Annotated in this window: 47 protein-coding genes and 5 pseudogenes (2 of these 52 running past the window's edge); 26 read left to right on the top strand and 26 right to left on the bottom strand. The window is 72.5% G+C overall.

Annotated features, from left to right (window positions below; all coding sequences use genetic code 11):
• The 4 genes from LNW71_RS01525 to LNW71_RS01540 form a co-directional block, all read left to right on the top strand.
• Positions 1-593, top strand: the 3' portion of a protein-coding gene (locus LNW71_RS01525) for a LysR substrate-binding domain-containing protein (protein ID WP_250966554.1). The gene continues 301 nt to the left of window position 1, outside the view; only the last 593 of its 894 coding nucleotides appear in the window; its start codon lies beyond the left edge, outside the window; its stop codon occupies positions 591-593.
• Positions 594-939: 346 nt separating this feature from the next.
• Positions 940-2,739, top strand: a complete 1,800-nt coding sequence (locus tag LNW71_RS01530) for a long-chain fatty acid--CoA ligase (protein WP_250966555.1) — start codon at positions 940-942, stop codon at positions 2,737-2,739.
• Between the two features lie 145 nt (positions 2,740-2,884).
• Positions 2,885-3,721 (top strand): aldo/keto reductase, encoded by an 837-nt coding sequence (locus LNW71_RS01535; protein ID WP_250966556.1) that lies wholly within the window; start codon positions 2,885-2,887, stop codon positions 3,719-3,721.
• An 84-nt stretch (positions 3,722-3,805) separates the two neighbouring features.
• Positions 3,806-4,282: an RICIN domain-containing protein gene (locus LNW71_RS01540; protein WP_250966557.1), complete on the top strand. Its 477-nt coding sequence runs from the start codon at positions 3,806-3,808 to the stop codon at positions 4,280-4,282.
• 11 nt (positions 4,283-4,293) lie between these two features.
• Here LNW71_RS01540 and LNW71_RS01545 read toward each other — a convergent pair whose 3' ends face one another.
• Together LNW71_RS01545 and LNW71_RS01550 are read right to left on the bottom strand one after the other, a co-directional pair.
• Positions 4,294-5,202 (bottom strand): class I SAM-dependent methyltransferase, encoded by a 909-nt coding sequence (locus tag LNW71_RS01545; protein WP_250966558.1) that lies wholly within the window; start codon positions 5,200-5,202, stop codon positions 4,294-4,296.
• Positions 5,203-5,222: 20 nt separating this feature from the next.
• Positions 5,223-6,191 carry an AraC family transcriptional regulator gene (locus LNW71_RS01550; RefSeq protein WP_250966559.1) on the bottom strand — a complete coding sequence of 323 codons (969 nt, stop codon included), beginning with the start codon at positions 6,189-6,191 and terminating at the stop codon, positions 5,223-5,225.
• A gap of 81 nt (positions 6,192-6,272) precedes the next feature.
• Here LNW71_RS01550 and LNW71_RS01555 point away from each other — a divergent pair, with 81 nt between their 5' ends.
• The gene (locus tag LNW71_RS01555) at positions 6,273-7,139 is read left to right on the top strand and encodes an NmrA family transcriptional regulator (protein ID WP_250966560.1); all 867 of its coding nucleotides are present in this window, start codon (positions 6,273-6,275) and stop codon (positions 7,137-7,139) included.
• 67 nt (positions 7,140-7,206) lie between these two features.
• On the opposite strand, the gene LNW71_RS01560 is transcribed toward LNW71_RS01555, so the two are convergent.
• Together LNW71_RS01560 and LNW71_RS01565 are read right to left on the bottom strand one after the other, a co-directional pair.
• Positions 7,207-7,965 (bottom strand): class I SAM-dependent methyltransferase, encoded by a 759-nt coding sequence (locus LNW71_RS01560; RefSeq protein ID WP_250966561.1) that lies wholly within the window; start codon positions 7,963-7,965, stop codon positions 7,207-7,209.
• Positions 7,966-8,105: 140 nt separating this feature from the next.
• Positions 8,106-8,411, bottom strand: coding sequence for a 4a-hydroxytetrahydrobiopterin dehydratase (locus LNW71_RS01565; protein WP_250966562.1), 306 nt, complete (start codon positions 8,409-8,411; stop codon positions 8,106-8,108).
• Positions 8,412-8,474: 63 nt separating this feature from the next.
• Here LNW71_RS01565 and LNW71_RS01570 point away from each other — a divergent pair, with 63 nt between their 5' ends.
• Positions 8,475-9,296 carry a helix-turn-helix transcriptional regulator gene (locus LNW71_RS01570; protein ID WP_250966563.1) on the top strand — a complete coding sequence of 274 codons (822 nt, stop codon included), beginning with the start codon at positions 8,475-8,477 and terminating at the stop codon, positions 9,294-9,296.
• Between the two features lie 91 nt (positions 9,297-9,387).
• Here LNW71_RS01570 and ligA read toward each other — a convergent pair whose 3' ends face one another.
• A complete protein-coding gene (gene ligA / locus LNW71_RS01575; RefSeq protein ID WP_250966564.1) occupies positions 9,388-11,493 on the bottom strand; it encodes an NAD-dependent DNA ligase LigA in 2,106 nt (701 codons plus the stop codon).
• A 256-nt stretch (positions 11,494-11,749) separates the two neighbouring features.
• On the opposite strand from ligA, the gene LNW71_RS01580 reads away from it, so the two are divergent.
• A complete protein-coding gene (locus LNW71_RS01580) occupies positions 11,750-12,802 on the top strand; it encodes a LacI family DNA-binding transcriptional regulator (protein WP_250966565.1) in 1,053 nt (350 codons plus the stop codon).
• A 24-nt stretch (positions 12,803-12,826) separates the two neighbouring features.
• On the opposite strand, the pseudogene LNW71_RS01585 reads toward LNW71_RS01580, so the two are convergent.
• From LNW71_RS01585 to LNW71_RS01605, 5 genes and pseudogenes are all read right to left on the bottom strand, one after another.
• Positions 12,827-14,883, bottom strand: a pseudogene (locus LNW71_RS01585) (alkaline phosphatase family protein).
• A 151-nt stretch (positions 14,884-15,034) separates the two neighbouring features.
• Positions 15,035-15,438 (bottom strand): annotated as a pseudogene (locus LNW71_RS01590) (hypothetical protein).
• Positions 15,439-15,582: 144 nt separating this feature from the next.
• Positions 15,583-17,026 (bottom strand): annotated as a pseudogene (locus LNW71_RS01595) (gamma-aminobutyraldehyde dehydrogenase).
• A 70-nt stretch (positions 17,027-17,096) separates the two neighbouring features.
• Positions 17,097-17,504, bottom strand: coding sequence for a nuclear transport factor 2 family protein (locus LNW71_RS01600; RefSeq protein ID WP_250966566.1), 408 nt, complete (start codon positions 17,502-17,504; stop codon positions 17,097-17,099).
• Between the two features lie 48 nt (positions 17,505-17,552).
• Entirely contained in the window at positions 17,553-19,088 is a 1,536-nt protein-coding gene (locus LNW71_RS01605) for a cytosine permease (protein ID WP_250966567.1), read from the bottom strand.
• 112 nt (positions 19,089-19,200) lie between these two features.
• On the opposite strand from LNW71_RS01605, the gene LNW71_RS01610 reads away from it, so the two are divergent.
• From LNW71_RS01610 to LNW71_RS01625, 4 genes and pseudogenes are all read left to right on the top strand, one after another.
• Positions 19,201-20,082 (top strand): PucR family transcriptional regulator ligand-binding domain-containing protein, encoded by an 882-nt coding sequence (locus tag LNW71_RS01610; protein ID WP_250966568.1) that lies wholly within the window; start codon positions 19,201-19,203, stop codon positions 20,080-20,082.
• Positions 20,016-20,651, top strand: coding sequence for a PucR family transcriptional regulator (locus tag LNW71_RS36345; RefSeq protein ID WP_250966569.1), 636 nt, complete (start codon positions 20,016-20,018; stop codon positions 20,649-20,651). The genes LNW71_RS01610 and LNW71_RS36345 overlap by 67 nt, the downstream gene beginning before the upstream one ends.
• A gap of 86 nt (positions 20,652-20,737) precedes the next feature.
• Positions 20,738-21,520, top strand: coding sequence for an MBL fold metallo-hydrolase (locus LNW71_RS01620; protein ID WP_250966570.1), 783 nt, complete (start codon positions 20,738-20,740; stop codon positions 21,518-21,520).
• Positions 21,520-22,145, top strand: a pseudogene (locus LNW71_RS01625) (DedA family protein). The gene LNW71_RS01620 and the pseudogene LNW71_RS01625 overlap by 1 nt, the downstream one beginning before the upstream one ends.
• Here the strand turns inward: LNW71_RS01625 and LNW71_RS01630 are convergent.
• On the bottom strand, positions 22,135-23,199 hold the full coding sequence (locus tag LNW71_RS01630; protein ID WP_250966571.1) for an MBL fold metallo-hydrolase: 1,065 nt from the start codon (positions 23,197-23,199) through the stop codon (positions 22,135-22,137). The pseudogene LNW71_RS01625 and the gene LNW71_RS01630 overlap by 11 nt on opposite strands.
• 46 nt (positions 23,200-23,245) lie before the next feature.
• The gene (locus tag LNW71_RS01635; RefSeq protein WP_250966572.1) at positions 23,246-24,511 is read right to left on the bottom strand and encodes an aminotransferase class I/II-fold pyridoxal phosphate-dependent enzyme; all 1,266 of its coding nucleotides are present in this window, start codon (positions 24,509-24,511) and stop codon (positions 23,246-23,248) included.
• A gap of 262 nt (positions 24,512-24,773) precedes the next feature.
• Here LNW71_RS01635 and LNW71_RS01640 point away from each other — a divergent pair, with 262 nt between their 5' ends.
• From LNW71_RS01640 to LNW71_RS01650, 3 genes are all read left to right on the top strand, one after another.
• Complete coding sequence (locus LNW71_RS01640; RefSeq protein WP_250966573.1) at positions 24,774-25,928, top strand: mandelate racemase/muconate lactonizing enzyme family protein; 1,155 nt, start codon at positions 24,774-24,776, stop codon at positions 25,926-25,928.
• Positions 25,925-26,953: an alcohol dehydrogenase catalytic domain-containing protein gene (locus tag LNW71_RS01645; RefSeq protein ID WP_250966574.1), complete on the top strand. Its 1,029-nt coding sequence runs from the start codon at positions 25,925-25,927 to the stop codon at positions 26,951-26,953. The genes LNW71_RS01640 and LNW71_RS01645 overlap by 4 nt, the downstream gene beginning before the upstream one ends.
• 92 nt (positions 26,954-27,045) lie before the next feature.
• The gene (locus tag LNW71_RS01650) at positions 27,046-28,029 is read left to right on the top strand and encodes a hypothetical protein (protein WP_250966575.1); all 984 of its coding nucleotides are present in this window, start codon (positions 27,046-27,048) and stop codon (positions 28,027-28,029) included.
• Positions 28,030-28,167: 138 nt separating this feature from the next.
• Here LNW71_RS01650 and LNW71_RS01655 read toward each other — a convergent pair.
• Together LNW71_RS01655 and LNW71_RS01660 are read right to left on the bottom strand one after the other, a co-directional pair.
• A pseudogene (locus LNW71_RS01655) lies at positions 28,168-29,008 on the bottom strand (SMP-30/gluconolactonase/LRE family protein).
• Between the two features lie 5 nt (positions 29,009-29,013).
• The gene (locus tag LNW71_RS01660) at positions 29,014-29,787 is read right to left on the bottom strand and encodes an IclR family transcriptional regulator (RefSeq protein WP_250966576.1); all 774 of its coding nucleotides are present in this window, start codon (positions 29,785-29,787) and stop codon (positions 29,014-29,016) included.
• A gap of 263 nt (positions 29,788-30,050) precedes the next feature.
• On the opposite strand from LNW71_RS01660, the gene LNW71_RS01665 reads away from it, so the two are divergent.
• From LNW71_RS01665 to LNW71_RS01675, 3 genes are all read left to right on the top strand, one after another.
• Positions 30,051-31,556: a bifunctional phosphatase PAP2/diacylglycerol kinase family protein gene (locus LNW71_RS01665; protein WP_250966577.1), complete on the top strand. Its 1,506-nt coding sequence runs from the start codon at positions 30,051-30,053 to the stop codon at positions 31,554-31,556.
• A gap of 185 nt (positions 31,557-31,741) precedes the next feature.
• Positions 31,742-32,551 (top strand): methyltransferase domain-containing protein, encoded by an 810-nt coding sequence (locus LNW71_RS01670; RefSeq protein ID WP_250966578.1) that lies wholly within the window; start codon positions 31,742-31,744, stop codon positions 32,549-32,551.
• A gap of 92 nt (positions 32,552-32,643) precedes the next feature.
• On the top strand, positions 32,644-32,997 hold the full coding sequence (locus LNW71_RS01675; protein ID WP_250966579.1) for a VOC family protein: 354 nt from the start codon (positions 32,644-32,646) through the stop codon (positions 32,995-32,997).
• Between the two features lie 7 nt (positions 32,998-33,004).
• On the opposite strand, the gene LNW71_RS01680 is transcribed toward LNW71_RS01675, so the two are convergent.
• Positions 33,005-34,975: a DUF5107 domain-containing protein gene (locus LNW71_RS01680; protein ID WP_250966580.1), complete on the bottom strand. Its 1,971-nt coding sequence runs from the start codon at positions 34,973-34,975 to the stop codon at positions 33,005-33,007.
• Positions 34,976-35,267: 292 nt separating this feature from the next.
• Here LNW71_RS01680 and LNW71_RS01685 point away from each other — a divergent pair, with 292 nt between their 5' ends.
• Positions 35,268-35,621 carry a DUF6204 family protein gene (locus LNW71_RS01685; RefSeq protein ID WP_250966581.1) on the top strand — a complete coding sequence of 118 codons (354 nt, stop codon included), beginning with the start codon at positions 35,268-35,270 and terminating at the stop codon, positions 35,619-35,621.
• A gap of 151 nt (positions 35,622-35,772) precedes the next feature.
• Here the strand turns inward: LNW71_RS01685 and LNW71_RS01690 are convergent, their stop codons facing one another.
• Positions 35,773-36,132, bottom strand: coding sequence for a VOC family protein (locus tag LNW71_RS01690; protein WP_250966582.1), 360 nt, complete (start codon positions 36,130-36,132; stop codon positions 35,773-35,775).
• Positions 36,133-36,287: 155 nt separating this feature from the next.
• Here LNW71_RS01690 and LNW71_RS01695 point away from each other — a divergent pair, with 155 nt between their 5' ends.
• Positions 36,288-37,466, top strand: coding sequence for a cytochrome P450 (locus LNW71_RS01695; protein ID WP_250966583.1), 1,179 nt, complete (start codon positions 36,288-36,290; stop codon positions 37,464-37,466).
• 237 nt (positions 37,467-37,703) lie between these two features.
• The gene (locus LNW71_RS01700; protein WP_250966584.1) at positions 37,704-38,729 is read left to right on the top strand and encodes a hypothetical protein; all 1,026 of its coding nucleotides are present in this window, start codon (positions 37,704-37,706) and stop codon (positions 38,727-38,729) included.
• Positions 38,730-38,762: 33 nt separating this feature from the next.
• Here the strand turns inward: LNW71_RS01700 and LNW71_RS01705 are convergent, their stop codons facing one another.
• Positions 38,763-39,419 (bottom strand): TetR/AcrR family transcriptional regulator, encoded by a 657-nt coding sequence (locus LNW71_RS01705; protein WP_250971855.1) that lies wholly within the window; start codon positions 39,417-39,419, stop codon positions 38,763-38,765.
• 172 nt (positions 39,420-39,591) lie between these two features.
• Here LNW71_RS01705 and LNW71_RS01710 point away from each other — a divergent pair, with 172 nt between their 5' ends.
• Positions 39,592-40,431, top strand: a complete 840-nt coding sequence (locus LNW71_RS01710; protein ID WP_250966585.1) for a patatin-like phospholipase family protein — start codon at positions 39,592-39,594, stop codon at positions 40,429-40,431.
• A gap of 140 nt (positions 40,432-40,571) precedes the next feature.
• On the opposite strand, the gene LNW71_RS01715 is transcribed toward LNW71_RS01710, so the two are convergent.
• From LNW71_RS01715 to LNW71_RS01725, 3 genes are all read right to left on the bottom strand, one after another.
• Complete coding sequence (locus tag LNW71_RS01715) at positions 40,572-41,078, bottom strand: TspO/MBR family protein (RefSeq protein ID WP_250966586.1); 507 nt, start codon at positions 41,076-41,078, stop codon at positions 40,572-40,574.
• Positions 41,079-41,182: 104 nt separating this feature from the next.
• Positions 41,183-41,794 carry a DNA starvation/stationary phase protection protein gene (locus LNW71_RS01720; RefSeq protein WP_250966587.1) on the bottom strand — a complete coding sequence of 204 codons (612 nt, stop codon included), beginning with the start codon at positions 41,792-41,794 and terminating at the stop codon, positions 41,183-41,185.
• Between the two features lie 187 nt (positions 41,795-41,981).
• Entirely contained in the window at positions 41,982-43,586 is a 1,605-nt protein-coding gene (locus LNW71_RS01725) for a sensor histidine kinase (RefSeq protein ID WP_250966588.1), read from the bottom strand.
• Positions 43,587-43,694: 108 nt separating this feature from the next.
• Here LNW71_RS01725 and LNW71_RS01730 point away from each other — a divergent pair, with 108 nt between their 5' ends.
• Positions 43,695-44,519 carry a response regulator gene (locus tag LNW71_RS01730; RefSeq protein ID WP_250966589.1) on the top strand — a complete coding sequence of 275 codons (825 nt, stop codon included), beginning with the start codon at positions 43,695-43,697 and terminating at the stop codon, positions 44,517-44,519.
• A 124-nt stretch (positions 44,520-44,643) separates the two neighbouring features.
• Here the strand turns inward: LNW71_RS01730 and LNW71_RS01735 are convergent, their stop codons facing one another.
• The 5 genes from LNW71_RS01735 to LNW71_RS01755 all read right to left on the bottom strand — a co-directional run bounded on the left by LNW71_RS01735 (position 44,644) and on the right by LNW71_RS01755 (position 50,271).
• Entirely contained in the window at positions 44,644-45,549 is a 906-nt protein-coding gene (locus LNW71_RS01735) for a Gfo/Idh/MocA family oxidoreductase (protein ID WP_250966590.1), read from the bottom strand.
• Positions 45,550-45,605: 56 nt separating this feature from the next.
• The gene (locus tag LNW71_RS01740) at positions 45,606-46,820 is read right to left on the bottom strand and encodes an ROK family transcriptional regulator (RefSeq protein ID WP_250966591.1); all 1,215 of its coding nucleotides are present in this window, start codon (positions 46,818-46,820) and stop codon (positions 45,606-45,608) included.
• An 88-nt stretch (positions 46,821-46,908) separates the two neighbouring features.
• A complete protein-coding gene (locus LNW71_RS01745; protein ID WP_250971856.1) occupies positions 46,909-47,775 on the bottom strand; it encodes a carbohydrate ABC transporter permease in 867 nt (288 codons plus the stop codon).
• A gap of 74 nt (positions 47,776-47,849) precedes the next feature.
• Entirely contained in the window at positions 47,850-48,830 is a 981-nt protein-coding gene (locus LNW71_RS01750) for a carbohydrate ABC transporter permease (protein WP_250966592.1), read from the bottom strand.
• 37 nt (positions 48,831-48,867) lie between these two features.
• Positions 48,868-50,271 (bottom strand): ABC transporter substrate-binding protein, encoded by a 1,404-nt coding sequence (locus LNW71_RS01755; protein ID WP_250966593.1) that lies wholly within the window; start codon positions 50,269-50,271, stop codon positions 48,868-48,870.
• A gap of 138 nt (positions 50,272-50,409) precedes the next feature.
• On the opposite strand from LNW71_RS01755, the gene LNW71_RS01760 reads away from it, so the two are divergent.
• The 4 genes from LNW71_RS01760 (at position 50,410) to LNW71_RS01775 (ending at position 55,705) form a co-directional block, all read left to right on the top strand.
• Positions 50,410-51,456, top strand: a complete 1,047-nt coding sequence (locus LNW71_RS01760; protein ID WP_250966594.1) for a zinc-binding alcohol dehydrogenase — start codon at positions 50,410-50,412, stop codon at positions 51,454-51,456.
• A 96-nt stretch (positions 51,457-51,552) separates the two neighbouring features.
• Entirely contained in the window at positions 51,553-52,353 is an 801-nt protein-coding gene (locus tag LNW71_RS01765; RefSeq protein ID WP_250966595.1) for a sugar phosphate isomerase/epimerase family protein, read from the top strand.
• On the top strand, positions 52,350-53,741 hold the full coding sequence (locus LNW71_RS01770; protein WP_250966596.1) for a trehalase family glycosidase: 1,392 nt from the start codon (positions 52,350-52,352) through the stop codon (positions 53,739-53,741). The genes LNW71_RS01765 and LNW71_RS01770 overlap by 4 nt, the downstream gene beginning before the upstream one ends.
• Positions 53,738-55,705: a glycogen debranching N-terminal domain-containing protein gene (locus LNW71_RS01775; RefSeq protein WP_250966597.1), complete on the top strand. Its 1,968-nt coding sequence runs from the start codon at positions 53,738-53,740 to the stop codon at positions 55,703-55,705. The genes LNW71_RS01770 and LNW71_RS01775 overlap by 4 nt, the downstream gene beginning before the upstream one ends.
• Before the next feature lie 67 nt (positions 55,706-55,772).
• On the opposite strand, the gene LNW71_RS01780 is transcribed toward LNW71_RS01775, so the two are convergent.
• Positions 55,773-56,106: the 3' end of a glycoside hydrolase family 15 protein gene (locus LNW71_RS01780; RefSeq protein WP_250966598.1), read on the bottom strand. Its footprint extends 1,505 nt past the window's final position; the window shows 334 of its 1,839 coding nt (coding positions 1,506-1,839); the start codon falls outside the window, past its right edge; its stop codon occupies positions 55,773-55,775.

Here is a 56,106-nt window from a genome sequence, read left to right on the forward strand (position 1 = left end):
TGCTGACCCGGCTGCCGGAGATCCTCCAGTCGTTCCGCCGGGACCATCCGGAGGTCGAGCTGGAGCTGACCGTGGAGCTGTCGGGCACGCTGCACCAGCAGCTGGCGGCGGGCCGGCTCGATCTGGTGCTGGCGAAGCGGCGGAGCGGCGACACCCACGGGGAGCTGGTCTGGCAGGACGCGCTCGACTGGATCGGCGCTCCGGGGCTGCGGATCGATCCGGACCGCCCGGTGCCGCTGATCCTCTTCCCGCCGCCGGCCATCACCAGGGCCCGCGCGCTGGAGGTTCTGGAGGGGCAGGGCCGGTCCTGGCGGGTCGCGTGCACGAGCGGCAGCCTCAGCGGGCTGATCGCGGCCGCCCACGCGGGCCTCGGTGTGATGGCGCACAGCCGGGGTCTCGTCCCGCCCGGCCTGGCCCCGGTGCCGGCCAGGGCGGGGCTGCCGGAGCTCGGCGGGGTGGACTTCGTCCTGCTGCACGGCCGCCGGCGGGACGGCGCAGGGCAGGCGGCGGACGCGCTCGCCGCGGCCGTCCTGGCGGGCGGCGACCGGCTGCTCCGTCCGCCGGGCGGGATCGGTGGCCGGGGCGGCGCATGACGCGCCCGCGCAAGGGGGAGAATGGCAGGAACGCGGCGACCACCGCCCGGGCGCCCCAACCCGGTCAGGCCCGGCAGGTGCGGACCAATCCCCCGTACCCGTCCGGAACGGCAGTGATCGCGGCGTACAGATTCGGTGGAGATTCGCGCGCGAGCCACTTACTCCTTGGTCAGAAGCGCGCCCGAGCCTTGCCCATCTGGCCGGATTTCAGCCCCTGACCAGTGCAGATGCCACACGGTACGGACGGCTTCGGGCCCTCCCGCCGTGGCGCCCGGTGGGGTAGCGTCACGGCGCTGTGCGGAGCGCCACAAGGAGCAGGTCATTGCGCGAGTTCACTGTCCCACCCATGGCGGCCGCGCCCCACGTAGGCGGGCTCGCGGATGTCGTTTTCGACTATGCCGAGGAAGATCCGTACCGGATCGCGCTCGGCCGCAAGGACGCGCGCGGACGCTGGCTCGATGTCACCGCGGCGACGTTCCGTGACGAGGTGCTCGCCCTGGCCAAGGGGCTGATCGCGCACGGGGTGCGGTTCGGCGACCGGGTCGCCCTGATGTCGCGCACCCGCTACGAGTGGACCCTCTTCGACTTCGCCCTGTGGGCGGTCGGTGCGCAGTCCGTCCCGGTCTATCCGACGTCCTCGGCCGAGCAGGTCCTGTGGATGCTGCACGACGCCGAGGTCTCTGCGGTGATGGTCGAGCACGAGGACCATGCGATGACGATCGCGTCGGTGATCGACCAGCTGCCGCAGCTGAAGCGGCTTTGGCAGCTGGACGCCGACGCGGTGAGCGAGCTGGTCGAGGCGGGCACCCAGGTCGAGGACGAGGTGGTGCACCGGCACCGGCGTGCCGTGACGCCCGACTCGGTGGCGACCGTCATCTACACCTCGGGCACCACGGGCCGGCCCAAGGGCTGTGTGATCACGCACGCCAACTTCATGTTCGAGACGGACACGATGGCCTCGCGCTGGGAGTCGGTCTTCCACTCCCGGCCGGGCGACGAGGCCTCGACCCTGCTCTTCCTGCCGCTGGCGCACGTCTTCGGGCGGATGGTGGAGGTCACCGCGATCCGCGGCCGGGTGAAGCTGGGCCACCAGCCGGAACTGTCGGCGAAGGCGCTGATGCCGGACCTGGTGTCCTTCCGCCCCACGTTCATCCTGGCGGTGCCGTACATCTTCGAGAAGGTCTTCAACGGGGCCCGCCGCAAAGCCGAGGCCGACGGCAAGATCGGGCCGTTCGACAAGGCCGTGGACATCGCGGTGAAGTACGCCGAGGCGATGGAGGCACGGGCCTTCGGGACCGGTCCCGGCCCGTCCGCCGGGCTGCGGATGCAGCACCAGTTCTTCGAGAAGGTCGTGTACAAGAAGGTGCGCGAGGCCATGGGCGGCCGGATCCGGCACGCCATGTCCGGCGGCTCGGGGATGGAGCGGCAGCTCGGGCTGTTCTTCGCGGGCGCCGGCGTCACGGTGTACGAGGGGTACGGACTGACCGAGTCGACCGCCGCGGCCACCGCGAATCCGCCGGAGCGTACCCGGTACGGCACGGTCGGCCAGCCGATCCCCGGTACCACGGTGCACATCGCGGACGACGGCGAGATCTGGGTGTACGGAGCCAACGTCTTCTCCGGGTACCTGGGCGACCCGAAGTCCACCGACGCGGTGCTGAACGACGGCTGGCTGTCCACCGGGGACCTGGGGGCGCTCGACGAGGACGGCTATCTGACGATCACCGGCCGGAAGAAGGAGATCCTCGTGACGTCCGGCGGCAAGAGCGTCTCGCCGGCCGGCCTGGAGGAGCGCGTACGGGCGCATCCGCTGGTGGCGCAGTGCATCGTGGTCGGCAACGACCGGCCGTACATCGCGGCGCTCGTCACGGTGGACCAGGAGGCCGTTGAGCACTGGCTCGCCATGCAGGGACGTCAGCCGATGTCGCCGGGCGACCTGGTGCGGGACCCGGATCTGGAGATGGAGGTCCGGCGTGCGGTGGTGGCCGCGAACACGGCCGTGTCGCAGGCCGAGTCGATCCGGACGTTCCGGATCCTGGCACATCAGTTCACCGAGGAGCACGGTCTGCTGACACCGTCGCTGAAGCTGAAGCGCAAGGCGATCGAGACCGCGTACGCGTCCGAGGTGGACGCGCTGTACCGCTGAGCCGTCGGACTCGGCGGGAGTGCCGCACCTGCCGGTCCCGTCGGGGGTACCGTTCCGGGGAAATCGGTCCGCGGACGGGAATGTGCGGGCCGTCTTGATCGTTCACACTTGGAGTCCCACCCCCCAACGTTAGGATCGACCGCTCGTGAGCCAGGTCCCCTCCCTCACCCTCAACAACGGCGTCGAGATGCCCCAGCTCGGTTTCGGAGTCTGGCAGGTGCCGGACGACGAGGCCGCGAAGGCGGTCACCACAGCCATCGAGTCCGGGTACCGGAGCATCGACACCGCCGCGATCTACGGCAACGAGGAGGGCACCGGCAAGGCCATCGCCGCCTCCGGTGTCGCCCGCGAAGAGCTCTTCGTGACCACGAAGCTGTGGAATTCGGAACAGGGTTACGACTCGACGCTGCGCGCCTTCGACGCCTCGCTGGACAAGCTGGGTCTCGACTACGTCGATCTGTACCTGATCCACTGGCCGGTTCCGGCCAAGGACGCGTACGTGGACACCTACCGCGCGTTCGAGAAGATCCACGCCGACGGCCGCGCGAAGTCCATCGGTGTCTCGAACTTCCTCCCCGAGCACCTGGAACGCCTGCTCGGTGAGACCTCCGTGGTGCCCGTGCTCAACCAGATCGAGCTGCACCCGCAGCTCCAGCAGGCCGAGTCGCGCGCACTGCACACCGAGCTCGGCATCGCGACCGAGGCCTGGTCGCCGCTGGGGTCCGGCAAGGGCCTCCTGGAGGTCCCGACCGTCGTCGCCGTCGCGCGCAAGCACGGCCGCACGCCGGCCCAGGCGGTGCTCCGCTGGCACCTGCAGACCGGCAACGTCGTGATCCCCAAGTCCGTGACCCCGTCGCGGATCGCGGAGAACATCGACATCTTCGGCTTCGAGCTGGACGACGACGACCTGGCCGCGTTCGCGGCGCTGGACGAGGGCAAGCGCCTGGGCTCGCACCCGGGTGAGTTCAACCTCGGCGCCTGAGGCCTGCGTTCCGCCTCGATCCACCCGTAACCGCCGTCCGGCCCCTGGCCGGGCGGCGGTTCGCCGTACCGAAGGGACCGGAACATGACCGGGGACAGCGCACCCGTCGTCGGCGCGGGGCCGTACCTGCTGCGCAATGTCGGCAGCGGGCTGGTCCTGGAGGTGCGCGACGCCGCGAAGGGCGGCGGCGCACCTGTGCAGCAGAACGAGGAGAACGGGACGGCCGCCCAGCACTGGGAGTTCGCCCCGGTCCACGAGGGCGCCGCCCTCCACCACGTGGTCAACGCGCACAGCGGCAAACGCCTGGACGTGCGGGGCGCCTCCACGGAGAACGGCGCGGTGGTCCAGCAGTGGCGGGCCAACAACTTCGGCGCCCAGGAGTGGCTGATCGAGCAGCATCTGGAGGCGCCGGGCACGGTCACCCTGGTCAGCTTCGTGAGCGGCCTGGTCCTCGAGGTCGCCGACGGCAGCGAGGCGAAGGGGGCGTCCGTCCAGCAGTGGGAGGACACCGACTCCCCCGGCCAGTGGTGGCGGCTGGAGCCGGTGTCCGGCACCGGGTAGCGCGCCCGCGCTCAGGCCCGTCGGCCCAGGTGGACCGTGCGGGCCATCAGCAGGTGGACATCGGGGCGGTGGTGCAGTCCGGCCGGGTCCTGCGGGTCGAGCAGCCGGTCGAGTGCGGCGAGGTCATCGGCGGTGACCTCGCCGCTGAGCATCTCGCGCCAGCGGCCGAATTCGGCGATGACATGGGCCCGTGCCACGTCCGTGAGCGGTGCCGGCAGGTCGAGCAGGAAGCTGCGGGTGCCCTGCGGGGTGAGGCCCACCGCGGTGAACAGCGCGGCCCAGTCCTCGGTCTCCCGCTTCGCGTCGGGCAGGTCCGCACGCATCTGCTCGAAGGCGGCGGACTGGACCGCGTCGAGGCGGTCCTCCAGGCCGGGCCGGCCGAAGCCGATGTCGCGCGGGAGCCGGCGCGGCTTCAGCCCGCCCTCGACGAGTGCGACGGTGCCGCCCGGGCGCAGCAGGCCGGCGAATCCGGCCAGCGCGGCGCGCTGGTCGCCCATGTGGTGCAGGGCGTTGCCCGCCCAGATCAGGTCCGCCCGGGGCACCTTTGCGAGCTCCCCGGGGAGGTCGGCGTGCAGGGTGGTGACCCGGTCGCCGGTCCCGAGCCGCTGCGCGCGGTTGCGGGCGCGCTCCAGCAGGGCCGGGGTGCCGTCCACCGCGACGACCTCCGCCTGTGGGAACACCTCGGCGAGCAGGCAGGAGATCACGCCCGGCCCGCTGCCGATGTCCAGCACCCGGCGGACCTTCGGGGCGGTGGGCAGCCCGGCGATCCAGCGGGCCGCCTCGGTGTACTGCGCGCTGCTGAGTTCCGCGTTCTGCTCAAGGACCGGTCCCATGACCTCCCAGTCGAGGTCGCCGGTGCCTCGGTGGTGCCCGTGTTCGCCGCTGTCGTGGTGGTGACCGTGGCCGGTGTCGTGGTTCATGGACACACCCTCACCGCAGCTCAGCTGTCGGGCAAACTTTGTTGCCGTTCCGGCAAGGCCCGGGTCCGGTAGTCCTGCGGGCCCACCCCACGGACCCGCTTGAAGGCGGTGCTGAAGGCGAACGCCTGGCTGTAGCCGACCTTCCGGGCCACCGCCTCCACGGTCGCGTCCGTCTCCCGCAGCAGGTCCGCCGCCATGGCGAGGCGCCAGCCGGTCAGGTACGCCATCGGGGGCTCCCCCACCAGTTCGGTGAAGCGCCGGGCGAGCCCTGCCCGGGAGACCCCGGTCCGGCCGGCCAGCGCCGCGACCGTCCAGGGGTGGGCCGGCTCGTTCTGGAGGAGTCGCAGCGCCTGTCCGACGACCGGGTCGCCCATGGCGCGGTACCAGGCCGGGGCCTTGGCCCCGGGCCGGGAGAACCAGGTGCGCAACGCATCGATCAGCAGCAGGTCGAGCAGCCGGTCCAGCACCACGCTCTGTCCGGGCTCGTCCCTGGCGATCTCGCCGTCGAGCAGTGTCAGCAGCGGGCTGCTCCGGCCGTCGGCGGGCAGGAGAAGCAGTGGGGGCAGCGCGTCGAGGAGCCGTCTGCTGATCTCGCCGTCCAGCAGATAGGTGCCGACGAGCATGGTGGCCGCGCCGTCGGGGGCGTTTCCCCAGGTGCGCACCCCCAACTGCATGGACCGGGACAGCGGTTCGCCGCGCAGAGTGGTGCAGGTGCCGCCCGGACCGATCCGCGTCCGCGGTGCGGTGCCCGGCAGGTCGGCGACGGTGTACGGCTCCGGGCCGCGCGCGATGGCCAGGTCACCGGGGCGCAGCAGTACGGGTTCGCCGGCCGCGGTGGGCACGATCCAGGCCTCGCCCGCGGTCATGGACATCAGGCAGAGCGGGGCCCGGTCCTCGATCCGTACGGACCAGGGCGGTTCCATCACCATCCGCAGCAGGAAGGCGCCCCTGGCCCGGGGCCCGTCCAGAAGTCCGGCAAGTGCGTCCATGCGCAGCAGCGTAGACGCACGCGTAGGGAGCTGAGCGGCTCGCGGATGGAGCGGGCGGGGCTGTGCGGCGAGCCTGGGGACATGACACAGAACACGGAGACGCAGAAGCAGGAGAACCGCGGGGCGCGCCCGGTGCTGGTGACGAGCGGCACCGGCAAGACGGGCCGCCGGGTGGTGGATCGCCTCGCGGCGCGGGGGGTGCCGGTGCGGGCGGGATCGCGGCGCGGCGAGGTGCCCTTCGACTGGGCGGACGAGTCGGGGTGGCAGGCCGCGCTGCGCGGTGCGGATGCGGCGTACGTCGCGTACTACCCCGATCTGGCCGCGCCCGGCGCCCCGGAGGCGATGGCGGCCTTCGGGCGGATCGCGCGGGAGTGCGGAGTGCGGCGGCTGGTGCTGCTGTCGGGACGGGGCGAACCGCAGGCGGTCGTCGCGGAGGAGGCGCTGCGCGCGTCGGCCGGGGAGGCCGAACTCACGGTCGTGCGTTCGGCGTTCTTCGCGCAGAACTTCAGCGAGGGCGCCCTGCTGGACGGGGTGCTGGGCGGCGAGGTGGTGTTCCCGGCCGGTGGGACCGCCGAGCCGTTCGTCGATGCCGGTGACCACGCCGATGTCGTGGTCGCGGCCCTCTGCGGGGACGGTGGCGCGGGCACGGTGCACGATCTCACCGGCCCCCGGCTGCTGACCTTCGCCGAGGCGGCCGCGGAGATCACCCGGGCGGCCGGGCGCGAGGTGCGCCATGCCGCGGTGACGGGCCCTCAGTACGCGGCGATGCTGGAGCGGTACGGGGTGCCGGCGGCCGAAGCGGGCTTCCTGGCAGACCTGTTCACGACGCTGCTGGACGGGCACAACGCGACGGTGACGGAGGGCGTCAAGCAGGCCCTGGGCCGCGACCCGAAGGCGTTCGCCGCCTTCGCCGCCGAGGCCGCGCAGGGCGGCGCCTGGGACGCGTAGCGCGAGGCGCGGCGGGGGACGGACGCGACGGGCGCGCTTCGCACGTCCCACCCGCCGCTCCAGGGCGTCACTCGCCGGCCGGGCCCGGCCGGCGGCGGAACGCCAGCAGCCGGTACGCGGGCTCCGCGCGCCGCCTGTCCTGTGCGGGAAGCGCCGCCAGGACCGCCACGAGCCGTTCGGTCGCGGTCCCCGGCAGTTCCAGCCGCGAGGCGTAGTAGCCGCGGCGCAGACTGCCCACCACGAGCTTCGGCGTCCGGCCCTGTCCGTGCCCGCGGAACACGGCGCTGCCCACCACGTCGAGGCCGGACTCGGCCCCGTACCCGACGACCAGGTCCGTCGCGTCGGCGGGCGCGGGCGCCAGATAGGGGGCGAACGCCTCGTCGATGTCGCTGCCGACGTCGTGCGAGGCGTCCTTGTCGACGGTGGTGACGAAGACGCCGCCGGGCCGCAGCACCCGCGCCGCCTCGGCCACCACGGCTCGCACGTCGCCCGTCCCGCGCAGCAGGTGCAGCAGCCAGACGGCCGTTACCGCGTCGACCGCCCGGTCGCGCAGCGGCAGCCGGCGTGCGTCGGCGAGCACCACGGCACCGATGCGCTGCCGGGCGACCCCGGCCATGCCGCGGGCGGCGTCGGAGCCGAGCACCCGCAGACCGGGGCGCCCGGCCACGATCCGCTCGGTGACCATTCCGGTGCCGCAGCCGATGTCCAGCAGAGTGCGGGCGCCGGGCGGGACCAGGCCGAGAACCGCACCGGCGGCGGCCTCGGCCCGGGGCAGGCCACCGCGCGTGGCGTCGTAGACGGCCGCTTCTTCGTTGTAGTCCAGCATCCGAGCGACTTTAGAACACCGTGCGGACAGGTCGCGGCACGAGCGCGGGACCCGGATACCCCGGCGACCGCCGGGGGCGAGCCGGGCCCGCAACCGCGGCGGCAGGCCGGGAAGTTGGCCGGTGCGCGGGGTGGCCCCCGTTACTCCGCCCCGTGCCCCGGAGCGACGGCCGCCACCCTGGCGGCCAGGGCCAGGTCCTTCTCGGTGACCTTCCCGCCCGCGTCGTGGGAGTTCACGGAGAGCGCGACGGTGTTGTAGCCGAGCGTCAGGTCGGAGTGGTGGTTCAGCTCGTCCTGGATCCGGGCCACATGGACGGTGAAGGCGGCGGCGGCGAAGTGCGACGGGAACCGGTACGTGCAGGTGATCCGGTCCCCCTCCGTGGTCCAGCCGGGCAGCTCGCGCAACCCGTCCTCGATCTCGTTCTGCGGCAGCGGTGCGGCGGGCATGGGGCGGCTCCCTCACTGGCGGTCAGTACCGGTCGGCAGTGCCGGTGACGTTACGGTCTGGGTATGACAACTGTCGCGCTTGACACGGGGGTAGGGCCGCTGCTGCGCAGCTGGCGGGAGCGGCGCCGGATCAGCCAGCTGGAACTGGCACTGCGGGCCGACTCCTCGGCCCGGCACATCTCCTTCATCGAGACGGGGCGGTCCCGCCCCAGCGAGGACATGGTCCTGCGGCTCGCCGAGCACCTCGACGTCCCCGTACGGGAGCGCAACGCACTGCTGGTCGTCGCCGGTTACGCCCCGCGCTACACGGAGACCGCGCTCGACGACCCCGCGATGGAGGCCCTGCGCGAGGGCGTGGACCGCCTGCTGGAGGGGTACGACCCGTATCCGGCGTTCGTCGTCGACGGCCTGTACACCGTGGTGGCGGCCAACCAGGGGATGGCCCGGCTGCTGACCGGGGTGGCCGCGCACCTGCTCGCCCCGCCGGTGAACGCGATGCGGCTCACGCTGCACCCGGAGGGGCTGGCCCCGCGGATCCGCAATCTGCGGGAGTGGCGGGCCGATCTGCTGGCGCAGATGGAGCGTCAGATCGCGCTGGTCCGTTCGGCGGAGCTGCGTGAGCTGTACGAGGAGGTCGCGGGCTACCCCGTCGTGGCGGACGGCGACGGGCAGGATTGGGCCGGCCCCTCGACGTCGGTGCCCTTCGCGCTGCCCCTGCTGATCGAACACGACGGGCAACTGCTCTCCTTCGTCGCGTCCATCGCGACGTTCAACACACCGATGGACGTGACAGTGGCGGAGCTCGCCATCGAGACGCTCCTGCCGGCCGACCGGTCCACCGCCACGTATCTGCGGTCCCTCACGGCACCGGACCCCGCTCCCTGATCCGGCCTGATCCGGCGGAGGGACCCCAGGGGCCCCGGGTGCCGGCGGAAGGCCGCCGCCGGACCCGCCCGGGCATCCGGCGGCGGTCCGGTCACACCTCGGACGGCAGGAACTCCCCGATCAGTTCGGCGAACTCCTCCGGGGCGGCGATCCGGACACCCAGGTCCTCCGCCCTGCTGCGCTTGGCCCCGGCCTTCTCGCCGGCCACCAGCAGCGTGGTGCGCTTGGAGACGCTGGAGGAGGACTTCCCGCCGGCCCGCTCGATCAGTTCGTTCATCTGATTGCGCGAGAGCTTCTCCAGCGCGCCCGTCATGGCGCCGGTGACCACCACGGTCATCCCGGCCAGCGGCCGCCCGTCCTCGTTCGCACTGTCCGCAGCGGCCTCGGCGCTCTCCTCGCCCGGCTCCGGCGGCGGTGTCGCGCCAGGTTCCGTCATGCTGACCCCGGCGGCCACCAGCTTCTCGATCAGCGGGGCCAGCTCCGCGAGATCGGCGACGACACCCGCCGCCTTCTCCTTGCCGATGCCGTCGACGCGCTGGAGGGACTCGATGTCGGCGGCTCTGATCCGGTCCATGTCAGCGAAGTACCGCGCGATCCGCCGCGACATGGAGCGCCCGGTGCCACGCACGCCCAGGGCGCAGAACACCCGGGAGAGCGGCTGGGTCCGTGCGGCGTCGATCGCGGCCAGCAGGTTGTCCGTACTGGTCTCGCCCATCCGCTCCAGTGCGAGCAGCTGCCCGCGCTCCAGCGTGAACAGGTCCGCGAAGTCGGCGACCAGACCGGCGTCGACGAGCTGGACGACGCGGGTCGCGCCGAGGCCCTCGATGTCCAGCTGGTCGCGCCCCGCCGCGTACGAGATGGAGGCGACCAGGCGGCAGTTGCGGCCCCGGACGCAGCGCCAGCGCTGCTCGCTCGTGTCGATCTCGGAACCGCACTGCGGGCAGGTCTCGGGGAAGACGACCGGCTGTTCGTCACCCGTGCGCAGATGGGCGACGGGGGCCTCGATGCGGGGGATGATGTCACCCGCCTTGTAGACCATCACGTGGTCGCCCAGACGCAGATCGCGGCGCGTGATGTCGGCCGGGTTGTGCAGCGTGGCGTAGCTGACGGTCGATCCGTCGATCTCCACCGGTTCCAGCACCGCACGCGGCGCGATGATGCCGGTCCGGCCCACGTTCCACTCGACGGCGAGCAGCCGGGTGACCTTCTCGACGGCCGGCAGTTTGTACGCGATGGCCCAGCGGGGCGCCCGGGTGCCGGAGCCGGCGTCGCGCTGGTCGGCGGCCAGGTCCGCCTTGATCACGATGCCGTCGATCCCGAAGGGCAACGAGGCCCGCAGCGCGGCGACTTCCTCGACCCGCTGCTGGACCTCCTCGACCGTGGTGACGGTACGCGGGGCCACGTCGGTGTCCGCCGCGGTGTGCACGCCGAGACCCGCCGCGTATCCGAGGACCTCGCTGTGCGGCAGCTCGGCCAGGGTGGCGGTCAGCTCGCCGGAGTCGGGCAGGGCCAGCGCGCCGTACGCGAAGAACGTCATCTCCACCCGGTAGGGGCGGTCCTTGGCTCGCAGGGTGCCCGCCGCGCCGTTGCGCGCGTTGGCGAAGGGGGCGCCGCCGTGCTCGGTGCGGACCGTGTTGGCCTGCTCGAACTGCTCGGTCGTCATCAGGATCTCGCCGCGCATCTCGATCGTGACCGGCTCGGCGAGCTGCGCGGGAAGTCCGAGGACCGTGCCGATCGCATGCGAGACGTCCTCGCCCGCGGTGCCGTCGCCGCGGGTGATCAGCTGCTCCAGCCGGCCGCCCCGGTAACGTGCCGCGACCGCGAGCCCGTCGAGCTTCGGCTCCACGCTCCAGGCGGTGACCGGCCTGCCGATCCGGCGCTCCACCGAGGCGGTCCAGGTGGCGAACTGCTCGGCCGAGAAGACGTTGTCCAGCGAGAGCATCGGCACGGTGTGTGGCACGTCCCCGACCGCCGCGCCGCCCGCCACCTTGCCGGTCGGCGAATCGGCCAGCACGTCCTGCGGATGCGACTCCTCGTACGCGGCGATCCCGCGCGCCAGCCGGTCGTACGCATCGTCGTCGAGCGTGCTCTCGCCCGTGGCGTAGTACGCGGCGGCGGCCTGCGACGCCTCTTCGACCGCAACGGCGTAGGCAGCGGCATCGGCGAGCACAACAGCTGAGTTCGTCATGCCCTCCATCCTGCCGTCCACCACTGACAACGCCCCGGACCGAGGTACGGCCACCGCTCCGAGGACTCCGAGACCGAGGCCGGAACCAGGCCCGATGCCAAGCGGCTCGCCACCGCCCTGGTTTCCGCCCGCAAGGACGAACTCGCCGCGCTCGACCGGCTTCCGGCCCCGCCCGGGGTGACGCCGGCTGATGCGCCGGCCCGCGTACTCCCCAGGGCTGCGCACGCGTTTCCGGACCGGTCGTACCACCCGGTATAAAGACTGCATGACTGCCGAAGCACCGCTGCCCGCACGGCCCGCCACCTTGGAGGACGTGGCCGGTGTGGCGGGCGTGTCACGGGCCACCGTGTCCCGGGTGATCAACGGTGCGACGACCGTGGACCCGGCGCTGCGGCGGATGGTCGAAGAGGCCGTCGACGCCACCGGGTACGTGCCCAACCGTGCGGCCCGCTCGCTGGTGACCCGGCGCACCGACTCGGTCGCGCTGGTCGTCTCGGAGCGGGAGCGCCGCCCGGTCTCCGAGCCCTTCGTCGGCCGGATGTTCTCCGACCCGTACTTCGGGCGGGTGGTCAGCGGGCTGCTGGAGGTCCTGCGCCCGGCGGGCATCCAGCTGGTGCTTATGCTGGCCGACGACCAGGCGTCCCGCGACCAGTTGCTCTCCTATCTGCGCCACGGCCATGTCGACGGGGTGGTGCTCATCTCCTCGCACGCGGACGACCCGCTCCCTGGGCTGCTGCACGACACCCGGCTGCCCGCCGTGCTCGCGGGGCAGCCACGCCGGCCCACTCCGCTCACCTACGTCGAGGCCGACCAGCGGGCGGGCGCTCAGCTGGCCGCCGACCACCTGGCCTCGCTGGGCCGCCGGCGGATCGGCACGGTGTCGGGTCCGCAGGACATGCCGGCCGGCCAGGCGCGGCTGACGGGTTTCCTGGACGCGCTCGCGCTGCACGGCATCCGGGACGTGGCGGCCGCCGAGGGCGACTTCACGCATGCGGGCGGCGCGGCGGCGATGAAGCGGCTGCTGGGCGAGCGTCCGGACCTGGACGCGGTGTTCATCGCCTCCGACCTGATGGCGCTGGGCGCGCTCCCGGTGCTGCTGCGGGCCGGCAAGGACGTTCCCGAGGACGTCGCGCTCGTCGGGTTCGACGACAGCAGTGCGGCCCTGGCCTGCGATCCGCCGCTGACGACGGTCCGCCAGCCGGTGGAGGAGATGTCCGCGGAGATGGCGCAGCTGTTGCTGAAGCAGATCGGCAAGCCGGGTGTGCCGGTGCCGTCGGTGATCTTCCATCCGACGCTCGTCGTACGGCAGTCGGCCTGACGCCGCCGCGGTGATCCGGGGCGGTCAGCCCCGCGCGCCGGTGCCCGGGCCCTCCCGCCCCACCGGTACCTGCGGCCCGGAGACGTCGCGCAGCCAGCGTCGAAGGACCCGGTGCACCGCCTCCGCGCCGACCAGTTCGGCGGCCCGCTCCTGCCCCTCGCCGGCGGCGGCGTCGAGCGGGTCGGTCATTTCGCGCGGCCAGAGCAGGAAGGGCCGCGACTGCTCGCCGCCGAGGCCCCCGTGCGAGCCGGTCTGCTCCTCGAAGGCGTGCACCGTGCCGGTCTCCGGGTCGTACATCGAGTTGACCATCACATCGGCCACGTGCGGGAAGGTGTCGGTGCGCCGGACCGCGGCCGCCGCGCCCGGTCCGAAGGGGGCCAGCGGCCCGTGGCCGTCCCGCAGTTCCGCCACGGGGATCCGGGTGCCGCCGCGCGCCAGCACGAGGGAACCCTGGCTCTCGCTGCTGACCAGCAGGAAGCCGATGCCGGGGTGGTTGGCGAGGGTGCTCAGCAGAGCGGGATGGCGGCGGTCGAGCTGTTCCAGCGTGGCGCGTCCCCGGATGTCCGGGAAGGAGATCAGGCCGAGGTTGCCGGAGGCGAGCACGACCGGGTCGGAGGGTTTCGCCACCGGTTCCTTCTGCCCCTCGGTGACCGGCCGGTGGAGCGCGATCCGTACCGCGTCACGCGCCTCGGAGCCGCTGCGGGTGCGCTGCGCCCTGCGCGGCACCGGCAGTCCGCTGCCCGCCCGCACCAGATCCTTCAGCGTCAGCCCGTACGCACCTGCGAAGGTCTCCCCGGTGCTCTGCCCGTGGTCGGAAAGCAGCACGATCCGGTAGGTGTACGGGGTGGCCTCGGCGACCTTGACGATCAGGGCGAGCGAGCGGTCCAGCCGGGCGAGGACCTTCTTCGCGTCCCGGCTGCGCGGCCCCGAGTGGTGCGCCACCTCGTCGTAGGCGACCAGGTCGGCGTAGACCGCGGTCCGTCCGGCGAACATGTCCCGATGACGGCGGCGACCACCACGTCGCGCTCGACGACGGTCGCGAAGGCCCGGATGAAGGGGTAGAGCCCGCCGCGCTTGATCCGGGGCGTCTCCTTGCGGACGCGGGCCCGGGTGGACTGGCCGACCTCCCGGCCGGCCTCGGCGACGAACGACAGCGCGGTACGGACGGCGTTGGCCGGGTCGGAGAAGTACGCGAAGTAGCCGGCGCGGGAGCGTCGTCCCTTGCCCCGCCGGGCGGCCATCGACAGGACGAGGGCGAGCTGGTCGGCGCCACCGCTGAAGAGGTTGCCGCGACTCGCCCCGTCGAGGGTGAGCAGTCCGCCGTCGTGGGTGCGCACGACGGCCCGGCGCTGCAGTTCCAGGGCGCTCGCCGGTCTGCTGGAGACCATGACGTCGCCGGTCTCCTTCTCGTACCAGCGGAAGGCCGGCACGTCGTGGTTGCTGCCGTGCAGGATGCCGAGCTGGCTGGCGCCGGTCTGGCTGGACCAGTCGGTGCGCCAAGGGGTGAGCCGGTGGCCGGCCCCGTCGGCCAGCCAGTGCGCGACGGTCGGCATCAGGCCCTCGGCGGCGGCCTGCACGAGGACGTCGTGGCCGACTCCGTCGAGCTGGATGAAGACGGTGCCGGGCGGACCGTCCGCGTCCTCGCCCGTACCGCTGCGCCGGCGCCGCCGGACGGCGAGGCGCGCGAGCCGGCGGCGGTAGGCGTTGTCGTCACGGACGGCGAGCGCGGTGGAGGTGGCGGAGGCGACGGCGGACATCACGGCTGCGACGACGACCGCCGTCTCCGGGTCGGCGGCGCCGCGCCCGTCCGGGATGAGCCGCAGTGCGATCAGCAGCAGCGAGCCGTTGAGGAAGAAGACCAGCATCCCGAGGACCAGGGCCGGCACGATGAGCAGGGCCCTCACCAGCACGGGCCAGACCAGTGCGGAGAGCAGGCCGAACGCGCCCGCGCCCCATGCCGCGGTGAACGCGGTCTTGGTGACGGTGTCGCCGTCGTCCGACTGGAGCTGGAAGTCCGGCAGGATCCCGGCGAGCGCCAGCATCGTCAGCGTCGAGACCGCCCACACCGCGATCACGCGCATCAGGGCGCTGCCGGCTGTACGCCATCGCCCGTCACCCACGCCGCTGCCACCTCATGTCCGGGCCCTGCCGTTCCTGGGCTCCAGCTTTTCACAGCGCGGCGGCGGGCCCGCCGAGAGCCTCCGGCCTGATCCGAACGTAAGACCCTGGTGGTCAGCAGCCGTCGTAGCCGGCGGTCGGCATGGAGAGCCTGCGGTGCACGCCGGCTTTCGTCCGGGCACTGTAGAGGGTTCGTCGAGACCGGCGATCTCCAGGCGCACGCCGCGCCGCTCGCACTCCTGGACGAACTGCGGGACCGAGGCGACGGCCCGCGCGAGCACCCGGTCATTGGGGGCGACGAAGAGCTCGACCTCGCCCGCCTCGATGTCCGCCCAGAGCGCGTGGTGGTCGCAGCGCAGTCCGTACAGGCGCAGCTGCCGGGTGATGACGTAGCCCTTGTCGGCGGCCCAGCGGGCACACATGTCGTGCTGGCTGCGGGTGTCGACGAGGAACGGATCGCTGTCGAGTTCCTCCAGCGGCGTGAGACTGGCGATGGCCGCCACCCGTACGTCCCCCATGGCCGTTCCCCCCGTGCTAGGCGTTCACCGACCCTACTCCCCCGATTCCCGCACAAGAAGGCGCAAGTCAGGGCGGGAAGGGGCGCACGGGCGCAGGTGCGCCGCCTGCCCGCGAGGGGCGGGCGGCGCACCTGCCGGTGGCGGTCAGCCGTCGAGCGAGGTCATGACGTGCTTGATCCGGGTGTAGTCCTCGAAGCCGTAGGCGGAGAGGTCCTTGCCGTAGCCGGACTTCTTGAATCCGCCGTGCGGCATCTCGGCGACGAGTGCCATGTGGGTGTTGATCCACACGCAGCCGAAGTCGAGGTTCCTGGACATCCGCATGGCGCGGGCGTGGTCCTTGGTCCACACCGAGGAGGCCAGGGCGTAGTCGACGCCGTTGGCGTACGCGACGGCCTGGGCCTCGTCCGTGAACGACTGGACGGTCATCACCGGCCCGAAGACCTCGTGCTGGATGATCTCGTCGTCCTGCTCCAGGCCGGAGACGACGGTCGGGGCGTAGAAGTAGCCCTTGTCACCGACCCGGTGGCCGCCCGCCTCGACCTTGGCGTGCCCGGGGAGCCGCTCGATGAAGCCGGTGACCTGCGCGAGCTGCCCGGCGTTGTTGAGCGGGCCGTAGAGCACGTCCTCGTCGTCCGGCTGCCCGGTCTTCGTGTCGGCGGCGGCCTTGGCGAGCGCGGTGACGAACTCGTCGTGGACGGACTCGTGGACCAGCACGCGGGTCGCGGCCGTGCAGTCCTGCCCGGCGTTGAAGAAGCCGCCGACGATCAGGTCCTCGACCGCCTTCGCCAGATCCGCGTCCTCGAAGACGACGGCGGGCGCCTTGCCGCCGAGCTCCAGGTGGACCCGCTTGACGTCCTTGGCCGCGCTCTCGGCGACCTGGATGCCGGCGCGGACCGAACCGGTGATGGAGGCCATCGCCGGGGTCGGGTGCTCCACCATCAGACGGCCGGTCTCCCGGTCGCCGCACACGACGTTGAAGATCCCGCGCGGCAGCTCCAGGGACTCCAGGACGCCGCCGATGATCTCGGCGATCAGGCGGTGGAGGCCGGGGTGGTGTCGGACGGCTTGAGGACCACGGCGTTGCCGGCAGCGAGCGCCGGCGCGAACTTCCAGACCGCCATCAGCAGGGGTAGTTCCACGGGGCGACCTGGGCGCAGACCCCGACCGGCTCACGGCGGATGATCGAGGTCAGCCCGTCCATGTACTCGCCGGCCGAGCGCCCCTCCAGCAGCCGTGCGGCGCCCGCGAAGAAGCGGACCTGGTCGATGGCGGGTGCCAGCTCCTCGCTGCGCGTGAGGTGCAGCGGCTTGCCGGTGTCGCGGCTCTCGGCGGCCACCAGCTCGTCGGCGCGTGCCTCCATCGCGTCCGCGATCCTCAGCAGGGCCAGCTGGCGCACGGCGGGGGTGGTGTCGCGCCAGACGGGGAAGGCGGCAGCGGCGGCAGCCATCGCGGCGTCGACGTCGGCCGCGCCGGACAGCGGGGACGTCGCGTAGATCTCGCCGGTGGCCGGGTCCACGACATCGAGCGTGCGGCCGTCGGAGGCATCCGCGGAGACACCGTCGATGAAGTTGCGGAACGTGAGGGTCATACGGGAAAACCGGTCTCTCTCGTGGTCGGGCGGTATGGCGGGCCTGAGCCCGGAGAAGTCGCCGTGCGGATCAGCCGGCGGTACGGGCGGACAGGTGCTCGTGGACGGCGGGCCAGCTGCCGTCGTCGGCGCGGGCGAAGACGATCGTCTCCCGCTCGTGGACGGTCTGGCGGCCCGCGCGGGTGGAGATCGTGGTCTCCACGTCGTGGCTGAGGACTGCGGTGGAGCCGAAGTGCTGGATCAGCTGCCCGGTCGAGGTGCAGCCGAGGATGCGGAAGTCGTCCTGGTCGACCCATTCCTGCCACAGCGCGCGGTACTCGGCCCTCGAGCCGAGCCGCCGCGGGGTGGAGTGGAAGACGAAGGTCGCGTCGGGGGCGAAGGCGCCGAAGTAGTCGTCGAGGCGGCCCTCGGCGAAGGCGGCGACGAGCGCGTCGGCGGCGGCCCGGATCTGCTCGGTGTCCCGGTCGGGCGTACTCATGCGCTGCTCCTGGATGCGGTTGCGATGGGGGGCTTGGCAGGGCCCTGGTCAGACCGCCGAGGCCGGTTCGGCTGCGGGCTTCTCGTCGGCGCCGCTGATCGCCGGGACCGGGGTGTCCGAGGCCCGGACGAACCGGGGGCCGTCCGGTCCGTACACCGCGCGCGGTTCGGGGAACACGCTCAGCAGGACGAGGTAGAGCACTGCCGCGAGTGAGAGGCCGACCGGCAGCGAGATGTCCGTGCCGTTCGCGAGGTCGCCGAGCGGGCCGACGAACTGGCCGGGCAGATTGGTGAAGAGGAGTGCCACCGCGGCGGAGAGCAGCCAGGTGGACAGGCCGCGCCAGTTCCAGCCGTGGTTGAACCAGTAGCGGCCACCGGTCTGGCGGCGGTTGAAGACCTGCAGGGCGTCCGCGTCGTACCAGCCGCGCCGGGTCAGGTAGCCCAGGGCCATCACGATCATCCACGGGGCGGTGCAGGTGATGATCAGTGTGGCGAACGTGGAGATGGACTGCGCCAGGTTGAGCGCGAACCGGCCGACGAAGATGAACGCGATCGACAGCGCGCCGATGAAGAACGTCGACTGCACGCGGCTGAAGCGGGTGAACACGCTGGAGACGTCAAGGCCGGTGCCGTACAGCGCGGTCGTGCCGGTGGAGAGGCCGCCGATCAGGGCGATCAGGCAGAGCGGCAGGAAGTACCAGCCGGGCGAGACGGCGAGCAGTCCGCCGACGTAGTTGGGGGCGGCCGGGTCGACGTACTTCGCGGCCTTCGTGGCGATGATCGACGCGGTGGCGAGGCCGAAGACGAAGGGCAGCAGCGTGGCGAGCTGGGCGAGGAACGCCGCGCCCATGACGCGGCGGCGCGGGGTGTCGGCCGGGATGTAGCGGGACCAGTCGCCGAGGAAGGCACCGAACGAGACGGGGTTGGACAGCACGATCAGCGCCGCGCCGACGAAGGACGGCCAGAACAGCGGGTCGGCGGTCGAGGCGAAGCTGCCCGCGTATCCGGCGTCGAAGTCTCCGGCGAAGGCGAAGGCGCCGAGGACGAACAGCGCCGAGGCCGCCACCACCGCGATCTTGTTGACCAGCAGCATGAAGCGGAAGCCGTAGACGCAGACCACGAGGACGAGCCCGGCGAAGATCGCGTAGGCGATGCCGTACGAGAGGTCGGACTCGGGGACGTCCGCGAGCCGGTGCGCGCCGCCCACCAGTGCGTCACCTGACGACCACACCGAGATCGAGAAGAACGCGACGGCGGTGAGCAGCGAGAGGAACGAGCCGACGACGCGGCCGTGCACGCCGAGGTGCGCGGAGGAGGAGACGGCGTTGTTGGTGCCGTTGCGCGGACCGAACAGCGACATGGGCGCGAGCAGCAGCGCTCCGGCGACGAGTCCCAGGACGGTCGCGGCGAGGCCCTGCCAGAAGGAGAGGCCGAACAGGATCGGGAAGGCGCCCAGCACGCAGGTCGCGAAGGTGTTGGCGCCGCCGAAGGCGAGCCGGAAGAGGTCGACCGGCCGCGCGGTGCGGTCCGCGTCGGGAATCCGCTCCACACCATTGGTCTCGACTTCGGTGATCGAGGTCGTCACGGGCGCTCCACCTGCTGTTCCTGCTGTTCGTGCGCGGGGACTGGCTCCTCAGTCTGTGGGCCCCGGCCACGGTGGGCAATTGTGAAAGTCACAGAGGGATACCCTGATTTCTGTGGCTGACAACAAACTCACCGTCGAGGATCTGCTCTCCTTCCCCGCCCTCCAGCTCACCGTGAAGGCGGGTCGCGGCGGCCTCGGCCGGTCCGTCTCCTGGGCGCACGCGAGCGAACTCGCCGATCCGACGCCCTGGCTGCTCGGCGCCGAGGTGATCATGACGGCGGGTCTTGCGGTGCCCCGTTCCGCCGCCGGTCAGCGGGCCTATCTGGAGCGGCTGGACGACGCCGGCGTCTCGGGGCTTGCGCTGTCGGCGCAGCTGCACATGCCGCCGCTGCACGACGCGTTCTTCCGGGCGGCCGAGGAGCGGGGCTTCCCGGTTCTGGAGGTGCCGCTCGCGGTGCCCTTCATCGCCGTCTCGCAGGAGGTGGCCGCCTCGGTGCAGGAGGATGCCAGGCACCGGCTCGGGGCCCAGTTGCAGGTCTTCGGTTCGCTGCGGTGGCTGGTCGCGGAGGATCTGGACACGCCCACGCTGCTGCGGCGGCTGGAGCGCCTGTCCGGGTACGACGTCTATCTCTGCACTCCGCAGGGGCGCCCGCTGCTGCCCGGGGTGCCGGCCCCGGAGCCCGGGGTGCTGCCCGCCTCCGCGGACGCGCCGCCGACCATTCCCGGCGGATTCGTGCTCCCGGTGCCGGCCCCCGGCGGGCCGGCGGGTTCCTGGTGGCGTACGAGCGCGAGGGCGCCCAGCCCGCGGGGCTCGCGGTCGTCCAGCACATCGCCACGGTGGCGGCGCTGCGGGTCGCGATGGTGCGCAACGAGCGCGAGACGCTGCGGCGCGAGGGTGCGGAGACGCTGGCCGAGCTGTTGCAGGAGGTGCTCGACCCGGAGTCGGCCAGGCGCAGGCTGGCGCGGCACGCGATCGAGGGCGACACCGTGCTGATCGTGGTCCGCCGCGCCACGGACGAGGCGCTGCTGCGCTGCCTGCAGGACCATCCGCACCTGCTGCTGACCTGGGGCGAGGACCGCTATGTGCTCGGTTCGCCGGTACTGGCCGGGGAGATCGGCGGGCTGCCGGACGCGGCGGCCGGGATGAGCCGGCCGTTCCTGCCGGGCGCCGCGCTGCGGGTCGCGCAGCGGGAGGCGCTGTGGGCGGTGTCCAAGGCCGTCGAGTCCGGCCGGCCCGTGGTCCGCTACGGCGACGACTCGACGGGCCGCTGGCTGCCCGACGACCCCGCGGTGCTGACGGCGCTGGTCGAGCACGTGCTCGGCGAGGTGCTGCGGTACGACGCCGCCCACGAGTCGCAGCTGCTGGTCTCGGTCCGCACCTGGATGGAGCGTGACCGCCGTACGGAGACGGCGGCTGCCGCGCTGCACATCCACCCGAACACCCTCGCCTACCGGCTGCGCCGCTTCGGTGCGCTGGCCGACCGCGATCTCGCCTCGACGGGCGCGCTGGCGGAGGTCTGGCTGGCCATTCAGGCCGCGGGCACTCTGGGTCTCACGGACTGAGGGGAACGACTGCCCGTAGGCTCTTCGACGGGGAAGGCGAACGGGCGGGACCGTAACGGGCGGGGACGACGGACAGGAGGCGGCACGTGACGGTGGAGATCACCTGGTGGGGTCATGCCACCTGCACGATCGAGGACTCCGGGGTCCGGGTGCTGACCGACCCCCTCTTCGTACGCCGCTTCGCGCATCTGCGCCGCCGCCGCGGCGAGCTGCCCGGCCCGTCGGCCGCCGTCGCCGATGTCGTCCTCATCTCCCATCTGCACTCCGACCATCTGCATCTGCCGTCGCTGGCCCGCATCGCCCCGGGCGGCCGGCTGATCGTGCCGCTGGGGGCGGTGCGGGCGGTCCCGGGACTGCGGCTGCTGCGCAGGCTGCGCGGTCTGCGGATCACCGAGGTCGCGGCCGGCGACGAGGTCCGGGTGGGCGAGGTGCTGATCCGGGCCGTTCCGGCGCTGCACGACGGCCGGCGCCTGCCGGTGGGCCCGCACCGCTCGCCCGCCCTCGGCTACGTCGTGGAGGGCGAGGCGCGCACCTACTTCGCCGGGGACACCGGGCTGTTCGACGACATGGCCCGGGCGGTCGGTCCGGTGGACGTGGCCCTGCTGCCGGTCGGCGGCTGGGGCCCGTATCTCGGTGACAGCCACCTCGACGCGGGGCGCGCCGCCGAGGCGCTGGTCCGGCTGGCACCGCGCTCGGCCGTGCCGGTGCACTACGGCACGTACTGGCCGATCGGCATGGACGGGGTCCGGCCCCACGAGTTCCACTCGCCCGGTGACGAGTTCGTCCGCCGGGCTGCCCTGGTGGCACCTCAGGTGGCCGTGCACCGGCTGGAGCACGGTGAGCACGTGCGGCCGGAGGCCGCCGGGTGATCCTGGAGTTCTTCGGGCAGACGGTACAGCTGCCCCCGGAGTCGACGCAGCAGGCGGCCGGCTATCCGTCCCTGTTCCTGCTGGTGGCGCTGGGCGCCCTGGTGCCGGTGGTGCCGACGGGTGCGCTGGTGAGCTCGGCGGCCGTGGTGGCGTTCCATCAGTCGTCGCCGTTCGCCATGCTGGTGGTCTTCCTGACCGCGTCGTCCGCCGCGTTCCTCGGGACATATGCCTGTACTGGCTGGGGCAGCGCGGAGTGCGGTCGAAGAACGGCTCCAAGTGGCTGCGGGCGATCAGCGACCGGGCGGCGCCGGAGCGGCTCGCGCAGGCGCAGCAGAAGCTGGACGAGCACGGCGCGATGGTGCTGGTGCTGTCCCGGCTGGTGCCGGCGGGTCGGATCCCGGTGATGCTGGCGTGTCTGCTGGGCCGGATGCCGATGCGGCGGTTCGCCCACGGCGATGTGCCGGCCTGTCTGGCGTGGGCCGCCACGTATCAGCTGATCGGCATTCTGGGCGGCTCCCTCTTCCCCGAGCCGTGGCAGGGCGTCGTCGCCGCGGTCGGCCTGACGCTGCTGATCAGCGGGGCGCCCGCGGTGTGGCGCCGGCTGCGGGCGGGGTTCAGCCGCTGACCGGCCGGGGTTCGCTCGTGGTGTCGAGCATCCGGGAGCCGCCGATCGGCAGGTCCCAGAGCCGCTCGCGCGGGTGTCCGGCCCGTTCCCAGGCGGTGCGCAGCCGGTCGAGCGGTTCGAGTACGGGCTCGGCGGAGAGCAGGAAGGTCGCCCAGTGCATCGGCGCCATCGCGTGGGCGCCGAGGTCCTCGTACGCCCGTACGGCCTCCTCCGGGTCGGTGTGCACGTCACCGAGCCACCAACGCGGTTCGTACGCCCCGATCGGCAACAGGGCGAGGTCGATGCCGGGGTGGCGGCGGCCGATCTCGGTGAACCAGTGGCCGTACCCGGAGTCCCCCGCGAAGTAGATCCGCTGTCCCGGGCCGGGTCCCTTGATGTCCTCGATCACCCAGCCGCCCCACAGGGAGCGGCAGGTGTCGGTGAGGGTGCGCCTGGACCAGTGATGGGCGGGCACGAAGTCGAAGCGGACGCCGTCCAGCTCCGCCGATTCCCACCAGTCGAGTTCGGTGACGCAGCCGAATCCCCGCCGGCGGCACCACTGGCCGAGGCCGGCGGGGACGAACAGCGGGGTGTGCCGGGGCAGTCTGCGCAGGGTGGGGGCGTCGAGGTGGTCGTAGTGGTTGTGGCTGATGACGACGGCGTCGACGGCCGGCAGATCCTCCCAGCGGACCCCGACGGGGGTGATCCTGGCCGGGGTGCCGAGGATGCGGCGGGACCAGACGGGGTCGGCGAGCACGGTCAGGCCGCCGGTGCGGATGATCCAGCTGGCGTGCCCGGCCCAGGTGACGGAGGTGGTTCCGGCGGGAGCGGCGGGCAGCGGCCCGGGGGCGTACGGCAGCCGGTGGATGCCGCGCATTCCCTCCGCGTTGGGCCGGATGGAGTGCTCACGGGCCAGCCGGGACATGCCCAGCACGCCGGGCAGGGGGGCGGTGAGCCGGTCGGCGAAACTCGCCGGCCAGGTCCGCACCTCGCCGAGCGGGCGCGGTGCCACGACCTCGCCGCAGGTCACGCGGTGCGCGGCCTGGGCGAGGGAGCGCTCGGTCTGTTCCGTCATCGAGGGGCTCCCGTCCCGGAGTGCGTCGGCGGATCTCTCGGAGTACTCAGCGGAGTTCGTCGAGCGCTGCTCGGAAAATGCTCAGGGCTGCCGCGACGTGCGGCAATTCGAGGGGCTCCGGCGCGGTGAGGGACTCCAGCTGCTGTTCGGGGGTCGACCCGAGCAGTGACCCGGTGCCCAGCCGCACGCGCAGCGCCCCCAGTTCGTCGCCGAACCGGTGACCGCCCGGGACCGGCGCGCCGAGCCGGTCCGTCAGGTACTCCTCCAGTTCCAGCGAGTCCGTGACGCCGCGGGCGGCGAGCCGGGACCGGAGCGGCCCGAGGTCCGCGTAGAGGTGGCGGCCCGCCTGCGGGGGCCTGGCGAGCGCGCCCGAGGCGAGTACCGCCCGGTGGGCCGCGGCGGCGACCTGGGCCTGCAGCGCGGCGGCCAGGCGCACCCGCTCCGTGACGGCGTCCGGCTCCCGCAGCGCATGGGCGGCGGCGGCCGCCACCGGTGCCGCGACGAGGGCGCCCAGCGCGGTGAGGATGTCGAGCGTACGGGCGTGGCGCACCGCCGCCCGGCCGGTGTCGGGGAACCGGGCGACCGCCACCGGCCAGGCGGACGGGGTCAGCGCACCGGACAGATCGGAGATCACCGTCACGTCGTCGGGGCACATCTCGGCCGGGCTGAGCAGCACCGTGTCGTGCGGCCGGTGCAGGGTGTCGCGCCAGGTCTCGTCACTGACGATGTGCAGCCCCTCGGCGACGGCGGCCTCGCAGGCCTCGCGGACGAGTTCCGGCGGGGCGACGGTGGCGGTGGGGTCGTCCACGACGGAGATCAGCAGCAGCCGCGGCCTGCCGCCCTCTGCGCGCACCCGGCGCACGGTCTCCAGCAGCGCGTACGGATCGGGTACGCCGCCGCACTCGGCGGGGGTCGGCACGTGGTAGGCGGGCCTGCCGAGCAGCCGGGCCTGCGGGATCCAGGCGGCGGGGCAGGGGCGCGGCATCAGCACGTCGCCGCCGTGCGCGGCGATCAGGGCGAGCAGCAGCGCGGAGGTGCCGGGGGCGGCGGCGACGCGCTCGGGGCCGGAGTGCAGTCCGCGCCGGTCCCAGTAGGCGCAGGCCGCCTCGCGCAGTGCGGCCGAGCCGCCGGTCGGCTCGGGTACGCCGCTGCCGGCCGCCCCCGCCAGCACCTCGGCAAGTTCGGGCAGGACCGGCAGACCGGGGCCGGGTGCGGGCGGTCCGTACCGTACGGGCCCGCGGTCCTCCCGGACTCCGGGTGCGCCGCGTCCTGCCCGCCCGCGCCCCTGACGCCCGGTCCGCTCCCGGCCCATCCGGGCCTCCTTCGCCGCCGCTCGGTCCCCCGGCCCGTCGCCCAGGCCGTGTCCGCCCCTTTATACGAGGGAATGGAGCGGGGCGCCTGCGCTACCGCGAAGCCGCCGCGGGCCGTACCACGGGCCGAGCCGGGGCGCCCGGCGGTCCCGGAAACGCACCCGCTGTGACGGCACCATTGACACTCGCCCCGCCGCGTCATTACGGTCACGCCAGGATTTCGAACGAGTGACGAAATATCGAACAAGTCGAGAGGCAACTCCCGTGCGCATCACCGGAATCAGTACACATGTGGTCGGAACGCCCTGGCGCAACCTCACCTACGTGCAGGTGCACACCGACGAGGGGCTCACCGGTGTGGGCGAGACCCGGATGCTCGGCCGCACCGATGCGCTGATCGGCTATCTGCGTGAGGCGGAGGCCAACCACATCGCCGGTTCCGACCCGTTCGCCGTGGAGGACCTGGTACGCCGGATGAAGTACGGCGACTACGGGCGGGCCGGCGAGATCGTGATGTCCGGCATCGCGGTCGTCGAGATGGCCTGCTGGGACATCAAGGGCAAGGCGCTCGGCGTCCCGGTCTGGCAGCTGCTCGGCGGCAAGGTCACCGACCGGGTCAAGGCGTACGCCAACGGCTGGTACACCACCGAACGCACCCCGGAGGCCTATCACAAGGCCGCATCGGCGGTCGTCGCGCGCGGCTACCGGGCGCTGAAGATCGACCCGTTCGGGACCGGGCACTTCGAGCTGGGCCAGGAGGAGACGCGGTACTCGGTGTCGCTGATCGAGGCGGTCCGCGACGCGATCGGTCCCGACACCGAGCTGATGCTCGAGATGCACGGCCGGTTCAGCCCCTCGACGGCGGTACGGATCGCGCACGAGATGGCCCCGTTCCGGCCGGCCTGGCTGGAGGAGCCGGTGCCGCCGGAGAACCTCAAGGCGCTCGCCAAGGTGGCCGGCAAGGTCGATGTGCCGATCGCGACCGGTGAGCGCATCCACGACCGCATCGAGTTCCGCGAGCTGTTCGAGTCGCAGGCCGCCGACATCATCCAGCCGGACGTCGGTCACATCGGCGGCATCCTGGAGACGCGGAAGCTCGCCGCGACCGCCGAGACCCACTACACGCTGGTCGCCCCGCACAACGTGGGCGGCTCGGTCCTGACGGCGGCCAGCCTCCAGGTCGCCGGCTGCACTCCCAACTTCAAGATCCTGGAACACTTCAACGACTTCGCGGACGCCGACATCAAGAAGGTCGTGCGCGGCGCCCCGGAGGTCGACCCCGCGACCGGCTGCTTCGAGCTCTCCCACGCTCCCGGCCTCGGCGTCGAGCTCGATGTGGACGCCGCCGCCGAATTCCCGCAGCAGCAGGCACGGTTCGACCTGTGGGCCGACGGCTGGGAGAAGAGGCAGCCCAAGTGAGCGACGAACCCGCCCGTTCCCGGGCGATCACGATCGACCGGCCGGGCGAGCACCGGCTGACCGCCGGCCCGGTTCCGCAGCCGGGTCCGGGCGAGGTCCGGGTCCGGGTCGCCGCGGCCGGGATCTGCATGAGCGACCGCGAGGTGTACGACGGACACCGCGACCCGCACTACGTGCGCTACCCGGTGGTGCCGGGACACGAGTGGTCCGGAGTGGTCGAGGCCGTGGGGACGGGCGTCGATCCGGCGCTGGCCGGCCGCCGTACCGTCGCCGAGGGGTTCCGCTCCTGCGGCAGCTGTGAGCGGTGCCGGAGCGGCGAGACCTCGCTGTGCTCGGCGGGGTACGACGAGACGGGGTTCACCCGGCCCGGGGCGTTCGCCGACCATGTCGTGGTGCCCGCACGGCTGTTGCACCCACTGGCCGACGACGCGGACCTGCGCGGCGCCGCGCTGCTGGAGCCCGCCGCCGTGGTCGCGGCCGCGGTGCGGGCGGGTGCGCCCGAACCGGGTGAACGGATCGCGGTGGTGGGTGCCGGGACACTCGGACTGCTCGCGGTGCAGCTGCTGGCCGCGGTGTCGCCCGCGGAGCTGACGGTGATCGACCCGCGGGACGACCGGGCGGCCCAGGCGCTGGCGTTCGGGGCGAGCGAGGCGCTGACGCCCGAGGAGGCCGCGGAGGTGCGCGGCCGGTACGACCTGGTCGTGGAGACGGCGGGGGCCCCGCCCACCGCCGCGGACGCGTGCCTGCTCGCGCGGCGCGGCGGCCGGGTGCTGCTCACCGGGATGTTCGCCCCCGGGGCCACCGGCATCGACCCGGTGCATCTGTCGCTGAGCCAGCTCACCGTGCGCAGCGTGTTCGGCGCGTCCTCGGCGTCCTGGTCCTACGCGGTACGGGCCTTCGGCGCCGGGCTGATCGATCCGGCCGCGCTGATCACCCACGAGTTCCCGCTGGAGCGCTTCGCGGACGCGGTGGCGCTGGTCGGGGGCGGCGGCGCGGGGACGGGAAAGGTACTGATGCGTCCCTGAGGGCTGCCGCGCAGATCCCTGGCGGGCGGCCGGCACCCCGCATCCCCCTTCACTCGAACCTCGTCCGACCCACCGAACACGAAAGGTCGCTCATGACCTCCGCTTCCCCCGCCCCGTCCGGATCCCGCCCCGGCGTCCGGAGCCCCGGCGAACCCGCGCTCACCGGGCTCGGGCTCGGCGCCCCGGCCCCCGATCCGGCCGACGCCTCCCCGCACGCCTTCCCCGACGGCGGCACCTGGCGGACCGAGATCCCGTCGGTGGAGGGGCCCGAGGCGCTCTCCGTCGTCCTGAAGGAGAGCGCGCGGCTCGACGTTCCCGTCCACCGGATCAGCCAGGGCAGCGGCATCTGGATGCTCAGCGACGCCGAGATCACCGAGATGGCCGAGGGGTGCGCCGAACGCGGCATCGAGCTCTGCCTGTTCACCGGCCCGCGTGGCAGCTGGGACACCGGGGCCTCGTTCCGGACCGACTCGGGCGGGGCCGGGCTGCGCGCCCGCGGCCACGACGCCCTGGCCGGCTGTGTCGAGGACGCCGTACGGGCCTGCGAACTGGGCGTCAGCTGCCTGCTCGTGGCCGACGAAGGGGTGCTCTGGACGCTGCACCGGCTCCGCGCGCAGGGCGTGCTGCCCGCCGGCACGACGTTCAAGGTGTCGGCCCTGATCGGCCCGGTGAACCCGGCGTCGTACGCCGTCTACGAACAGCTCGGCGCGGACTCGGTCAACATCCCGTCCGACCTGACGCTCGCTCACTTCACGGAGATCCGGCGGGTGTCGGCCGCTCCGATGGACCTGTACATCGAGGCCCCGGACGACCTCGGCGGCTATGTGCGGATGTACGAGGCGGCCGAGCTGATCCGACGCGGCGCCCCGCTCTATCTGAAGTTCGGGCTGTCCAAGGCGCCCGGCATCTACCCGTACGGCGCCCATCTGCGTGATGTCGCCCTGGACACGGCCCGCGAGCGGGTCCGGCGCGGCCGGCTCGTCCTGGATCTGCTGGCCCGGCACGGCGCCGACGGGAACATGTCGCCGCTGGGCTCCCGGCTGCCCGGCAAGCTGCGCCGCTTCCCGACGCAGTGAGCCACCGCTGGGCGGTCCCGTACCCCGGGCCCGCCCGGCGGACTCCGCACCTGCCCAGCGGCGCGGGCCCGCCAGGCGGCTTCGGAACCACTGAGCAACCGCCCAGTGGCCTCGGAACCGCCCGGCGCCCCCCGCCTGTCAGCCCGCGAAGGCCGTGCCGGGTATGCCCTGGCCCGCGTCCGGTATGACCAGCAGCGAACCGGAGAGCGGGTGCGGGGCGTCGAGGCCGATGCGGGCCGTGGAGATGTACAGGTCACGCAGGTCCCGGCCGCCGAACGCACAGGCCGTCGGCCGTCGTACCGGCAGTTCGACGGTGCGGTCCAGGGTGCCGTCGGCCGTGTAGCGGCGCAGCGCGCCGCCGTCCCACAGGGCCACCCAGACGGCCCCCTCCGCGTCTACCGTGAGCCCGTCGGGGAAGCCCGCTCCCTCCTCCACGGTGGCGAACGGCGGCGGTTCGCCACCTGTTCACCGTCGACGTCGAAGACGTCGATCCGGCGGGTCGGCGTGTCGATGTAGTACATCTGCCGGCCGTCCGGGCTCCATCCGGTGCCGTTGCTGCAAGCCACCAGCGGCAGCACCCGGGTGGCCGTACCGTCGGGAGCGATCCGGGTGAGGCTGCCGCCCACCTCCGACTCGGCGTAGCGCATGGTGCCCGCCCACAGGGCGCCGTCCGGCGCCACGGCCGCGTCGTTTCCGCGGCGTCCCGGTTCGGCGTCGTGGACCAGCCAGCGGAAGGCGCCGTCGGCGTCGTAGAGACCGATGCCGTCGCGCAGGTTCACGACGAGACCGCCGCCGGCCCGCGGCTTGGCCGCTCCGACGTGCTGTTCGGTGGCCATGACCGTACGCCGCCCGGTGGCCGGGTCCCAGGTGTGCACGCGGGAGGCCAGGATGTCGACCCAGATCAGCCGTCCGGCGGCCGGGTCCCAGGTCGGGCCCTCCCCAGGGTGGCGTGCTCACGCACCGCGACGTCGGGGCGCAGGCGGCTCACTTCTCCCTCCGGTGGTGCCCGAGCCGGCCGGAGAGCGCCTCGGCACCGTCGGCCGCGAGACCTGCCAGCTCCTGTTCGCGCTCCTCGGTCCAGCGGATCATGGGAACGGAGACCGAGAGCGCGGCGACCACCCGGCCGGTCCGGTCCCGTACGGGCGCGGCCACACAGCTCACGTCGGGGTTGGACTCCCGGTGCTCCACCGCGATGCCCCGCTCCCGGACCGAGGCGAGCACGGTGCGCAGCTCCCCTTCGTCGGTGATGCTGTTCGGCGTCATGCCGGTGAGTTCGAGGCCGTCGAGACGGGCGTCGAGTTCCCGGTCCGGCAGGGCCGCGAGGAGCATCTTGCCGACGGACGTGCAGTGGGCCGGCAGCTTGCGGCCTGCCGCCGACACCATCCGGACCGCGTGGGTGGAGTCCACCTTGGCGATGTAGATGACGTCGGTCCCCTCCAGGATCGCCACGTGGACGGTCTCCCCGCACGTCTCGGCGACCTGCCTGGCGACCTGCTGCCCCTCGGCGGCGAGGTCGAGCTGCTCGGCGTACCGGCTGCCCAGCTGGTAGGTGCGGACGCCCAGGCGGTAGCGGCCCGGCTGGTCCGGGGTCGTGACCAGGTACGAGCGGGCGGCCAGCGTGGTCAGCAGCTCATGGACGGTGGTGCGCGGGAGCTGGAGCTTGCGGGTCACCTCGGGGGCGGAGAGCGTACCGTCGCCCTGGAGGAAGAGTTCGAGTACGTCCAGCGCCCTGGTCACCGCAGGGACAAGTCGCCCCATGGTCGTGCACCACCCTCTCGCGTTCGACATTCCGGTCAGTGACCGGCATCACGAACACAGGCTAAGCGCGGCGCACTTGTCCGGGCAATGACGGGGTGAGGTACGGCACCCCGGCCGCACGGGAGACAAGTTCCACTTGTGCCGATATGACACAAAATGGCGGGTGTGCGGAGCCACCGGGTGGCCGAGGCGGCCGGGTCAGCTCGGCGGCGCACTGGCGCGCCTGCTGGTTCACCGCCGCCGGGCAGGGTATTCGCTGTCCCATGTCGTCACCGAACAACCCCTCACGCCGGCCGCAGTCCGCCGGACTGCGGAGTCTGCTGCACCGATGCGATGTCGCCCTGTTCCAGGACCTGGCCCAGCGGCACTGGCCGGCCGCCGAGCCCGTACTGCCCCGGCTCAGCCGCAGCGCCAACCACGGACTGCTGTGGGCCGGCGCCGCGGCGGGCATTGCCACGTTCGGCGGCAGCGCACGGGCCCGGCGGGCCGCGCTGCGCGGGATCGCCTCGCTGGCGGTGGCCTCGGCCGCGATCAACACCGTCGGCAAGGGGGCGGTCCGCAGGCAGCGGCCGATACTGGACGCGGTGCCGGTGATACGGCAGCTCAAGCGTCAGCCGATCACCACGTCCTTCCCGTCCGGGCACGCCGCATCGGCTGCCGCCTTCGCCACCGGGGTGGCGCTCGAGTCGAAGGGCTGGGGAGCGGTCGTCGCGCCCGTCGCACTCTCCGTGGCCGCCTCCCGCGTCTACACCGGCGTCCACTATCCGAGCGACGTGCTGGCCGGCGCGGCACTGGGCATGGGCGCGGCCTTCGCCCTGCGCGGCCTCGTGCCGACCCGTGGTCAGCTGCCCGCACCGGGCAGACCGCCCGCGCACGCGCCCGCTCTGCCGGACGGGCAGGGCCTGGTCGTCGTGGTGAACAAGGAGTCCGGGACAGCGAGGGCGACGGCCTCCCTGGTCCGGGTCGCACTGCCGAACGCCGAGGTGGTGGAGTGCCGCCCCGCGGAGCTCTCCGACGAGCTGGAGAAGGCGGCGGGACGGGGCCGGGCGCTGGGGGTCTGCGGCGGTGACGGCACGGTCAACCGGGCGGCTGCGGTGGCCTCCGTGCACGGTCTGCCGCTCGCCGTGTTCCCCGGCGGGACGCTGAACCACTTCGCCTACGACCTGGGCATCGAGACCGTGGCGGACGCCTGTGCCGCGCTCGCCGTGGGCGACGCGGTCCGGGTGGACCTGGGCCGGTTCCGGCCGGGCCCCGAAGGGCCCGGAGGCGCCCACGGCTACTTCCTCAACGCCTTCAGCCTGGGCGTCTACCCGAAGCTGGTACGGACGCGCGAGCACTGGTCGCCGCGGATCGGGGGCTGGCCGGCCGGCGTGCTGGCTGCCTTCGAGGCGCTGCGCGGCGCGCGTCCGCTGGAGGCCGAACTGCAGGGCCGGCGAAGGCCGCTGTGGCTGCTGTTCGTCGGCAACGGCACGTTCCAGCGGGTGGGGCCGGCACCCGGCCGCCGGCACAACCTCGCAGACGGGCTGCTGGACGTACGGGTCGTGCACGGTGGGCGGACCCCGGGGCTGAGGTTGCTGGCGGCCGCCGTCGCGGGGCCGCTGACGCGTTCCCCCATGCATGCCGCCGTCCGCCGCCACCGGGTACGGATCGCGGGGCTGAAGCCCGGAACGCCGTACGCGTACGACGGAGAGGTCGCGCACAGCCACCGCGAGCTGATGATCGACAAACTGCCCGAAGCCCTGACGGTCTACTGCCCGATGCAGGTCTGAGAGCGGCCCGCACGGGGCGAACGAGGGGCGGCCGACGCCGAGTCGGCCGCCCTTCGGCGTGTGCCCGCGGCACCGGCCACGCGTCCACATCGCAAGATGGCCATCTCATCATTCGGCAGCCGGGCGTACCGTGGCCTTACCGATCAGCGCTTGGCGGTTCGCGTTTCGAGAGAGGATGCACGGTCATGCCCAAGGAGACCGCTGTCTACACCCACGGCCACCACGAGTCGGTGCTGCGTTCGCACCGCTGGCGCACCGCCGCCAATTCCGCGGGCTACCTCCTCGGTGAACTGCGTGCGGGCATGAGCGTGCTCGACGTCGGCTGCGGTCCGGGCACCATCACCGCGGATCTGGCCGCGCTGGTCGCCCCCGGCCGGGTGACGGCCGTCGACACCACGCGGGAGATCCTGGACCAGGCGGCCGAGGCGGCAGCCGAACGCGGTCTGGAGAACGTCGAGTTCGCCACCGCCGATGTGCACGCCCTGGACTTTCCCGACGACTCCTTCGACGTGGTCCACGCCCACCAGGTACTCCAGCACGTCGGCGACCCGGTGCAGGCGCTGCGCGAGATGCGACGGGTCTGCCGTCCCGGTGGCGTCGTCGCGGCCCGCGACAGCGACTACGCCGCCATGGCCTGGTACCCCGAGGCGCCGGTCATGGACGCCTGGCTGGAGCTGTACCGCCGGGTGGCCCGCGCCAACGGCGGCGAGCCGGACGCGGGCCGCCGGCTGCTCTCCTGGGCCAGGCAGGCCGGCTTCACCGACATCACACCCACGGCCGGCTCCTGGTGTTTCGCCACCCCGGAGAGCCGGGCCTGGTGGAGCGGCCTGTGGGCGGACCGTACCGTCGGCTCGAGCTACGCGAAGCTGGCGGTTGACGGCGGCCACGCGACCGCCGCGCAGCTGACCGAGATCTCCGAGGCATGGCGCACCTGGGGCGAGCAGGGCGACGGCTGGTTCATGGTCCCGCACGGCGAGCTGCTCTGCCGCGCCTGAAGCACACCGGTCCCCGGGCGCCCAGGCGCCCGGGGCACCTCCCCCGGCCGAATCGATCACACGCCGCTGACCGGCCAACTACCCTGTTCGGCATGGATATCCTGGGAACCACGCTGCGTATCTGCGTCGACGACCTGGAGGCCGCGGTGGCCTTCTACGAGGACCTCACGGGCAGTTCGGCGCTGCGGTTCGAGCGCGGCGGGGTGTCCGTAGCCGCCATCAGCTGCTTCCTGCTGATGAGCGGCCCCGAGTCCGAGCTGGAGATCCTGCGGAAGGTGACGGCGACGATCGCGGTAAAGGACGTCGACGAGGCCTATGCCTCGCTGGACCGGGTGGGCGCCCGGATCATCGCGGGCCCCGTCCCGACCCCCGTCGGCCGCAATCTGATCGCCGTCCACCCGGACGGCTCGGTCTTCGAGTACGTCGACCGCAACGCAGTGACCTGATCAGTCGTCAGGCGCGCGGTCGCATGCGGTAGTTGTAGATGTCCGGCAGTGGCTCGTCCGTGAGCTCGGCCCACACCTCGTCCAGGACCTCCGCACCCTCCCGCAGATCGGCGACCTCGAAGCCCTGGTCGAACAGTGCACGGGCGGCCGCGCGGTCACCCTCCGCGAGCAGCAGGCGGGCCTCCAGCAGGCGGAAGCGTCCCCGGCCGCGGACGTCCGGGAGCAGCCCCGCCCAGACCGTGCGGGCCGGTCCGGGCCGGTCCGCCGCCAACAGCGCCTCGATCGCCTCCCGGCCGAGGGCGGCGGTGGCCGCCGTCCAGGTTTCACCGTCGTCGCGGCGCTCGGCGCAGAGGTCGTCGAAGGCTTCCGCGTAGTGGTCGGCGGCCCGGTCGCGCTGCCCGCCCTCCTGGGCGGCGACGGCGAGGCAGCGCAGCAGCGGCCAGCGGGACGGCGCCAGGGCCAGCCCGCGCTCCCAGCTGCGGACCGCCTGCGCACGGTCGCCCGCGTGCCACTGGGCGACGCCGAGGTGGTATTCGGTGAGCGGTTCGGCGGGGGCCGTCTCCAGCATGTCGCGCCAGTGCGGGGAGACCAGGGAGGGTCCGGGCGGCGCCACCCGGCGCGGCTCGGGGAATGCTCCCTGCTCCAGCAACTCCACCCAGGGCGCCTGCTGTTCACCGAGTGTGGACTCGGCGAAGGGAGTGCCGGGCAGTTTGTGTCCGGCCCGCCGCACCTCGAGCGCGCCCCAGCCGGACCCGGTGGCGAGCACCTCACCCGGTTCGGTGTCGGCGCAGCCGCGCCAGGCCTCGTAAGCAGCGTCCACATCGGCGCGCGGCAGGGCTGCGGCCAGCCGCCGCTCGGCCTCCGCGCGGGCCTCGGACCAGTCGTCGCCGTGCACGGTGGCGGGGTCCGCGGACAGCGGCCCGTACGACTCCAGCCAGCTGAACTCACCGCCCGGCTGCAGCGGTACGTGTTCCAGCTGGGTGCGGGCGAGTCCGGCCTGGATCTCGGCGTAGCCGGCGGTGCCGGGCTCGGTGAGCCATTCCTGCCAGCGGCGGCCGCCGGGTCCGCTGCCCCAGAGGAAGAGCTTGCGGCCGCGCAGCAGGTCGGTGGAGGTCTGGACGAGTCCGTGGCCGCTCTCGTCGAGGGAGGCGATCCAGCGGCGGGCATCGTCGGGGACCTCGTAGAAGTAGTCGGCGGGGAAGTCGCTGCGCAGCGGGTACGTGCGGTCGACCGAACCGCTCTCCGGCACCGGGACGCGGGTCAGTGTCCGCTCGTAGCCGAAGTGCCAGGCCTCGTCGGCGGGGGCCAGCACCCGGGTGTGCTCACCCTCGGGTACGGCGATGTTGGACCACCAGTAGACGGGGACGGAGTGCTCGTGCGGATTGCGGATGCGTACCCCGACGTGGAGGAAGTCGGAGTCGTCGGGCAGCCAGAGGTCGACCTGGAACGGCAGGTCGCGCAGCCTCTCCCACTCCCAGAGCCGGACCATCTCCCCGCCGTCGGGCGCGCGGACCCGGGCGGCGTGCACCGGGGCGCAGGACAGTGTGGTGTGGCCCGTCGCGCCGATGTTCCACTCGATGCCGCCGGAGAACCAGGCGCCGTTGAGCGCGAAGTCGGCGGGCTGCAGTACGGGGTTGGCGTAGACGAGATCGCGCCCGGTCGGCTTGTGGAGGAGGGAGTGGATGCGGCCGCCGAACCCGGGCAGCACGGTTGCGCGGAGCCGGTCGTTCTCGATCACGATCGCGTCGAGGTCCGTGGGGGTGCGCTCGCGGGCGTAGCCGTCGAGGATGCGCACGGGAAGGACGGTGGCCAGGGGTTCGTGGCCTATCTGCCGGGCCATGTCGCGGGGCAGGCCGGCCCGGTCACGGTCGTCGACGACATGCATCTCGTCGAGGGGCCGCAGCGCGGGCAGCGGATTCTCCGGTCCCGTCGCCGCGGCGGGCAGGGTCAGTACGGCACGTCGTACGGTGGTGGCCAAGGCAACCTCGCTCCTCGCGCGGGCCGCCGCAGGTCCGGGCGCCCCCCGATGACCATGGAACACGCTGGCGGCCGCCCGGGCCAGGGGCCCAGCCGTCAGACTTCGGCAAAGGCACCGGCCGCCGAACCTCGCGCCCGGGACTCCACGGGGCGCGGGGCTCCTGCCGCCGGGCCGTCATGCCAGGTCGCAAGGTGTGCGAGCGGGCCGAATAATCCGGTGGCGCCGTGCCCGCCCGACCGTAGGCTTGCCCCTCAGACGGTTTGCGGGACGCAACGGAGACGGTGGAAAGACGATGAGCACGCAGCACACCTACCGGGTGATCGTGCGCGGCACCTGGGACGGACTGACGGACGCGGCGCGCGAGCGGCTGCTGGCCGAGGTGGAGGAGCACGGCCTGGCGGCCATGCAGTTCAGCGAGGAGGGGTCGCTCACCTACGACCGTGTGCTCAAGCACTTCAGCTTCCGGTACGTGGTGGTGTCCGACGCCGCGGACGGCGAGGAGATGGCGGCCGCGATCGCCGAGGACCGGGCGGAGACCTACCTGCGTGGGCGTGGCTACGGGCACGGCGAACTGCGCTCGTCCACCACGGACATGGACACCATGAAGATCAACTACAAGGGGCGGCGGGGGCCGGGAGCGGCATGAGAGCGGAACGGCGACCGGAGCACCGGCCCTGAACAGGTACTGCTCTTTCCCTGCTTCCAGCTCTGTCACGGGCGGCTCATCGGTCCCCAATCCGGATCGTCCCGCGCGAGTCCCCCGACAGAGCTTGAGTCCCCGAAAAGTCCCTGCCGGCTCAGGATCGGACGGGCTGCCACAGCTCGATCCGGTTGCCTTCAGGATCGGTGACCCAGCCGAATCGGCCGACGCCCTCCATGTCCTGCGTCTCTTCGGCCACAACCGCTCCGCCGGCGCGCAGTTGCGCGAGCATCGCATCCAGGTCGCGCACCCGGAAGTTGAGCATGGTCTGCTGGGCGCGGGGCCCGAAGTAGTCGGTCTCGGACTCGAACGTCGCGAACACCGTCGGCCCGGCTCCCTGACGCCACAGACCGTGCTCATCGGCATCCAGACCCAGACAGTCGCGGTACCACGCACCCAGGGCCACCGGGTCTGCCGCCCGCATGAAGTACCCACCGATTCCCAGCACACGTTCCATGCCGCCATCCTGCCAGGGGACTCCCCACCGGCGGGCCAAGGACCGTCCCGCAATCCGCGGCCGGCGAACCACGCCGCAACCGCCGTGCCGCGTGTCGCGTGTCGCGTGTCGCCGATGATGGCCTGCCCTGCCACACACGGTTGGAGCCTGAGACCATGAACGACCCCGCCAAGGACAGCCGGTCCGCCCGCGACCCGTACGCCGCGTACGCGGCCATGCGCGCCGACTGCCCCGTGCAGGCTGTGGCATCCGGGTCGAGCGGACGCCACAGTTACCTGGTCACCGGCTATGCGGAAGCCCGGCAGGCTCTGAGCGACCCTCGGCTCTCCAAGGACACCGCCGCCTTCTTCGCCGGCAAGGAATCGAAGCGTCGACTGCATCCCGCCGTCGCGCACAACATGCTGGCAGGCGACCCGCCCCAGCACACCCGGCTCCGCAAGCTGGTCAACGGTGCGTTCACCAGCGGCGCCGTCTCCGCGCTCCGCCCCTTCCTCATCCGGTTGACCGACGAACTGCTGGACCGATGGCCCTCCGACGGCCCGGTCGACCTCGTCGCCGACCTCACCGTTCCTCTGCCGGTCATGGTGATCTGCGAGTTGCTGGGTGTTCCGGAGAACGACCGGTCGCAGGTTCGGCACTGGTCAGCCGACTTGTTCGCCGCCGGGGAGCCGGAGCGCACCGACGCCGCCTCGTACGCCGTCGCTGCATACATGACCGGCCTCATCGCGTCGAAGCGGCTCCGGCCGGGCGATTCACTCCTGGACCGCCTCATCGCCGCACGCGACGGCGAGGACCGTCTGGACGAGGACGAACTGGTCTCCCTTGCCGTACTGCTGCTCGTCGCCGGCCACGAGACGACCACCCACTTCCTCGGCAACGCCGCCCTGGCCCTGCTGCGGCACCCGGCCGAGCTGGCACGTCTGCGCAGCAACCCGGAGACCATCCCGCAGGCGCTGGACGAACTGCTCCGCTTCGACGCACCGGTCAGCACTTCGACCTTCCGGTTCTCCACCGAAGCCCTCACCCTGGGCGATACCGAGATCCCGGCGGGTGTACCCGTGCTGGTCGCACTCGGAGCCGCCAACCGCGACCCGGAACGCTTTCCGACGCCGGACCGGCTCGACCTGGACCGAGACGCGACCGGCCACCTCAGCTTCGGCCACGGCATCCACCGCTGCATCGGCGCACCGCTCGCGAAGGCCGAAGCGCACATCGCCCTACGCGCGATCCTGACCCGCTTCCCCGACATCCGGCTCGCCGCACCGGCCGAGCGGTTGGAGTGGCGCCGGACCCGCCTCGTTCGCGGTCTCACCTCCCTTCCCGTACTTCTCTGAGGCCCGGCCCGCGGGGAGCCGATACCTGCCTGTCCAACCAGCTTGGTCTGTAGGTCCATTGATGACGGTTCAGCTCGGCGGCCCACCCGTGGTCAGCTGCGACGCAGGACTGCATGAGACGTCCCGCAGGACTGCATGGGACGTCCCCGGGGCGTAGGGAGTGCTCACCCGCCCGGCGGAGAGGGCTCGTTCCTGCAGCTGATGCCACGCTGCGGCGGCCGGTGCGAGAGTCGGCGCATGGTCGGTGCGACGGGAACGACAAGGGCGCCTTGGCGCAGGTGGTGGCAGGGCCGGCCGGACCGGGTTGCCCGGGCCACGACGGCGTGGGCGGTGGTGTACGCCGGCTTCGGCCTCTCCTGCGCGCTCAGCGGTACGCCGCTGCTCTACCTGGGCAGCAGGTCCGGGCCTCCGGCGTTGGCCTGGGGGGCCGTGGGTCTGGGGGCGCTGACGGCCCTGGCCTGTGGTGCGGTCGCGCGGTACGGACCGCTGCCCGCGTTGCGGGTGCTGCTGTGGGTGTGCTGCGTGCCGGCCGGACTCGCCGCGTTCGGTCTGCTGATGGACCTCATCACGCTGGTGTTCGGTCAGGGGGTGGACAGCGGGGTGGCCGCTGCGAACCACGCGCTGGCAGGGGCCGGGGTCGCGCTTCTCGCGGCCACTGCCCGGTCCCTCCACCACTCGCCCACCGCGGTTGCCGTGCGGGCCCCTTCGGCCGCCCCCCGGCCGGTCCAGCTCGCCGCCTCGGCCGGGACGGCCGCCTTTCTCCCGTACGCCGCGATGAAGCTCGTCTGGGCGTACGGCGGCACCTTCGCCGGGATGTCCGGCGAGGAGATGCTCGCGATCTCCAAGCGCAACGGTGCGTCAGGGGCCTGGCTCGCCCTGGAGTCCTGGGGCCTGGACGGCACCGTGCTGCTGGCGGCGCTCGGCGTCTTCCTGCTGTGGGGCCTGGTCCGCCCGTGGGGCCAGGTCTTCCCACGCTGGACGCTGCTGCTGCGCGGCCGGCGCGTCCCCCGCTGGCTCCCCCTGGGCCCTGCCTTGGTCGGCGCCGCCACCCTGGCTCCGTACGGGCTGTTCGGCGTCGGTTACGCGGCCCTGGCCACGTCCGGCGCGGTGACGATGCGGCGCGGTGACTTCCACTCCTCGGGCGATGCGCTGCTGGTCGCCTGGATCGGCTTGGGCGCGTTCGCCGTCTACGGGGGCGCGCTGACCGTCGCCGCGCGTTCGTACTGGCACCGTACGCACGCGGCACGGGCCGGCACGGAGTGACCACGCGCGACCCATCGGCTCCCCCGGAGCCGGTCAACGCCGCCTGTGCGGACCCAGGTTCAGCAGCACCTCGTGGAGCTGGGCGGAAGTGAGGGCCGGTGTGGGCAGCGGGGGCGTGGCCGGGCGGGCGCGAAGACCGTCCATAAGCAGGGTCAGTGGGCGGAGCCAGGCATCCGAGGTGATCGAAGTGAGCGCGGGAACAGCCCGGCCCAGCGCTGCCAGCATGAGGAGCAGGTCCTCGGTGGTGAGGTCCGCCCGAACGGTGCCCTGTTCCTGACCGCGCCGGAGCAACCCGTCGATGGTTGTGCGGTTGTGGGCGTGGATCGCCTCCAGGGCAGTGACACCTTCCAGGTTCGTGGTCATGAGGTCGTTGGTGCCGCGGTCCGCGGCCAGACCGACGAACACCGTCTGCAGGTATTCCGTCAGTCCCCTCCATGCGTCCTCGGCGGTCCGTGCCCGCTCTCCCGCCGCCGTGGTCTCGGTGAGTGCGTCCCGGAAGACCTCATCGACGAGCGCGGCGCGGGTCGGGAAATGGCGGTAGAGGGTGGCGTTGCCGACGCCTGCCCGCCGGGCGATTTCATCCAGTGGGGCATCCAGGCCCTGTTCGGCGAAGACCTCGCGGGCCTTGTCGGACAGCAGCTTCCGGTTGCGCAGCGCATCGCGGCGCCTGGCCGGTGGACGGTCGCCCATCATGTCTCCCTCTCGCTCCGTACCGGGGAGTGTTCCCCGGTATTCCCCGGTACGGATGTTATCGTCGGTCGAGCAAACGGGGACCACTCCCCGTTTCGATCGCCGCGGAGGGACGTCCGTGGGCGGGCGTCCGTGGGCGCGCGTCCGTGGGCGCGCGCCGGGAGGGAGAAGCATGTCCGACACCGCACTCGTACTCGGGGGCGGCGGGCCGGTGGGTGGGGCCTGGCTGGCCGGGGCGCTGGCCGGGCTCGCCGAGGCCGGGATCGATCACCGCAGCGCCGACGTCGTGATCGGCACCTCCGCCGGCGCCGTCTTCGGGTCCCGGCTCCTGGCCGGCGTCCCGGCGGCGGAGCTGTACGAGCGCCAGCTCTCCGGAGCGGACGCGGTCCGCCTGCCGGTGACGGCGCGCCAGACGGCACGCTTCCTCTGGGCGGCGCTCGGCTCCCGCGATCCCCAGCGATCCGTCGAACGCCTCGCCCGGGCAGCGCTGCACGCCCGCACCGGCCCGGAGTCGGACGTCTTCGAAACGGTCGGCGCGCTGCTGGGCGACGTCCGCGACTGGCCGGAGCAGGAGCTACGGATCACCGCGGTCGACGCGCGGACCGGCCAGGTCGAGCTGTTCGACTCACGCTCAGGGGTGACACTGCTCGAAGCGGTCGCGGCCGGCTGCGCCGTGCCCGTCGTGTGGCCGCCGGTCACCGTGGCGGGTCGGCGCTGGATGGACGGCGGCAGTCGTTCGACCGCCAACCTCCACCTCGCACGGGGGTACCGGCGGGTGCTGGCGGTAGTGCCGATACCCCGGGCGGTCGGGCCGCATCCGAGCGCCGCGCAGCAGGCCGCGGAGCTGTCCGGCGAGGGGGCGCGCGTCGTCCTGCTGTCCCCGGACCGCGCTGCGCGCCGCATCATGGGCCGCGACATGACGGACGACACGCGCCGACCGGCTGCCGCCCGCGCGGGCCACGCCCAGGCCGGTGCACTGGCCCGGTCGGTGGCCGAGGCCTGGCAGAGGTGACGTGCGGTCAATCACCCATGGGCTGACCGCCGTCCGCATGACCGACCTCTCCGCGCTCGGTTCCCGACCACCCGGATCATGAACCTCGTCCGAGGAATCTGCCGTAGAACCTCGCCGCGTTCAAGGGCGTGCGGGCGCAATCACGCGTTCTTGCGGACGATGTCGGCGTTGAGAGCGGTGGCGAAGCAGCACCACAGTGCGTAGGGGGACAGGGCGACGGCAGCGGCCCGATCATGCTTCGAGATCTGGTGCATGAGCTGGGCGTTGCTCGCTACGAGGGCGCTCGTTCCCGCAAGGGCGGCCTTCGGGCTGTGGGCCTTGAAGAACAGCCAGTTCCAGCCCGCGTTGAGGGCGAGGTTGACGGCGAGTGAGCCTGCCACCTGACTGCGTTTCCCGACCGGTGTGCGGACGAGGGCGTGCCCGGCAGCACCCGCGATCGAGAGGTACAAGGGCGTCCACACGGCGCCGAAGGCCCAGGACGGGGGCTGCCAGGCCGGTTTCCTGAGGCTCTTGTACCAGCGGCTGTCCGGGTCCACGGCTGCCGCCCCGAGCGCCGCGGCGGCGGTGACAGCCGCAGCCGAGCCCGCATACGTGGCCACGCGGGAGAACGACTGCCGGCGCGCGAACACCTCTCGGAAGGAACTCATGGCTCTGCTCCTAACCTCTTGGGTACCGGTCAGTCATGGGACGACACGGTGAGGCCGGCGCTCCGGTGCGCCGGGTGCGCGCACCGGAACCGGGCGGGAACCGCTCAGGCCTTGGAGCCGCCGGTCTTCTTCGCGGCCCGCTTGGTGGCCGGCTTACGGGCGGGGGCTGCGGCCTTGGCGGCCTGCCGCTCCGTCTTGGCTCCGGCCGTGGACAGAGAACCGCCGGTGCTCTCCAGATGGGCGCGGACGAACCACTGGAACTGCTCCAGGGAACGCAGGTGCTCGATGAGCAGGTCCTCGGTGACGGGATCGAGCGCGCCGGCCTTGGCGGCTGCGGAGCGGTGCTCGGTGATGATGCCGGTGTATACGAGGTCCAGGGCGCCCAGGTGCGCCATGGCGTCCGCGCGGCCGAGGCTGTAGTCGTGCCAGGTCCGCTCGGCGACCAGGGCGCCGGGGGTGCCATGCGGTTCGCCCCCGAGTGCGGAAATCCGCTCTGCCGTGTCGTCGGCCATTCCCCTGACCGCCACGGTCTGAGGATCAAGCATCTCGTGGACGGCGATGAAATGCGGGCCCACCACGTTCCAGTGGATGTGCTTGAGGGTGAGCGCCAGATCGTTGAGCGCGTGAAGGCGCAGGCTCAAGAGCGAGATGATCTGCTTGCCGTCCTTGGTGCTGAGACCCGGAACGGTGTATCGAGGGCTGCCGGCGACTGCCATGACTCTCCTTCGTGGGATGTCGTGGGATGAATACGCGCCCTTTTCTGTGCCCCCTCTCCGGCGATCCTTAACCCCGGTCGCGGCAAGTGGCGTGCAGAGTTCCCCCACTCCCCCACCCCGGCCAGAACTCTCGCCGAGCCGATCGCGGAACACCCGTCGGACCGGCGGAGCTGCACTCCCTGCTGGGCTACGAGGGTGAGCCACCGTGCGGGGTGTCCAAGGGGTGCGTCAGCGGTCCGGGCGGAGGTGACTGCGGGAGCGTGAAGACGATCCGGGTGCCGGGCGCGTGGAGCGGGTCGACGGCGATCCTGCCGCCGTGGTACTCCACGATCTTCTTGCACAGAGCCAGCCCGATGCCGTTGCCGGTGTACTCCTCGCGCGTGTGCAGCCGCTGGAAGATCACGAAGACGCGCTCGGCGAATTCGGTGTCGATGCCGATGCCGTTGTCGGTGATCGCGAACTCCCAGCCGTCCTCGACGGGCCGGCAGCCCAGGTGGATCACCGGGGAGCGATCCGGGGAGCGGAACTTGACCGCGTTGGTGAGGAGGTTCTGGAGCAGCATGCCGAGCTGGCTGGGCTCCCCGTACAGGGTCGGCAGCGGGTCGTGCGTGATGACCGCGTCGGATTCCTCGACGGCCACGCTCAGCGAGCTGACGGTGTGCTCGAACCGCTCGTCGAGGTCGACGCTGCGGTGCTCGGTCGAGAGCCGGCCGACGCGCGAGAAGGCCAGCAGGTCGTTGATGAGGCCCTGCATGCGGGTCGCCCCGTCGACGGCGAAGGCGATGTACTGGCCGGCGCGCTCGTCGAGGTTCGCGGCGTAGCGCCGTTCCAGCAGCTGGCAGAAGCTGGCGACCTTGCGCAGCGGCTCCTGGAGGTCGTGCGAGGCGACGTAGGCGAACTGTTCCAGTTCGGCGTTGGAGCGGCGCAGTTCCTCGGCCTGGGCGGTCAGGTGTGTCTGGGTGCTGTCGCGGAAGGCGAGCTCGGCGGCGAGGCGGGCGCGCATGCTCTCGACGTCCGCGGCGAGCTGTCGCAGGTCCGCCGGCCCTGTGCCGGTCACCGGATGGTCGAAGTCACCGCCCGCGACGACGCGGACGTGGCCGGAGAGGCGGTCCAGGTGACCGGTCACGCCCCGGCGCAGTCCGGTGAAGACGGACGCGGTGAGCGCGAGGATGGCCGCGGCGATGGCACTGAAGGACCAGTTCCGGAGGTTGCGGGCGCCCTGCAGATCGACACGTGCCTGCGCCCGCTGGGCTTCCAGGTGGTCCTGCTGGGTGGATATCGCCGTTCGTACCGAGTCGAAGAGGGCCTTCCCTTCCGGTGCGCGGGCGGCGGCCTCCGCCTTCGGGTCGGAGGCGGCGGCGACTGGCCGGGCGAGCCGGTCCTGCCAGCGGCCGGCGAGCTTCTCGACCTGGGCGAGGTTCCGCTCCGTCTCCGGGTCGCCGTCGATCGCGGCGCGCAGGTCGCGTACGGCTTCCTTCTGCTGTGCCAAGCCGTCGCGGTAGGGGGCGAGGAAGGTTTCCGTCCCGGTCGAGCCGTAGCCCCGGATGCCCGTCTCCTGGTTGACCAGGGCGCTCTCCAGCCGGATCGAGGCGATGAGTGCGGGAGTGGAGTGGTCGACGAGGCGGGTGTTGATCGCGGTCGACCGGGCCAGGACCCAGCCTCCGCACAGCATGAACGCGAGCAGCAGCGTGAGCGCGATCGCCGTGCTCACGCCCAGCCAGCGGCGCGTCGTCCATCCTGCGGTCACGGGTCTCTTCGGGTTCCCGGTGTGCGCGGCATTGCCCAGGCCCACGGCGTGTACTCCTCGGTTCGCGAGCCCGGAGCGCTCCGAGCCGGAACAGAGTACCGCCGGCGACAACGTTTGTTGTCGCGGGCCCGTGTGAGGACTTACGCTGCGCCTATGGACGACCTCTGCCCTGCCGACAACGAGATGCTGGACCTGCTCGCCGGCAGTGGCGTCCAGGAGCTCGCCCAGCAGATCGCCCAGCAGGCATGGGACGGTCGCTTCCCGGCAGCGCAGCAGGGCGCGGGTCCCGAGGGCGTCGACTCGCTCGCCCGGCTACGCGTGCTGGCCCACTTGAGCAGGGCGGTCAGCCGGCAGGCTCAGGTCGAGGCTTCGGCGGCGGCCAGAGCGGGCGCGAACTACCCGCAGCTCGGGGCGGCGTGGGGGATCAGCCGCCAGGGCGCCCGCAGGCGCTGGCCGGGCCTGGTCTTCACCGCCGAGCCTCCCACCCGTCCCCTCCCCACCCGAGATCACCGGAGCACCAGCGTGAACGCTTTCCCCACCGACCGCCCCTACAGCGTCCTCCTCGTCGAGGACGACCCGGCGGACGCGCTGCTCATCGAGGAGGCCCTGGTGGAGCGCGGCATGGCTCGCACCATCGAGCAGGTCACTGACGGCATCGCCGCCCTGCAGCACCTGCGCGACCCGGACAAGGAGCGGCCCGACCTCATCGTCCTCGATCTCAACATGCCTCGGATGAATGGCCGCGAGCTGCTGGCCGTACTCAAGGACGACGCCGCCCTCTGCGGCATTCCCGTGGTGGTGCTGACCACGTCCGCCGCCCCCGACGACGTCAACGACGCCTACCGCCAGCACGTCAACGCGTACGTCACCAAGCCCGTCAGCCTCGACGCGTTCATCAAGTCCGTCCAGCAGATCGACGCCTTCTTCCTCGACACTGCGCAGCTTCCGCCCCGCTCGCCGAACTCGCAGGGCGACTGAGGCGCCCGGCTGCGCAGGTCATCGGTCCGGCCGGGAGCCGGGACAGCCGTATGACTTCCGTCCCGGCCCGCCGCAGAGTGGGCCGGCCGGTTCGGCGGGCCGATGGGCCGGCGGGCCCGGTGGGTCAGGACACTCCCACTTGATCGAGCAGTTCCTGCAGGCGCAGGCCCCTGGCCGCGTCGATGCCGGTCCCGGTCCCGGTCCGGACGGCGGTGGCGAACTCGCGCCGGAGCACCGGCCAGCACTCCTCGTGGTCGATGCCCGCCGTGTCGTAGACGAGTTCCTCGCCGGGACCGAAGAGTTCGACCCGGGTCCGGGTGCGGGACAGGCCGACGCTGCCCGAGAGCGACGCCTGGCTGACCGCGCCGTTCTCGTGCTCGCAGGTCAGCTCGATCCAGCGGCGCGGGTCGCCGGTGCCGCGTACCGAGACGATCGGCGCGACCGCGCTGTCCAGCAGGTCCAGCAGATGGGGTCCGAGGTCGAGCAGCGCACCGTGCTCCAGTCGCCAGCCCGTCGCGAACTCGCCGCCGAGGAAGGCGCCGTGCAGGTAGCAGGACCGGGCTCCGATGAACTCGCGGGTGGCCGCCTCGGCGAGGAAGGCCCGGGTCGCCGGGTGGTAGCGCTTGGTGAGGACGAGCTGTGAGATGACGCCGTGTTCGGCGACGGCCTCCGCGACGGCACGGGCCGCGGCGAGGTCGGCGCCCAGGGGTTTCTCCAGCAGCAGTGCCCGGCCTGCCGCGGCCGCCCGTACGGCCAGCCCCGCCTGGACGGCGGGCGGCACGGCGAAGGCGACCGCCTCGCAGTGGTCGAGGAGTTCCTCGAACGAACCGGCGGCCCGGGCGCCGTGGGCCTGCGCCAGTTCGGCGGCCGCCTCCGGTCGTCGGGCCCAGACCGCGGTCAGTGCGGTCTCGGGCCCGGCGGCCAGCATCCGTGCGTGCATGGCGCGGGCCCACGGACCGGCGCCGACCAGCCCGACGCGGACCGGCGGGTGGGGCCGGTCGTCCCGGGACGGGTCAAGGATGTGGGACATGGCGCTTCTCCGTGGGTGGTGCGGGGGCGGTGGGCGTGAGCCGGCAGGCGTGCGGGTCAGACGGTCGCGGCGCGGCGGGCGAGGGCGGTGAGCCGGATGTCGGCCCGGTCGGGCGCGTAGAGGTGGTCGACGACCATCGCGGCCGCCCCGAGAAGGGCGGCCCGGTCGCCGAGGGTGGAGGTGGTCACCTGGAGGTTGGCGGTGGTTCGCGGCAGGGCCCGCTGGTAGAGGAGTTCGCGTACGCCGGTGAGGAAGGGGGTCCCCGCCAGGTCGCCGCCGAGCATCAGGACGCCCGGGTTGAGCAGGGTGACGACCGTGACGAGTACCTCGCCGATGCGCTGTCCCGCCTCGCGGGCGAGCCGGACCGCGGCCGGGTTCCCCGCCGCGAGGTGTTCGCGCACGTCGGAGCCGGACGCGGTGGGGACACCGGCGGCAGTGAGCTGTCCGGCGATGGCCCGTCCGCTGGCGACGGCCGCCAGACAGCCGTAGGAGCCGCACATGCACAGGGCGTCGGGGCGGTCGTGGAGCCGGATGTGGCCGATGTCGCCCGCCCCGCCGTCGATCCCCCGGTACACCTCGCCGCCCACGACCACTCCGGCGCCGATTCCGGTGGAGGCCTTGATCAGCACGAAGGCGGCGCAACCGGGGTGGTTCTCGCGCTGCTCGGCCAGGGCCATCAGGTTGGCGTCGTTGTCGACGAACACGGGGAGCGGGTCACCGCCCTGCGGCGTCCCCACGTGCTCGGCGAAGGCGTCCCGCAGCCGCTCGCGCACCGGGAAGCCGTCCCATCCGGGCATGATCGGGGGCTGCACGATCCGGGCGGACTCCCAGTCGACCGGGCCGGGCACGGACAGGCCGATCCCGCACACCCGGTCCGGTGTGGTGCCTGCCCGTTCCAGGAGCGGGCCGAACCAGCGGGCGAGCCGGTCCAGGACCGGCTCGGGGCCGTCGGCGATGACCAGTTCACCGGTGTGCTCGGCGAGGACCGTGCCGGACAGGTCCAGGACGGCGGCGCGGCCGTGCCGGGTTTCGAGGTCGGCGACGAGCACCACGGCGTGGGTGGGGTCGAACTCCAGCCGGGCGGAGGGACGCCCGCCGGTGGACGTGCCGGTGGCGCCGCGCAGCCAGCCGGCTCCGAAGAGCTGGTCGAGCCGGCTGCCGACGGTCGACCTCGACAACCCTGTGGCCTGCTGCAGTTCGCCCCGTGTGGTGGCCTCTCCGCTGCGGATGAGCCGCAGCAGATGTCCCGCGCTTGCCTGATTTCCTGCCATCCCCGCCGCCACCCTCGTCCTGTTCCGTCCCGTACCCGGGGTCTGTCCTGCCGCCCGCGCGCGGCCCCGTACCGTCCCTGACCTGTGCTCAGCCCTTGTCAGCGCCGCTGGTCAGTCCTTCGGTCAGGAGCCGCTCGGCGGCGAAGAACAGCAGTACCACGGGGATGGTGAGGACCACCGACCCGGCCATCAGTACGGTCTTGGACACCTCGATGCCGTTGGCCAGCTGCTGGAGCCCCAGGGAGACGGTCCACTTGTCCGGATCGGCCGCCAGGAAGAGCAGCGCGAACAGGAATTCGTTCCAGGCGATCATGAAGACGTAGAGCCCGGTGGCCATGAGGGTCGGCAGCGCGAGCGGCAGGATGATCCTGCGTACGGTCTGGAGGCGGGAGGCACCGTCGATCGCGGCGGCTTCCTCGATGCTGAAGGGGATGGTCACGAAGTAGTTCTTCAGCATGTAGATCGAGACCGGCACCGTCTGGGCGATGTAGACGACGGCCAGTCCCACCAGGCTGCCGGAGAGGCCCATCTTCGCGAACATCACGAAGAGCGGCACCGCCAGCAGGGTGGCCGGGAAGAGGTAGACGGCCAGGAAGAGCGCGCTGACGTGCCGGTTGCCGAAGAACTTCAGCCGGCTGACGGCGTAGGCGCCGGGAACGGCGGCGGCGAGGGTCAGCAGGACCGTGGCCACGGCGACGAGCGCCGAGTTGAGCAGCATGCCGAGGAAGCCCTGGCCGCCCTCGGAGGTCGGTTTCAGGACGCTCTCGTACGTGGCGAGGGTGAAGTCCTTGGCGGAGACCCAGAGGTTGCCGGGGTCCAGGAGGAGTGCGTCGATGGGCTTCACCGACAGCATCAGCATGTAGTAGAAGGGCACGATCGTGATGGCCGCGAGGAACGCGATCACGATCCAGCGGAGCACTCCGAAGAACCGTTCCTCGAACTGGGCGCGGGTCAGGGTCCGGCGGGGGCGTGCGGGCGGAGCGGTCCGGGCGGGCTCGGTCGTCCGCTCGCGGGTCATCGACGGGGCGGTCATGCCGACTCCTCCTGAACCTTCTTGCCGAAGAACTTGAAGTAGATGCCCAGCAGCGCCATGAGGACGACGGCGAGCACCAGGGCCTGTGCCGACGCCGCTCCGACGTCGAAGCGGGAGGTGAGGAAGTCGTAGACGCGGACGGCTACTACGTCCGTGCCCGATCCACCGCCGGTGAGCAGATAGATGTCGTCGAATTTGTTGAACGTCATGATGAACCGCAGCACGGACAGCAGGGCGATGACGGGCATCATCTGCGGCAGCAGGATGTGCCGGAAACGCTGGGAGATGGTGGCTCCGTCGACCTCGGCCGCCTCCTCCAGGCTGCCCGGGACGGCCTGGAGACGGGCGAGCATGAAGAGGAACGCGAACGGGAAGTAGCGCCAGGTCTCGAAGGCGATGACGGTGAGCAGCGCCAGGGGGATGTCGAAGTGGATCCCGAGCACGCCGACTTCGTAGGACCGGGTGGACAGGAAGGCGATCGGGTCGTCCCAGCCGAAGAGCTTGTGGCCCCACTCGTTGACGATCCCGTACTGCGGGCTGAGCGCGACCTCCCAGACGAACGAGACCGCCACGACGGGCGCGACGTACGGCAGGAGCATCGCGGCCCGCAGGACGCCGCGGCCGCGGAAGGGCCTGCGCAGCGCGAGGGCGGCGATCAGTCCGAGGATCACGGAGCCCGCGGTGGCGCCGATCGTGTAGAGCAGCGTGGTGCCGAGGCTGCTCCAGAATCCGGGCGAGCCGAAGACCTGCGCGAAGTTGTCCAGGGTCCAGCGGCCGAAGAGGCCGTTCTCCTGGATGTCGACGAGCTTGGCGTTCTGGAAGGCGAGCAGGACGGTCCACAGGATCGGCAGGATCACCACGACCAGGACGACCAGGAAGGTGGGGGTCACGAAGGCGAGGCCCGCGCGGTTCTCCCGCCTGCTGGCGGTCTGTGGCCGGCTGCGGCGCTTCGTCGCACCGCTCTGGTTTGTGCTCATGGGATCGGTTACCTCGGTGAGGGATCGGCCGGTGCGGCTACTGGAGGGACTTCTGGAGGGCGGCCACTTCGTCGTTGGCCTCCTTGGCGGCCTCGTCCGGGGAGAGCTGTCCGCTCGTCATCGCCCCGATGGCCTTGGCGACGGGCAGTTCGCCGTTGGTGGCGCCGACGAGGGCGCCCTGCCCCTGGGTAAGGCCCCATCGCTTCATGTCGCTCACGCCCCTGACGAGCTGGTCCAGGAGCGCGGACGGGTAGGCCTTCTGGAGCGATTCGCGGTGGTCGACGCCCATGACGCCGGCGCGCCAGGCCCGCTGGAAGGAGCCGGGGGCCTGCGGGGTACCGGTGCGGACCGGGATCTTGCCCTCGGGGGCCATGCCGAACCAGTCCTCGTAGCCCTTGCCCATCATGTACTCGATGAACTTCTGGGACGCCCCGGTCTCGGCGGTGCGCGTGACGGCCCAGGAGGTGATCTCGCCGAACTGGGCGGGTTCCTTGCCGTCGGGGCCCTGCAGGGAGGTGACGACTCCCGTGTTGCGGGCGAGGAATTTCGGGTCGTTCTTGCACTCCGGGCAGCTGGGCAGCGCGTCGGAGCGCAGTCCGGCCAGCTCGTCGAGGAGGAAGGAGGACCAGACCATCATCGAGGACCTGCCCGAGAAGTAGGTGGCCCGGGTGGTGTCCACGCTCTGGGTGCCCGGGGCCCCGTGCTTCCGTGCCAGGTCGTCGTACGCGGCGAAGGCCGCGCGGCAGGCCGGGGAGTCGAGGGCCGGCTCGCCCGCGTCGTCGACCAGCTGACAGTCGTTGGCCAGGGCGAGGTCCTCGAAGCTCTGCTGGGTGAAGACGTCCGAGGGGTCGGTGGCGAGCGAGATACCGTCCCGGCCGCCCTTGTCCAGCGCGGCCGCGGCCTTCCGGGCGCTCCGGTAGCTGTCCGGCGCCGGCAGCCCGGCCTTCGCGAACAGGTCCTTGCGGTAGACGAGGAGCTGGAGCCAGGCGTCGGAGGGCACGGCGAGCCGGGCTCCCCCGTCCTGGGTCAGGGACAACGCGTTCGCGTTGAAGGTGCCGGGGTGCAGATCCTTCACGATCTTGTCGGCGACCTCGGTGTTGAGCAGGCCGTTGCCGTACATCTGCCAGACCTGTCCCATCGGGACGGCGCCGATGACGTCCGGGAGCTTGCCGGCCGCCGCGGCGGACATGATCAGCTGCGGGAGCTGTGCCTCGTCCACGCCGACCAGGTCGACCTTGACACCGGTCTCCCGCTCGAACCGGCCGATGACCTTCTCGGTCGCCGCCACGCGTGGCGGCAGGTTCTCCTGCGACCACACCGTGATCCGGTTGTCGGGCTTCTGCTCGCCACCGGAGCTGCCGCAGCCCGCGAGCAGGCCTGCGGCCAGGGTCGCGGCGAGCCCGAACAGGGTCGCCCTCGACCGGCGGGTCCTCATCACCATGCCTCTTCCTCACGCCACTTACGCACTTTCGGTATGCATCACAGCATCACTTTTGCTTGTTGACAAGACATAACTCTGAGATATCTTCGACTTAAGTAAGCGAGCAACGCTCTTCTCCCACCACTTCCGGAGCTTCCCGTGGAACGCGTCGTCCAGTTCGTCGGCCCCCGTCAGGTCGAAGTAGCCGAGCACGAGAGCGCCCCGCTGCCGGCCGGCCATCTGCGGGTCCGCACCCGCTACTCGGGCATCTCGGCGGGCACCGAACTCACCGCCTACCGCGGTACGAACCCGTACCTGACCCGCACCTGGGACGCCGAGGCCCGGATCTTCCGGGACGGCGCCCCCGGCATCGAATATCCGGTGGCGGGCTGGGGCTACTCCGAGGTCGGCGAGGTCACCGAGGTCTCCCCCGAACTCGTCGGCACACCGGGGATGCCGGTCACCGGCGATCTCGTGTGGGGCATCTGGGGCCACCGCAGCGAGGGCATCGTGCCCGCCGAGCGGATGGTGGGCCACACCCTGCCCACCGGTCTTGAGCCGCTGGCCGGCGCCTTCGCCCGGGTCGGCGCCATCGCGTACAACGCGGTCCTGGCAGCGGACATCCACCTCGGCGAGGACGTCGCCGTCTTCGGCCAGGGCGTGATCGGCCTGCTCACCACGCGGCTGGCCCAGCTCAACGGCGCCCGGGTCACCGCGGTGGACGCGCTCGACGTACGCCTGGCCACCGCCCGCGAGTACGGCGCGCGGCACACGCTCAACGCCCGCACCGGCACCGTCGCGGAGACCATCCGCGAGGCCACCGGCGGCAGCGGTGCGGACGTGGCCATCGAGATCAGCGGCGTGTACCCCGCGCTCCACGAGGCGCTGCGCTCGGTCACCGTGGGCGGCCGGGTCGTCGCGTCGGGCTTCTACCAGGGCGACGGGGCGGGCCTGCGGCTGGGCGACGAGTTCCACCACAACCGGGTCCAGCTCATCTGCTCGCAGATCGGCGGCGTGCCCCCGCAGCTCGCCGGACGGTGGACCGTCGAACGCCTCCAGCAGACCTTCCTGTCCCTGGTCGCCGAGGGCCTGGTCGATGTGAAGTCCCTGGTCAGCCATGTGGTGCCGGTGGCGGACGCCGCCGATGCCTATGTGCTGCTGGACGAGCGGCCCGCCGACGCGCTCCAGGTCGTCCTGGAGTTCTGACGCCCCCCGGGGCCGCCGCCCCGCGTATCCCGATCCACGCCGTCACCAGCCCGACGGCACCACCGCGCGCTGCCCGGCAGCGCCGAAAGGCCCCCCATGCTGAAGACCGCCTGCCAGGAACAGCTGCTCCCCGGCGACACCCTCCAGAAGAAATGGGCGTTCGCCCAGGACGCCGGCTACGACGCCATCGAACTGCGCTCCGCAGGCGACTTCCGGTTCCGTGACCGGCTGCCCGAGCTGAAGCAGGCCCGCGCCGACGGTGTCGTCATGCCGACCGTGTGCATCGACATGCTGCACTTCTTCGCGGCGTTCGACGAGGGGCTGCGCCGGGACGCGCTGGAGCAGATGAAGTCGCAGCTGAGCGTGGCGGCGGAGATCGGCGCGCTCGGTGTGCAGACCCCCGCCTCGTACGGGATGTTCTCCCGGCGGCTGCCCCCCTTCGAGCCGCCGCGCACCGAGGAGCAGGACCGCGAGGTGCTGCTCGCCGGACTCACCGAGCTGGGCGAGCACGCCCGGCAGGAGGGCGTCACCCTCTACCTGGAACCGCTCAACCGGTACGAGGACCACATGGTGAACCGGCTGGACCAGGCCGTCGACCTGATCCGCGCGGTGGGTCTGGACTCCGTCCGCATCGGCATCGACAGCTATCACATGAACATCGAGGAGACCGACCCTTCCGCCTCGATCCTCGCCGCGGCCCCCTACATCGGCCATGCCCAGGTCAGCGACTCCAACCGGTTCCAGCCGGGCGCCGGTCACCTGGACTGGCCGGCCTGGCTCGGCGCGCTGCACAGCATCGGCTACGACGGCTACCTCGCCGCCGAGTGCCGGCTGACCGGCGACCCCGTCGCGGCCGTCCGCTCCATCCCCGCCTTCCTGCGGAGGTCCGGCGCATGACCTCGCTGCTCGAAACCCCCGTGCCCGCCGCCGCCGATGCCCTGACGCTCCGGCGCGGCGCGGCACGGGTCCTGCTCGCGAACTGGACGGGTGGCTCGACGGTCCCCTCCCGCGGCCTGTACCCGCACCAGTGGAGCTGGGACTCGGCGTTCATCGCCATCGGCCTGCGCCACCTCTCGGTGCGGCGCGCCCAGCGCGAGCTGGAGACGCTGCTCGGCGCCCAGTGGTCCGACGGGCGCGTCCCGCACATCGTGTTCAGCCCGGCGGTCCCCCTGGACGCCTACTTCCCCAGCCCGGACTTCTGGCGCTCCTCCCGCGCGGGTGCGGCGGCCGGCGCCCCGGCGGGCACCGAGACCTCCGGGATCGTGCAGCCTCCGGTGCACGCGCTCGCCGCCTGGCTGGTGCACTGCGCCGACCCCGAGGCCTCGCGCCGCCGCGGCTTCCTGCCCCGGGTGTACGGCCGCCTCGCCGCCTGGCACGACTACCTCACCGGCCCGCGCGACCTGGGCGGCGGCGGCCTCGCCGCGATGGTGCACCCGTGGGAACCGGGGATGGACAACAGCCCGTGCTGGGACGGTCCGCTGGACCGCGTCGACCCGGCCGCACCCGGTTCCTACCGGCGCGCCGACCTCGATCACGGGCAACCGGCCGAGCGCCCCACCGACCTGGACTACGGGCGCTACGTCCGCCTCGCCGCCGACTACCGCGACAGCGGGTACGCGGACTCCGGCGCCGGCCATGCCTTCGCCGTCGAGGACCCGTGCGTCAACGCCCTGCTCATCGTCTCCGAGCACGCGCTCGCCAGGATCGCCGCCGAGACGGGTGGTGACCCCGCACCGCACGAGGAGCGGGCGGCACGCCTGACCGCGGCGCTGGTGGAGCGGCTGTGGTCGCCCGCGGAGGGCATGTTCCTCAGCCGCGACCTGGTCGGCGGTCACCTCATCGCCGAACGCAGCGTCGCCGGGATCATCCCCCTCATCGTTCCCGGGCTCCCCCGGGAGATCGTGGACGCGCTGGTCGCCACGACCGCGGGTGACGCCTTCCGGCTCGGCAGCATCCCGATGGCGCCCTCGTACGACGTCACGGGCCATGCCTTCGACCCTTCCCGCTACTGGCGCGGACCGGCCTGGTTCAACACCAACTGGCTGCTGGAGCGCGGCCTGCGGCAGTACGGGCGGACGGCCGCGGCGGACCGGCTGCGGGCCTCGATGCTGGCGGCCGCGCAGGCCAGCGACTTCGCCGAGTACGTGGACCCGTTCACCGCGCAGGCCCGGGGCACCCGCGACTTCGGGTGGACGGCGGCCCTCACCCTCGACCTGCTGGCCGCCTGCCGGTCCGAGGAGGAGCCCGCTCGCACGGGCACCCCGGCGAACGGGGTGGGGGCATGAACGGCACAGCGGGCACGATCACGCTGGTCCGTGACGGCACCTTCGTCGTCGTCGGTGCCGACGGCGGCATCACCGGCAGCCACGGCACCTCGCCCGACGGACTGTTCCTGCGCGACGCGCGCCATCTGAGCCTGTGGTCCCTGACCGTCGACGGCGCGGCACCGGGCGTGCTCGTGCCGTCGGCGGGCGAGGACCTCGCGCGCTGCGTGCTGACCCCGCCGGGCACGCGCGACGAGCCCCCCGCCTACACCGTCTTCCGCGAGCAGGCGCTCGGTCCCGGGGGATTCACGGAGCGGCTCCTGCTGGTCAGCAACCGTGCGGAGGCCACCACCGCACGCGTCGGCCTGAGCGTGGACTCGGACTTCGCCGACCAGTTCGAACTGCGCTCCGACGGACGGCGGTACGACAAGGACGGTGCCTCTCGCACCGCCCTCCTGCGGCGCGACGGAGTGGACTTCGCCTACGCGCGCGGTGACTGGCTCTCCCGTACGACGGTGTCGGCGGCGCCGCCCCCGTCGGCGGCCGGACCGGTCGAGGGCCAGGAGACCGCCCACCGGCTGGAGTGGCAGCTGGCACTGCCCGCGCACGGTACGGCGGAACTCCTGCTGACCGTCGCGGCGCGGCCGCACGGCGCACCCGCCGGTCCGGCACCCGCTGACGAGCCCTCGCAGGCCGCCGCGGACCGCGCTGCCCGCATCGCGGGCTTCGTCGGCGACGTTCCCCTGACCGTGCCGGCGGACGCGCCTGCGGGACTCGCAGCGGCGTGCGCCCGCGGGCTGAGCGACCTCGCCGCGCTGCGGGTGCCCGCCGTCGGTCCGGACGGGGAGGATCTGACGGTCCCCGGCGCCGGTGTGCCGTGGTTCCTCACGCTGTTCGGCCGCGACTCCCTGCTCACCTCCCTCTTCGCGCTCCCCTACCGGCCCGAGCTCGCGGCGGGCACGCTCGGCGCGCTGGCGGCGACGCAGGGCCGGGAGTACGACGCGTACCGCGGTGAGCAGCCGGGCCGTGTCGTCCACGAGATCCGGCACGGCGAGCTGGCCCACTTCCGCCAGGTCCCGTACGGCCGTTACTACGGGTCGGTGGACGCGACCCCGCTGTTCCTGGTGCTCCTGGACAGCTACACCCGGACCACCGGCGACACCGCCCTGGCCGCACGGCTGGAACCGCAGGCCCGTGCGGCGGTGGCGTGGATGTTCCGGGACGGCGGCCTGGACGACGGCGGATACCTGGTCTACACGCCCGACGCCGAGGGGCTGGTCAACCAGAACTGGAAGGACTCCGCCGGAGCGATCTGCTTCCTCGACGGCACTCAGGCCGAGGGCCCGATCGCGGTGGCCGAGGCCCAGGGTTACGCGTACGACGCGCTGGTGCGGACCGCGCGGCTGGCCCGCACGGTCTGGGGCGACGACGGCTGGGCCGACGAACTGGCCGCGGCCGCGGCCGCGCTGCGGGAGCGCTTCCTGCGGGACTTCTGGATGCCGGGACCCGGCTTTCCCGCGCTCGCGCTGGACGGCCGGGGGCGGCAGGTCGACTCCCTGGCCTCCGACGCAGGACACCTGCTGTGGTCGGGGATCCTCGACCGGGCCCACGCCCACCTGGTGGGGCGGCGGCTGCTGGAGCCCGACTTCTTCTCCGGCTGGGCCATCCGCACCCTGGCCGCCGGGCAGCCCGGCTATCACCCGCTCTCGTACCACCGCGGCAGTTGCTGGCCGCACGACAACGCCGTGACGGTGCTGGGCCTGGCCCGCTGCGGGCTGACTGACGAGGCCCGTACGGTCGCGCGCGGCCTGCTGGACGCGGCGGCGCACCACGGGGACCGGCTGCCGGAGGTGATGGCGGGCTACGGCCGCGCCGACCACCCGCGCCCGGTGCCCTACCCCCACTCCTGTTCCCCGCAGGCCTGGGCGGCTGCGACGCCACTTGCCCTCCTCACGGCGCTGGGGCAGGGGCCGCCGGCCGGCTGAGGGAGACCGGCAGCTGTCCGCAACCGGGGCTGGTTGCGGACAGCTGCCCATTGGCGGCGCAACCTCCCTAAGGGCTGCCCGCATTGAGCTTCGCGTCCAAGGTGATCGCCGCGTCGATCAGGGCCAAGTGCGTGAAGGCCTGCGGGAAGTTGCCCAGCTGGCGCCCCGTCAGGCCGATCTCCTCGGAGTACAGGCCCAGGTGGTTGGCGTAGGTGAGCATCTTCTCCAGTACCAGCCTGGCCTGGTCGACGCGTCCGGCCCGCGCCAGGGCGTCGACGTACATGAACGTACACAGCGAGAAGGTTCCCTCGGAGCCCCGCAACCCGTCGGGTGAGGCCTCGGGGTTGTAGCGGTAGACCAGGCTGTCGCTGACCAGCTCGTGCTCCATCGCGTCCAGGGTG

This window comes from Streptomyces sp. RKAG290 (assembly GCF_023701695.1).
GTDB lineage: Bacteria > Actinomycetota > Actinomycetes > Streptomycetales > Streptomycetaceae > Streptomyces.

What these genes read in the sequence shown, in the direction of transcription:
- LNW71_RS01775 (WP_250966597.1), top strand. Translation starts at nt 53,738, where the DNA reads ATGAACGGCACAGCGGGCACGATCACGCTGGTCCGTGACGGCACCTTC.
- LNW71_RS01665 (WP_250966577.1), top strand. Translation starts at nt 30,051, where the DNA reads ATGTCGTCACCGAACAACCCCTCACGCCGGCCGCAGTCCGCCGGACTG.
- LNW71_RS01685 (WP_250966581.1), top strand. Translation starts at nt 35,268, where the DNA reads ATGAGCACGCAGCACACCTACCGGGTGATCGTGCGCGGCACCTGGGAC.
- LNW71_RS01550 (WP_250966559.1), bottom strand. Translation starts at nt 6,191, where the DNA reads ATGGACGCACTTGCCGGACTTCTGGACGGGCCCCGGGCCAGGGGCGCC.
- ligA (WP_250966564.1), bottom strand. Translation starts at nt 11,493, where the DNA reads ATGGAGGGCATGACGAACTCAGCTGTTGTGCTCGCCGATGCCGCTGCC.
- LNW71_RS01580 (WP_250966565.1), top strand. Translation starts at nt 11,750, where the DNA reads ATGACTGCCGAAGCACCGCTGCCCGCACGGCCCGCCACCTTGGAGGAC.
- LNW71_RS01540 (WP_250966557.1), top strand. Translation starts at nt 3,806, where the DNA reads ATGACCGGGGACAGCGCACCCGTCGTCGGCGCGGGGCCGTACCTGCTG.
- LNW71_RS01570 (WP_250966563.1), top strand. Translation starts at nt 8,475, where the DNA reads ATGACAACTGTCGCGCTTGACACGGGGGTAGGGCCGCTGCTGCGCAGC.
- LNW71_RS01720 (WP_250966587.1), bottom strand. Translation starts at nt 41,794, where the DNA reads ATGGCAGTCGCCGGCAGCCCTCGATACACCGTTCCGGGTCTCAGCACC.
- LNW71_RS01755 (WP_250966593.1), bottom strand. Translation starts at nt 50,271, where the DNA reads ATGGTGATGAGGACCCGCCGGTCGAGGGCGACCCTGTTCGGGCTCGCC.
- LNW71_RS01555 (WP_250966560.1), top strand. Translation starts at nt 6,273, where the DNA reads ATGACACAGAACACGGAGACGCAGAAGCAGGAGAACCGCGGGGCGCGC.
- LNW71_RS01565 (WP_250966562.1), bottom strand. Translation starts at nt 8,411, where the DNA reads ATGCCCGCCGCACCGCTGCCGCAGAACGAGATCGAGGACGGGTTGCGC.
- LNW71_RS01700 (WP_250966584.1), top strand. Translation starts at nt 37,704, where the DNA reads ATGGTCGGTGCGACGGGAACGACAAGGGCGCCTTGGCGCAGGTGGTGG.
- LNW71_RS01715 (WP_250966586.1), bottom strand. Translation starts at nt 41,078, where the DNA reads ATGAGTTCCTTCCGAGAGGTGTTCGCGCGCCGGCAGTCGTTCTCCCGC.
- LNW71_RS01690 (WP_250966582.1), bottom strand. Translation starts at nt 36,132, where the DNA reads ATGGAACGTGTGCTGGGAATCGGTGGGTACTTCATGCGGGCGGCAGAC.
- LNW71_RS01710 (WP_250966585.1), top strand. Translation starts at nt 39,592, where the DNA reads ATGTCCGACACCGCACTCGTACTCGGGGGCGGCGGGCCGGTGGGTGGG.
- LNW71_RS01675 (WP_250966579.1), top strand. Translation starts at nt 32,644, where the DNA reads ATGGATATCCTGGGAACCACGCTGCGTATCTGCGTCGACGACCTGGAG.
- LNW71_RS01530 (WP_250966555.1), top strand. Translation starts at nt 940, where the DNA reads ATGGCGGCCGCGCCCCACGTAGGCGGGCTCGCGGATGTCGTTTTCGAC.
- LNW71_RS01600 (WP_250966566.1), bottom strand. Translation starts at nt 17,504, where the DNA reads ATGAGTACGCCCGACCGGGACACCGAGCAGATCCGGGCCGCCGCCGAC.
- LNW71_RS01705 (WP_250971855.1), bottom strand. Translation starts at nt 39,419, where the DNA reads ATGGGCGACCGTCCACCGGCCAGGCGCCGCGATGCGCTGCGCAACCGG.
- LNW71_RS01635 (WP_250966572.1), bottom strand. Translation starts at nt 24,511, where the DNA reads ATGGGCCGGGAGCGGACCGGGCGTCAGGGGCGCGGGCGGGCAGGACGC.
- LNW71_RS01630 (WP_250966571.1), bottom strand. Translation starts at nt 23,199, where the DNA reads ATGACGGAACAGACCGAGCGCTCCCTCGCCCAGGCCGCGCACCGCGTG.
- LNW71_RS01750 (WP_250966592.1), bottom strand. Translation starts at nt 48,830, where the DNA reads ATGAGCACAAACCAGAGCGGTGCGACGAAGCGCCGCAGCCGGCCACAG.
- LNW71_RS01730 (WP_250966589.1), top strand. Translation starts at nt 43,695, where the DNA reads ATGGACGACCTCTGCCCTGCCGACAACGAGATGCTGGACCTGCTCGCC.
- LNW71_RS01770 (WP_250966596.1), top strand. Translation starts at nt 52,350, where the DNA reads ATGACCTCGCTGCTCGAAACCCCCGTGCCCGCCGCCGCCGATGCCCTG.
- LNW71_RS01660 (WP_250966576.1), bottom strand. Translation starts at nt 29,787, where the DNA reads ATGGGGCGACTTGTCCCTGCGGTGACCAGGGCGCTGGACGTACTCGAA.
- LNW71_RS01695 (WP_250966583.1), top strand. Translation starts at nt 36,288, where the DNA reads ATGAACGACCCCGCCAAGGACAGCCGGTCCGCCCGCGACCCGTACGCC.
- LNW71_RS01650 (WP_250966575.1), top strand. Translation starts at nt 27,046, where the DNA reads ATGACCTCCGCTTCCCCCGCCCCGTCCGGATCCCGCCCCGGCGTCCGG.
- LNW71_RS01560 (WP_250966561.1), bottom strand. Translation starts at nt 7,965, where the DNA reads ATGCTGGACTACAACGAAGAAGCGGCCGTCTACGACGCCACGCGCGGT.
- LNW71_RS01765 (WP_250966595.1), top strand. Translation starts at nt 51,553, where the DNA reads ATGCTGAAGACCGCCTGCCAGGAACAGCTGCTCCCCGGCGACACCCTC.
- LNW71_RS01740 (WP_250966591.1), bottom strand. Translation starts at nt 46,820, where the DNA reads ATGGCAGGAAATCAGGCAAGCGCGGGACATCTGCTGCGGCTCATCCGC.
- LNW71_RS01735 (WP_250966590.1), bottom strand. Translation starts at nt 45,549, where the DNA reads ATGTCCCACATCCTTGACCCGTCCCGGGACGACCGGCCCCACCCGCCG.
- LNW71_RS01545 (WP_250966558.1), bottom strand. Translation starts at nt 5,202, where the DNA reads ATGAACCACGACACCGGCCACGGTCACCACCACGACAGCGGCGAACAC.
- LNW71_RS01670 (WP_250966578.1), top strand. Translation starts at nt 31,742, where the DNA reads ATGCCCAAGGAGACCGCTGTCTACACCCACGGCCACCACGAGTCGGTG.